General features: G+C 61.7%; 48 protein-coding genes and 1 riboswitch (2 of these 49 running past the window's edge). Of the genes, 14 read left to right on the top strand and 34 right to left on the bottom strand.

The features are described from left to right. A protein-coding gene (locus ATI14_RS09815) for an ABC transporter permease (protein ID WP_016972598.1) crosses the window boundary here: on the top strand, positions 1-1,564 show its 3' portion. The gene continues 2 nt to the left of window position 1, outside the view; only the last 1,564 of its 1,566 coding nucleotides appear in the window; the start codon is cut by the window's left edge — 1 of its three bases falls inside, at position 1; its stop codon occupies positions 1,562-1,564. Between the two features lie 98 nt (positions 1,565-1,662). Here the strand turns inward: ATI14_RS09815 and ATI14_RS09810 are convergent, their stop codons facing one another. From ATI14_RS09810 to ATI14_RS09755, 12 genes are all read right to left on the bottom strand, one after another. Continuing rightward, a complete protein-coding gene (locus ATI14_RS09810) occupies positions 1,663-3,597 on the bottom strand; it encodes a methyl-accepting chemotaxis protein (protein WP_016972599.1) in 1,935 nt (644 codons plus the stop codon). 139 nt (positions 3,598-3,736) lie between these two features. Then, positions 3,737-5,026: an adenylosuccinate synthase gene (locus tag ATI14_RS09805; protein ID WP_016972600.1), complete on the bottom strand. Its 1,290-nt coding sequence runs from the start codon at positions 5,024-5,026 to the stop codon at positions 3,737-3,739. Between the two features lie 54 nt (positions 5,027-5,080). After that, positions 5,081-6,268, bottom strand: a complete 1,188-nt coding sequence (locus ATI14_RS09800) for an ATP phosphoribosyltransferase regulatory subunit (RefSeq protein ID WP_016972601.1) — start codon at positions 6,266-6,268, stop codon at positions 5,081-5,083. 302 nt (positions 6,269-6,570) lie between these two features. Further along, positions 6,571-7,437 carry a protease modulator HflC gene (hflC, locus tag ATI14_RS09795; protein ID WP_016972602.1) on the bottom strand — a complete coding sequence of 289 codons (867 nt, stop codon included), beginning with the start codon at positions 7,435-7,437 and terminating at the stop codon, positions 6,571-6,573. Then, complete coding sequence (hflK, locus tag ATI14_RS09790; RefSeq protein ID WP_080520637.1) at positions 7,437-8,612, bottom strand: FtsH protease activity modulator HflK; 1,176 nt, start codon at positions 8,610-8,612, stop codon at positions 7,437-7,439. The genes hflC and hflK overlap by 1 nt, the downstream gene beginning before the upstream one ends. A gap of 96 nt (positions 8,613-8,708) precedes the next feature. Further along, positions 8,709-10,010 carry a ribosome rescue GTPase HflX gene (gene hflX / locus ATI14_RS09785; protein WP_016972604.1) on the bottom strand — a complete coding sequence of 434 codons (1,302 nt, stop codon included), beginning with the start codon at positions 10,008-10,010 and terminating at the stop codon, positions 8,709-8,711. 12 nt (positions 10,011-10,022) lie between these two features. Further along, on the bottom strand, positions 10,023-10,283 hold the full coding sequence (hfq, locus tag ATI14_RS09780) for an RNA chaperone Hfq (RefSeq protein WP_003171355.1): 261 nt from the start codon (positions 10,281-10,283) through the stop codon (positions 10,023-10,025). A 94-nt stretch (positions 10,284-10,377) separates the two neighbouring features. Next, the gene (gene miaA, locus ATI14_RS09775; protein WP_016972605.1) at positions 10,378-11,349 is read right to left on the bottom strand and encodes a tRNA (adenosine(37)-N6)-dimethylallyltransferase MiaA; all 972 of its coding nucleotides are present in this window, start codon (positions 11,347-11,349) and stop codon (positions 10,378-10,380) included. Further along, positions 11,349-13,265, bottom strand: a complete 1,917-nt coding sequence (mutL, locus tag ATI14_RS09770; protein WP_016972606.1) for a DNA mismatch repair endonuclease MutL — start codon at positions 13,263-13,265, stop codon at positions 11,349-11,351. The genes miaA and mutL overlap by 1 nt, the downstream gene beginning before the upstream one ends. Further along, a complete protein-coding gene (locus ATI14_RS09765) occupies positions 13,265-14,686 on the bottom strand; it encodes an N-acetylmuramoyl-L-alanine amidase (protein ID WP_016972607.1) in 1,422 nt (473 codons plus the stop codon). The genes mutL and ATI14_RS09765 overlap by 1 nt, the downstream gene beginning before the upstream one ends. 15 nt (positions 14,687-14,701) lie before the next feature. Beyond that, on the bottom strand, positions 14,702-15,172 hold the full coding sequence (gene tsaE / locus ATI14_RS09760) for a tRNA (adenosine(37)-N6)-threonylcarbamoyltransferase complex ATPase subunit type 1 TsaE (RefSeq protein WP_016972608.1): 471 nt from the start codon (positions 15,170-15,172) through the stop codon (positions 14,702-14,704). Next, positions 15,160-16,020, bottom strand: a complete 861-nt coding sequence (locus ATI14_RS09755; RefSeq protein ID WP_016972609.1) for an NAD(P)H-hydrate dehydratase — start codon at positions 16,018-16,020, stop codon at positions 15,160-15,162. The genes tsaE and ATI14_RS09755 overlap by 13 nt, the downstream gene beginning before the upstream one ends. Before the next feature lie 63 nt (positions 16,021-16,083). On the opposite strand from ATI14_RS09755, the gene queG reads away from it, so the two are divergent. Further along, positions 16,084-17,166, top strand: coding sequence for a tRNA epoxyqueuosine(34) reductase QueG (gene queG / locus ATI14_RS09750; protein WP_016972610.1), 1,083 nt, complete (start codon positions 16,084-16,086; stop codon positions 17,164-17,166). On the opposite strand, the gene ATI14_RS09745 is transcribed toward queG, so the two are convergent. Both ATI14_RS09745 and orn read right to left on the bottom strand, forming a co-directional pair. Then, positions 17,145-17,762: a trimeric intracellular cation channel family protein gene (locus tag ATI14_RS09745; RefSeq protein ID WP_176997469.1), complete on the bottom strand. Its 618-nt coding sequence runs from the start codon at positions 17,760-17,762 to the stop codon at positions 17,145-17,147. The two genes, queG and ATI14_RS09745, sit on opposite strands and share 22 nt — an antisense overlap. Before the next feature lie 182 nt (positions 17,763-17,944). Then, positions 17,945-18,487, bottom strand: a complete 543-nt coding sequence (gene orn, locus ATI14_RS09740) for an oligoribonuclease (RefSeq protein WP_003171343.1) — start codon at positions 18,485-18,487, stop codon at positions 17,945-17,947. A 108-nt stretch (positions 18,488-18,595) separates the two neighbouring features. Here orn and rsgA point away from each other — a divergent pair, with 108 nt between their 5' ends. After that, positions 18,596-19,627, top strand: a complete 1,032-nt coding sequence (gene rsgA / locus ATI14_RS09735; protein WP_016972612.1) for a small ribosomal subunit biogenesis GTPase RsgA — start codon at positions 18,596-18,598, stop codon at positions 19,625-19,627. A 106-nt stretch (positions 19,628-19,733) separates the two neighbouring features. On the opposite strand, the gene motB is transcribed toward rsgA, so the two are convergent. Then, a complete protein-coding gene (gene motB / locus ATI14_RS09730) occupies positions 19,734-20,750 on the bottom strand; it encodes a flagellar motor protein MotB (protein ID WP_016972613.1) in 1,017 nt (338 codons plus the stop codon). A 3-nt stretch (positions 20,751-20,753) separates the two neighbouring features. Beyond that, entirely contained in the window at positions 20,754-21,605 is an 852-nt protein-coding gene (gene motA, locus ATI14_RS09725; RefSeq protein ID WP_016972614.1) for a flagellar motor stator protein MotA, read from the bottom strand. A 167-nt stretch (positions 21,606-21,772) separates the two neighbouring features. Here motA and ATI14_RS09720 point away from each other — a divergent pair, with 167 nt between their 5' ends. From ATI14_RS09720 to asd, 3 genes are read left to right on the top strand one after another with little or no spacing between them, the layout of a single operon-like run. After that, a complete protein-coding gene (locus tag ATI14_RS09720; protein ID WP_016972615.1) occupies positions 21,773-23,308 on the top strand; it encodes an HDOD domain-containing protein in 1,536 nt (511 codons plus the stop codon). Between the two features lie 57 nt (positions 23,309-23,365). Continuing rightward, positions 23,366-24,181, top strand: a complete 816-nt coding sequence (locus tag ATI14_RS09715) for a rhodanese-like domain-containing protein (RefSeq protein WP_017253563.1) — start codon at positions 23,366-23,368, stop codon at positions 24,179-24,181. 16 nt (positions 24,182-24,197) lie between these two features. Continuing rightward, entirely contained in the window at positions 24,198-25,058 is an 861-nt protein-coding gene (gene asd / locus ATI14_RS09710) for an archaetidylserine decarboxylase (protein WP_016972617.1), read from the top strand. A 134-nt stretch (positions 25,059-25,192) separates the two neighbouring features. Here asd and serB read toward each other — a convergent pair whose 3' ends face one another. Beyond that, complete coding sequence (gene serB / locus ATI14_RS09705) at positions 25,193-26,407, bottom strand: phosphoserine phosphatase SerB (RefSeq protein WP_016972618.1); 1,215 nt, start codon at positions 26,405-26,407, stop codon at positions 25,193-25,195. Positions 26,408-26,540: 133 nt separating this feature from the next. Between serB and ATI14_RS09700 the strand changes: the two genes are divergently transcribed. After that, positions 26,541-28,079, top strand: a complete 1,539-nt coding sequence (locus ATI14_RS09700) for an AhpA/YtjB family protein (RefSeq protein ID WP_016972619.1) — start codon at positions 26,541-26,543, stop codon at positions 28,077-28,079. A gap of 176 nt (positions 28,080-28,255) precedes the next feature. Here the strand turns inward: ATI14_RS09700 and ATI14_RS09695 are convergent, their stop codons facing one another. From ATI14_RS09695 to ATI14_RS09660, 8 genes are all read right to left on the bottom strand, one after another. After that, positions 28,256-28,963, bottom strand: a complete 708-nt coding sequence (locus ATI14_RS09695) for a PqiC family protein (protein WP_026082909.1) — start codon at positions 28,961-28,963, stop codon at positions 28,256-28,258. A gap of 176 nt (positions 28,964-29,139) precedes the next feature. Beyond that, positions 29,140-31,404 (bottom strand): DNA topoisomerase IV subunit A, encoded by a 2,265-nt coding sequence (gene parC, locus ATI14_RS09690; protein WP_016972621.1) that lies wholly within the window; start codon positions 31,402-31,404, stop codon positions 29,140-29,142. 70 nt (positions 31,405-31,474) lie between these two features. Beyond that, positions 31,475-32,470 carry an esterase-like activity of phytase family protein gene (locus ATI14_RS09685; RefSeq protein WP_080520638.1) on the bottom strand — a complete coding sequence of 332 codons (996 nt, stop codon included), beginning with the start codon at positions 32,468-32,470 and terminating at the stop codon, positions 31,475-31,477. Next, positions 32,470-34,374: a DNA topoisomerase IV subunit B gene (gene parE, locus ATI14_RS09680; protein ID WP_016972623.1), complete on the bottom strand. Its 1,905-nt coding sequence runs from the start codon at positions 34,372-34,374 to the stop codon at positions 32,470-32,472. The genes ATI14_RS09685 and parE overlap by 1 nt, the downstream gene beginning before the upstream one ends. Before the next feature lie 45 nt (positions 34,375-34,419). Next, on the bottom strand, positions 34,420-35,028 hold the full coding sequence (locus ATI14_RS09675; RefSeq protein ID WP_016972624.1) for a YqiA/YcfP family alpha/beta fold hydrolase: 609 nt from the start codon (positions 35,026-35,028) through the stop codon (positions 34,420-34,422). 205 nt (positions 35,029-35,233) lie between these two features. Next, positions 35,234-36,049: a 3',5'-cyclic-AMP phosphodiesterase gene (gene cpdA / locus ATI14_RS09670; RefSeq protein WP_016972625.1), complete on the bottom strand. Its 816-nt coding sequence runs from the start codon at positions 36,047-36,049 to the stop codon at positions 35,234-35,236. Between the two features lie 96 nt (positions 36,050-36,145). Further along, positions 36,146-36,595, bottom strand: coding sequence for a DUF1249 domain-containing protein (locus ATI14_RS09665; RefSeq protein WP_016972626.1), 450 nt, complete (start codon positions 36,593-36,595; stop codon positions 36,146-36,148). Then, positions 36,586-37,203: an NUDIX domain-containing protein gene (locus tag ATI14_RS09660; RefSeq protein WP_016972627.1), complete on the bottom strand. Its 618-nt coding sequence runs from the start codon at positions 37,201-37,203 to the stop codon at positions 36,586-36,588. Before ATI14_RS09660 ends, ATI14_RS09665 begins: the two co-directional genes overlap by 10 nt. A 193-nt stretch (positions 37,204-37,396) precedes the next feature. Here ATI14_RS09660 and ATI14_RS09655 point away from each other — a divergent pair, with 193 nt between their 5' ends. After that, positions 37,397-38,143 (top strand): RsiV family protein, encoded by a 747-nt coding sequence (locus tag ATI14_RS09655; protein ID WP_016972628.1) that lies wholly within the window; start codon positions 37,397-37,399, stop codon positions 38,141-38,143. Here the strand turns inward: ATI14_RS09655 and cytX are convergent. Then, the gene (gene cytX, locus ATI14_RS09650; protein ID WP_016972629.1) at positions 38,112-39,401 is read right to left on the bottom strand and encodes a putative hydroxymethylpyrimidine transporter CytX; all 1,290 of its coding nucleotides are present in this window, start codon (positions 39,399-39,401) and stop codon (positions 38,112-38,114) included. The two genes, ATI14_RS09655 and cytX, sit on opposite strands and share 32 nt — an antisense overlap. 138 nt (positions 39,402-39,539) lie before the next feature. Further along, complete coding sequence (gene thiC / locus ATI14_RS09645) at positions 39,540-41,429, bottom strand: phosphomethylpyrimidine synthase ThiC (RefSeq protein WP_016972630.1); 1,890 nt, start codon at positions 41,427-41,429, stop codon at positions 39,540-39,542. Between the two features lie 148 nt (positions 41,430-41,577). After that, positions 41,578-41,683: riboswitch (TPP riboswitch) on the bottom strand. A gap of 177 nt (positions 41,684-41,860) precedes the next feature. Between thiC and ATI14_RS09640 the strand changes: the two genes are divergently transcribed. Continuing rightward, the gene (locus ATI14_RS09640; RefSeq protein ID WP_016972631.1) at positions 41,861-43,300 is read left to right on the top strand and encodes a TolC family outer membrane protein; all 1,440 of its coding nucleotides are present in this window, start codon (positions 41,861-41,863) and stop codon (positions 43,298-43,300) included. A gap of 164 nt (positions 43,301-43,464) precedes the next feature. Here the strand turns inward: ATI14_RS09640 and waaA are convergent, their stop codons facing one another. Together waaA and ATI14_RS09630 are read right to left on the bottom strand one after the other, a co-directional pair. After that, positions 43,465-44,739: a lipid IV(A) 3-deoxy-D-manno-octulosonic acid transferase gene (gene waaA, locus ATI14_RS09635; RefSeq protein ID WP_016972632.1), complete on the bottom strand. Its 1,275-nt coding sequence runs from the start codon at positions 44,737-44,739 to the stop codon at positions 43,465-43,467. Positions 44,740-44,762: 23 nt separating this feature from the next. Beyond that, the gene (locus ATI14_RS09630; protein WP_016972633.1) at positions 44,763-45,653 is read right to left on the bottom strand and encodes a LysR family transcriptional regulator; all 891 of its coding nucleotides are present in this window, start codon (positions 45,651-45,653) and stop codon (positions 44,763-44,765) included. 103 nt (positions 45,654-45,756) lie between these two features. Between ATI14_RS09630 and ATI14_RS09625 the strand changes: the two genes are divergently transcribed. Genes ATI14_RS09625 through ATI14_RS09610 form a run of 4 tightly spaced genes read left to right on the top strand, consistent with a single transcriptional unit; the run spans position 45,757 to position 49,133 of the window. Beyond that, positions 45,757-46,092 carry a DMT family transporter gene (locus tag ATI14_RS09625; RefSeq protein WP_016972634.1) on the top strand — a complete coding sequence of 112 codons (336 nt, stop codon included), beginning with the start codon at positions 45,757-45,759 and terminating at the stop codon, positions 46,090-46,092. 55 nt (positions 46,093-46,147) lie between these two features. Continuing rightward, on the top strand, positions 46,148-47,323 hold the full coding sequence (locus ATI14_RS09620; protein ID WP_016972635.1) for an NAD(P)/FAD-dependent oxidoreductase: 1,176 nt from the start codon (positions 46,148-46,150) through the stop codon (positions 47,321-47,323). Next, entirely contained in the window at positions 47,320-48,132 is an 813-nt protein-coding gene (locus ATI14_RS09615) for an aldo/keto reductase (protein ID WP_016972636.1), read from the top strand. Before ATI14_RS09620 ends, ATI14_RS09615 begins: the two co-directional genes overlap by 4 nt. 41 nt (positions 48,133-48,173) lie before the next feature. Next, on the top strand, positions 48,174-49,133 hold the full coding sequence (locus ATI14_RS09610; RefSeq protein ID WP_017253574.1) for a hypothetical protein: 960 nt from the start codon (positions 48,174-48,176) through the stop codon (positions 49,131-49,133). Between the two features lie 125 nt (positions 49,134-49,258). On the opposite strand, the gene ATI14_RS09605 is transcribed toward ATI14_RS09610, so the two are convergent. The 3 genes from ATI14_RS09605 to msbA form a co-directional block, all read right to left on the bottom strand. Then, positions 49,259-50,194: an NAD-dependent epimerase/dehydratase family protein gene (locus tag ATI14_RS09605; RefSeq protein ID WP_016972637.1), complete on the bottom strand. Its 936-nt coding sequence runs from the start codon at positions 50,192-50,194 to the stop codon at positions 49,259-49,261. After that, positions 50,187-51,611 (bottom strand): bifunctional D-glycero-beta-D-manno-heptose-7-phosphate kinase/D-glycero-beta-D-manno-heptose 1-phosphate adenylyltransferase HldE, encoded by a 1,425-nt coding sequence (hldE, locus tag ATI14_RS09600; protein ID WP_016972638.1) that lies wholly within the window; start codon positions 51,609-51,611, stop codon positions 50,187-50,189. Before hldE ends, ATI14_RS09605 begins: the two co-directional genes overlap by 8 nt. 251 nt (positions 51,612-51,862) lie before the next feature. Continuing rightward, positions 51,863-53,668 (bottom strand): lipid A export permease/ATP-binding protein MsbA, encoded by a 1,806-nt coding sequence (gene msbA / locus ATI14_RS09595; protein WP_016972639.1) that lies wholly within the window; start codon positions 53,666-53,668, stop codon positions 51,863-51,865. A 160-nt stretch (positions 53,669-53,828) separates the two neighbouring features. Here msbA and ATI14_RS09590 point away from each other — a divergent pair, with 160 nt between their 5' ends. Further along, positions 53,829-55,685: an O-antigen ligase family protein gene (locus ATI14_RS09590; protein ID WP_080520639.1), complete on the top strand. Its 1,857-nt coding sequence runs from the start codon at positions 53,829-53,831 to the stop codon at positions 55,683-55,685. 44 nt (positions 55,686-55,729) lie between these two features. On the opposite strand, the gene ATI14_RS09585 is transcribed toward ATI14_RS09590, so the two are convergent. Together ATI14_RS09585 and ATI14_RS09580 are read right to left on the bottom strand one after the other, a co-directional pair. Next, a complete protein-coding gene (locus ATI14_RS09585; protein WP_016972640.1) occupies positions 55,730-56,614 on the bottom strand; it encodes a glycosyltransferase in 885 nt (294 codons plus the stop codon). Next, positions 56,611-57,671: the 3' portion of a glycosyltransferase family 4 protein gene (locus ATI14_RS09580; protein ID WP_080520640.1), read on the bottom strand. The gene runs 94 nt beyond the window's last position; 1,061 of the gene's 1,155 nt are visible here — the last part of the coding sequence; its start codon lies off the right edge, out of view; it ends in the stop codon at positions 56,611-56,613. The genes ATI14_RS09585 and ATI14_RS09580 overlap by 4 nt, the downstream gene beginning before the upstream one ends.

Genomic DNA, 57,671 nt, shown 5'->3' with positions numbered 1-57,671 from the left:
GAACCCGTCGCTACCCGCCCCCGCCCTGCGCGGGGGTTTCAGCTCAAGGCGCAAGCGCCCGTCGATCTGGCTGCTGCTGCCCGTACTGTTTTTGGTCGGCCTGAGCCTGCTGCCGCTGGCCTATGTCGCAACCAAAGCGTGGCAGGCCGGCTGGTCAGAAGCCGTGCATTTGCTGTGGCGGCCTTATGTGTTCGGGCTGCTGTGCAACACACTGGCATTGATGGTTGGCGTCACCGTAGCCTGCGGCGTGATCGGCTTGTCCCTGGCCTGGCTGCTGGAGCGCAGCAACCTGCCGGGGCGGCGAATCTGGGGCGTGATTTTGTGCCTGCCGTTTGCGGTACCGGCGTTTGTCAGCAGCTTTACCTGGGTGTCACTGAGCGCCAACTTTGAGGGGCTGGGCGGGGCGATTCTGGTAATGAGCCTGTCCAAATACCCGCTGGTGTTTCTGCCGGTGGCGGCGACGCTGCGCAATCTTGACCCGTCTCTTGAAGAATCGGCTCGCACGCTTGGACTGAATCGCTGGGGCGTGTTCTTTCGCATTACGTTGCCACTGCTGTGGCCTTCTATACTGGCCGGGGCGCTGCTGATCGCCTTGCATATGCTGGTGGAATTCGGCGCGTTGTCGATCATCGGCTTGCAGACCTTCACCACTGCGATCTACCAGCAGTTCGAACTGGAATTCAGCAATGCCAACGCCGCAATGCTGTCGGCGGTATTGCTGGTGATGTGCTTGACGCTGCTGTGGCTGGAGTTGCGCGTGCGTGGCAAAGGCCGCCATGTGCGCATCGGCCAGGGTGCTGCACGGCACGCCGAACAGGTGCGACTGGGTAAATGGACGCCATTGGGCCAGGTGTATTGCCTGGTGCTGGCGATCATCGGCAGCGGGATCCCGCTGGGGATGTTGGGTTATTGGTTGGCCGTGGGTTCTTCCGCCGCTTTCCCGGTAGCCGAAATTGGTGAAGCGTTGCTGTCCTCTTTGGCGCTGTCCCTCGGCGGCGCCGCGCTTTGTCTGGTGCTGGCGGTGCCGGTCGGGTTGCTGGTGGTGCGCTACAAAGGCCAACTGGCGATCTGGGCCGAACGCTTGCCGTACCTGCTGCACGCTTTGCCCGGCTTAGTGATTGCGCTGACGCTGGTGTTTTTCGCATTGCACTATGTGCCGGCGCTGTACCAGACCTCGGCGTTGCTGCTGATTGCCTACGCGCTGCTGTTTTTGCCGCTGGCCCAGGCGCCGATTCGTACCGCCCTGAACAAAGCTGCGCCGCAGCTCGAAGAAGCGGCCCGCACGCTGGGCGCATCCTCGTTCAGTGCGTTTTGTCGGGTGACCCTGCCGATCATCTTCCCGGCACTGGGGGCCGCATTTGCGCTGGTGTTTCTGGATGCGATGAAGGAATTGACGGCGACGTTGTTGCTGAGTCCGACCGGGCTGAACACACTCGCGACAGCGGTGTGGGCGCATACCTCGAATGTGGAGTTTGCAGCGGCCGCGCCTTATGCAGCGTTGTTGATTCTGGTGTCGGGGCTGCCGGTTTATTTGCTTACAACCCGGATGTATCTGAGCCGCTGAGACCGCTATCGCAGGCAAGCCAGCTCCCACATTTGACTGTGTTCACCTATCAAAATGTGGGAGCTGGCTTGCCTGCGATAGGGCCAGAGCAGACAACACTAAGCCCGAAACTGCCCCAAACTCGCCTTCAACTGCGCCGCCAACCCATCCAGCACCTTGCCACTGGCGGTGGTCTCCACGACCGCCTGCGCCGCACGCTCGGCCTGGGCATGAATCACCTCGACCCGGCCACGCACCGCATGCGCGCCTTTGGCCTGATGCTCAGCCGCACGCGTCGCCAGGCCGATAGCCGCATGCACCTGCTCCACCGACGCCTGCACCGTCTGCTGCAAGCGCACACTGTCACGTAACACCAGCAACCCTTCGCTGGCTTGGCGCCCCGCCTTGCTGATAGTTTCCACCGCTTCTCGCGCGCCTTGCTGCAACGCCACGATGTGCGCCTGAATGTCGCCGGTGGAGCTTTGAGTCTTGCTGGCCAGCGCCCGCACTTCGTCCGCCACCACGGCAAAGCCACGCCCGGTTTCACCCGCCCGCGCGGCTTCAATGGCAGCGTTGAGCGCGAGCAAATTGGTCTGCTCGGCGATACCGTGAATCACCGTCAGCACCACCTCAATCTGCTCACTTTGTTGCGCCAGACGCTCAATCACTTTGGACCCGGCCTGCACCTGGCCCGCCAGTGCCTCAATCAAGCTGCCCACTTCTGCAGAAGTCCGCGAGTTCTCATCCGTGGCCTGGCGAATATCCACCACCTGCTGCAACGCGGCCTGCATCGCATGGCTTTCCGCCTGGGCCTCATCGGCCATTTGCGACAGCGCGCGCAAGCTCTCGGCCACCTCATCACGCTGCAAACCTGCCGCCGCATCGGCTCCGGCGTTGCGCAAGGTCATGGCGCCGATTTCCACGCCGGTACGCTGAGCCACATCACCTGCCTCACGCACGATGGGCTGCAACTTATCCACAAAGCGATTGACCGCCGAAGCCATGTCGCCGATTTCGTCCTTGCTGTTGATCTGCACGCGCTTGGTGAGGTCTCCCTCCCCCGCCGCCAGGTCATCCATGGCGGCGATCAGCAGCTTCAGGCGATTGACCACGCGACGGCCCAGCACGATAGCGATGAGCAGCAACACGCCGAACCCGACAATCGCCAGCCCCAGGCCGATGCGCCAGCGCAACGTGCCGGCGGCGTCCTGCACGGCGCTGCTGGTGTTGGCGGTCATCTGAGTGGCGGTGGCTTGTGCCGATTGCAGGCGCGCGCCCATGGCCGTCGCGCTGTCCGCTGCGGCACCTTGCAGGCTGTCGCCCACCAACTGATCGCTGCTGGCAATCAGCGCCGCAAACCGCTTGTCCAGCGCGGCGAGATCAGTCTCAACCGAGGCCGTCGAAACGCCCATGATGACCTTGCCGATTTCCACTCCGTTAGGGCTGATGGAGGCCTCAACGTAGTACACCGACGGGTCGTTTTTCGCCGCATTGAGCACTTTGTCGAGTGCACGATCTCCCTGCCCTTTCGCCAGCAAGGCCTGATTGATCGGGTTTTCCCGGTTCAGGTACCGCGTCAGGTGCTCGCCCGCCGCGTCGTCGTAAACCACGAACAACACATTGGGATTGCGCTGGGCACGCCGGGCAAACTCCGACAACGTCGGCACATCGCTGTCCCACATGGCGCGCGGCGCCACCGAGGCCAATAGCTGCGCCATGTCGTTGGCAGAGTCCTGCAGGTCTTTTTCCAGCGTCGCCCGCAGTTGCTTCTGCTCTTCCTGCAAGCGCGATGACAAACCACCGGTCAGGCGCTGACGGGTGCTGGAAGACAAGCTGTCCAGGCTGGAGGTGACTTCCTTGCCGGCTTGCGCCAGCTCGCCAGACAATTTCTGGCTGTCGATACCCAGGCGATTACCCAAATCAGCTTCCAGCGCCGTGACTGTGCTCCGCGTCAGCGCGACAGCCACCAGCACTTGCACCAAAAGGGCGATACCCAGGGTAACGAATACCGGCCGCAACAGCCGGCTTTGTAACAATGAGAGAACGGCAGACACTATGAATCCCTCCACCACGGGTGCCATTAAATTGCTAGCACCGCGAAAGAAAGAACCATAGCAAGGGTCGTGCCGTTTGCCAGCCGGAAACGAAAAAGGGCTCCCGAAGGAGCCCTTTGCTTTCTACATCAACAGCTTATTAAGCGAACGGGTGACGCAGAACGATGGTCTCGTTGCGGTCAGGGCCCGTCGAAATAATGTCGATTGGCGCGCCGATCAGCTCTTCCACACGCTTGATGTAAGCACGGGCGTTGGCTGGCAGCTCTTCCAGGGTTTTGGCACCCACGGTCGATTCGGTCCAGCCCGGCACTTCTTCGTACACTGGCTGCAGGCCTACGTAGCTGTCTGCGTCGGTCGGGGCCACATCTTTACCTTGCGCATCTTTGTAGCCGATGCAGATGTTGATGGTTTCCAGGCCGTCGAGCACGTCCAGCTTGGTCAGGCAGATGCCCGAGATGCTGTTCACATCGATAGCGCGACGCAGGATAACCGCGTCGAACCAGCCGCAACGACGCGCACGGCCGGTGGTAGCGCCGAACTCGTGACCTTGCTTGGCCAGGTGAGCGCCGACTTCGTCGAACAGCTCGGTCGGGAATGGGCCCGAACCTACGCGCGTGGTGTAAGCCTTGGTGATGCCCAGGATGTAGTCCAGAAACATCGGGCCAACGCCGGAACCGGTGGCAACGCCGCCAGCAGTGGTGTTGGAGCTGGTCACGTACGGGTAGGTGCCGTGGTCGATGTCCAGCAGGGAGCCTTGGGCGCCTTCGAACATGATGTCTTTGCCGGCGCGACGCAGGTCGTGCAGCTCGGCAGTCACGTCCAGCATCAGCGGCTTGAGCAGCTCGGCGTATTCCTTGCACTCGGCCAGGGTCTTTTCAAACTCGATGGCCGGCTCTTTGTAGTAACCGACCAGCATGAAGTTGTGGTAATCCACCAGCTCACGCAGCTTGTCTTCAAAGCGCGGCATGTTGAGCAGGTCGCCCACACGCAGGCCACGACGGGCAACCTTGTCTTCGTAAGCCGGGCCGATGCCACGACCGGTGGTGCCGATCTTCAGCTCGCCACGGGCCTTTTCACGGGCCTGGTCCAGCGCGACGTGGAAGGACAGGATCAGCGGGCAGGACGGGCTGATACGCAGGCGCTCGCGCACCGGTACGCCTTTCTCTTCCAGCTTGGTGATCTCACGCAGCAGTGCATCAGGTGCAACCACTACGCCGTTGCCGATCAGGCACTGCACGCCTTCGCGCAGCACGCCCGACGGGATCAGGTGCAAGACGGTTTTTTCGCCATCGATGACCAGGGTGTGGCCAGCGTTGTGGCCACCTTGGTAGCGCACTACGGCGGCGGCATGTTCGGTCAGCAGATCAACGATCTTGCCTTTGCCCTCATCACCCCATTGGGTGCCCAGGACTACGACATTCTTACCCATAACACTTGTCCTCATTCGCGCAAACTTGGTGCCGGCGATGGCCGGCAGGAAAACTCAAGAAGCCAGTGGCGATACTTGCCAAAGCCCGTTCTGCAGAATCAATTGCCGGTCGCAGTCCGCTTCACGGGCGGCGGCCAATGGCTGCCCAGGCAACGCCTGGACGACACGCTGACCCTCACTGCGCAACTGGCAAACCTGCTGCCAGAGTGCCGCGTCCGTACTGTCGGGCATCCAGATGCCACCAGACGGCAGCTCGACCTCAGCACGCCCCAGGGTCACCAGGGTTTTCAAATCGGTGGAAAAGCCGGTCGCCGGACGTGCGCGCCCGAAATCGGCGCCGATATCGTCATAACGACCGCCCTGGGCGATGGCCTGGCCAACACCCGGTACAAACACCGCGAACACCACACCGGTGTGGTAGTGGTAACCGCGCAATTCACCCAGGTCGAAGTACAGCGGCAGCTCCGGGAAGCGCGCCGACAACTGCTCGGCAATCGCCAGCACATCGTCCAGTGCAGCCAGTACCGGGGCCGGCGCATTGGCCAGGCGCTCACGCGCAGCCACCAGCACTTCACGGCCACCGCACAGGTTCACCAGTGCGCGCAGCATGTCGGCCAGATCGGCAGGCACGCCAGCGGTCAGCGCGATGACCTCGTCGATTGCCTTGCGTTGCAGGGCATCGAACAACTGCTGCTCCACTTCACCCGACAAACCAGCCGCACGGGCCAGGCCGCGGTAGATGCCGACATGACCGAGGTCCATGTGCACATCCGGCACGTCAGCCAGTTGCAGCATGGCCAGCATCAAGCTGATCACTTCAACGTCGCTGCTTGGGCTGGCGTCGCCGTACAACTCGGCGCCCAACTGAATGGGGCTGCGGGACGACGACAAGGCGCGCGGCTGGGCATGCAGCACACTGCCGGCGTAGCACAAGCGGCTAGGGCCTTCACGGCGCAGGGTGTGTGCGTCGATACGCGCCACTTGCGGCGTGATGTCGGCACGAAAGCCCATTTGCCGGCCCGATTGCGGGTCGATGACCTTGAAGGTGCGCAGATCCAGGTCCTGGCCCGCGCCGGTCAGCAGGGATTCCAGGTACTCGATATGGGGAGTCACGACAAACTCGTAACCCCAGCTCTGGAACAGATCCAACACCTGACGGCGCGCGACTTCAATGCGCGCAGCTTCCGGTGGCAGTACTTCTTCGATGCCATCTGGCAGCAGCCAGCGGTCTACCGTTGCCATTACGCCAATCCCCTATGATCCGGGCGGCCAGCCCTCGGCCGAGCCTTGAGTGAAGCAGAAAATACCCGGCCCCTGCATAAACAACGCGCAAGAACGACGTGACGAAATGGCCTGCCAGCGGCCTCGTCGGGCACTTTCCTCGAAAAATCTGTGGCGTCTGCGGCGTATAACAACAATCAAACATGCAGACGCAAAAAAGCCGGGAATTTCCCGGCTGCCGCATCATACACCCGTTTTCTGAAAGGATCACCCCGCCAGGCGTTTTAGCCGCCCGACGGAGTGTGCCTTGAAGTCACAGGCTGTTACTTGGCTTTTTCCAGGTAGCGAAAGAAATCGCTGCTTGGGTCCAGCACCATGACGTCGGTTTTGTTCGCGAAGCTTTCACGGTAGGCACGCAGGCTACGGTAGAACGCGTAGAACTCCTGGTCCTGGCCGTAAGCCTTGGCGTAGATCGCCGCGGCCTGAGCATCACCATCACCTCGCGCCTCTTCAGACTCGCGGTAGGCTTCGGCCAGCAGTACACGGCGCTGACGGTCGGCATCCGCACGGATACCTTCAGCCAACTCGTTACCCTTGGCGCGGTGCTCGCGGGCTTCACGCTCACGCTCGGTGCTCATACGCTCGAACACGCTGCGGTTCACTTCCTTCGGCAGGTCGATGGCCTTGACCCGAACATCGATCACTTCGATGCCCAGCTCTTTCTCCGCCATCCCATTCAGCGAGCGCGTGATGTCAGCCATCAACGCGTCGCGCTCACCGGAGACCACCTCGTGCAGGGTGCGCTTACCAAACTGGTCACGCAGGCCCGATTCCAGACGGCGCGACAGACGCTCGTCAGCAATCTGCTTGAGGCCGGAGGTCGCGGTGTAGAAGCGCTCGGCATCCTTGACGCGCCACTTGGCGTAGGCGTCAACCATCACGGCTTTCTTTTCCAGGGTCAGGAAACGCTGTGTCGGTGCGTCCAGGGTCATCAGGCGGCCGTCGAACTTGCGCACCTGGTTCACGTAGGGGACCTTCACATGCAAGCCCGGCTGGACATCCGCCTGCACCACACGACCGAATTGCAGCAACACCGCGCGCTCGGTCTGAGACACGATGTAGAAGCAGTTCCAGGCAGCGATGACCACGACGACACCCACAATCAGGGCTGTCAGCGATTTATTGCTCATCAACGACTCTCCCTGGTACGTGTTTGCTGTTGCAGCAAGTCAGCGGCCGCACGGGCGCTCGCTTCATTGGCAGCGGCATTCGAACTGGTGGACGGCGTACTGGTACCGCTGCGACCACCTTCGATCATCTTGTCCAGCGGCAGGTACAGCAGGTTGTTCTGCCCACCTTTGCTGCCGGTCACGAGCACCTTGCTGGTGTTGCTGAAGACTTCCTGCATGGTGTCCAGGTACAGACGCTCGCGGGTCACTTCAGGTGCCTTGCGGTACTCGGCGACCAGCTTGGTAAAGCGATCCGCCTCACCCTTGGCGCGGGAGACCACTTCGTCGCGGTAACCGTTGGCATCCTCGAGGATACGCTGGGCCTGACCACGGGCTTCCGGCACGACGCCGTTGGCATAGGTTTCAGCCTGGTTGCGCGAACGCTGCTCGTCTTCACGGGCACGGATCACGTCGTCAAAGGCTTCCTGCACTTCACGCGGTGCCGCTGCGCTCTGTACGTTCACCTGGGTCACGGTAATACCGGTGCGATAGGTATCGAGGAACCGTTGCAGGCGCTCCTTGATCTCGCGGGCCATCAACTCACGACCTTCGGTCAGCACCTGGTCCATCGCGGTAGAACCGACGACGTGGCGCAGGGCGCTTTCGGTGGCGTGTTGCAGGCTGATTTCAGGCTGATCGACGTTCAGCACGAAGTCCTGCAGGTTGCTGATCTTGTACTGCACGGTCAGCGGCACTTCGACGATGTTCTCGTCTTCGGTCAGCATCTGGCCCTGCTTGGTGTAGGCACGCTCACGCGTGACGTTCTCCATGTACTTCTTATCGATCGGCGGGAAGTAGATGTTCAGGCCTGGTCCGACCGTCTCGTAGTACTTGCCGAAGCGAAGCACCACGGCCTGCTCCTGCTCGTCGACTACATAAACGGCGCTGTACAGCCAAACGGCCGCCAGCACGACAAGACCCAGGCCCAGCAGGCCATAGCCACCGCCCTTGCTTGTGCGACCGCCGTCGTCACCACCACGTTTTTTCCCACCACCGAACAACCCATTCAGGCTTTCCTGCAGCTTTCGGAAGGCCTCGTCGAGATCCGGCGGCCCCTTGCGGTCGCCGTTATTGCGGCGCTTACCACCCCAAGGATCCTGATTATTCGAGTTGCCACCCGGCTCATTCCAAGCCATAGCGCTCTCCATCTGATAAAGCAAAGACGCACCCACGGCGCGCCGACCAATGCTACAGAATGCCTGCTACTGCGGCACAACCGCTTTCAGAGGCTTTTATTGCAAAGTGTGTTGTTCGATGAACTCTGTCGGTACCACACCTTCACGGCTGACCAGCCGATTCAGCTCCGAGCGCGGCAATCGAACGGCCAGCAAGCTGACACCTTCTTCGTCGTATTCTTCTTTCTGTACCGCGCCCAACTCGAAAAACTGTGCACGCAGTCGAGCAAAACGCTGCGGCAAGCGCAAGGTGCCGACAAACAAATCGCTGCCCAACAACTCGGCAATGGCTTGTTCGAGCAATTCCAGGCCACTGCCATCCCGCGCCGACAGCCAGACCCGCTGGGGCTTGCCGTCTTCGTTGCGCTGGATTTGCGGCTCGACGCCTTCAAGCAAATCGAGTTTGTTATAGACCTCCAGGATCGGCAAGTCCTGGGCACCGATCTCGCCCAGCACCAGCATCACCTGCTCGATCTGCAACATACGATCCGGTTCGGCCGCATCGATCACGTGCAACAGCAAGTCGGAATTGCTCGACTCTTCGAGCGTAGACCGAAATGCTTCGACCAGCTTGTGGGGCAGATGACGAATGAAACCCACGGTATCAGCCAGGACAATCGGCCCCAAGTCGTCAAGATCCAGACGGCGCAGGGTCGGGTCGAGGGTGGCGAACAGTTGGTCGGCCGCATACACGTCGGACTTGGTCACGTTGTTGAACAGCGTGGATTTGCCGGCGTTGGTATAGCCCACCAGGGACACGGTCGGGATATCCGCACGGGAACGGCCGCGACGCGATTGCTCGCGCTGGCTGCGGACTTTCTCCAGACGGCCCTTGATCTGGCGCAGGCGGACCCGCAGCAGTCGACGGTCAGTTTCCAACTGGGTTTCACCCGGGCCACGCATGCCGATACCGCCACCCTGACGTTCAAGGTGAGTCCAGCCGCGAACCAGCCGCGTGCTCATGTGGTCAAGCTGGGCCAGTTCAACCTGGAGCTTGCCTTCATGGGTGCGGGCGCGTTGGGCGAAAATATCGAGAATCAGGCCGGTACGGTCGATCACGCGACACTCGAAAACACGTTCGAGGTTACGTTCCTGACTGGGCGTGAGGACGTGATTGAAGATCACCAGATCGGCTTCTTCGGCGTGAACCAGGTCGCGCAGTTCCTCGACCTTGCCGCTGCCAATCAGGAATTTGGCGGTTGGCCGATGACGCGGCACGTTAAAAAACGCAACGGTCTCGGCGCCGGCCGAATTTGCCAACTCCTGAAACTCCTGCGGATCTTCGCGCGCCTCAGGGTCCTGTCCATCCAAGTGAACGAGAATGACCCGCTCACCACCACCGTGGCGCTCAAAGAACAAAGGAGACTCCTATCAGGCGTTACCTGGCTCAGCGTCAGCTGCATCATCACCGGCTGCGCTTGGCAGGCGGATTGGACGGACTGGAACGACTGTCGAGATAGCGTGCTTGTAAACCATCTGGCTGACGGTGTTTTTCAGCAGGATCACGAACTGGTCGAACGACTCGATCGTGCCTTGCAGCTTGATGCCGTTGACCAGATAGATGGAAACCCCAACTTTCTCTTTACGTAAAGTATTCAAGTAAGGGTCTTGTAGCGAATGCCCTTTTGACATGTGCCGCACTCCTTTAAGGATCAATAATAAAAAATCGGAAAATAGATAGCTTATGGCCGTCACACCCCCAAGGATAGACGGCAATTGCAAGGACTCAGCTCAATATGGAGACCGTTCCCAAGTATTTCAAGGCGCGTGACAGATTGTCGCTGTCCAGGCTGTCCAGCCAGTGCAAATCGCTCCAGCTGCGCAACCAGGTGAACTGGCGTTTCGCCAATTGGCGCGTGGCGATGATGCCGCGCTCCTGCATCTCGGCTGACGTCAGCTTGCCATCCAGATGATCCCAGACTTGGCGGTAGCCAACAGCACGTATCGAAGGCAACCCTGAATGCAGGTCACCTCGGGAACGCAGTGCTACGACCTCGTCCACAAACCCCTGTTCCAACATAATTGTGAATCTTTGTGCAATTCGTTCATGCAGGACCTGGCGATTTGCCGGAGCGATGGCCAGATTCGCCACAGTATAGGGCAATTGTGACGCGCCAGATGCGCCTGCGTCAGCACTTTGCGCACTTTGTTTCAGCCGATGTTCAGTCATGGTCTGCCCGCTGACACGCCAGACTTCCAGGGCGCGGGTGAGGCGCTGAGGGTCATTGGGATGAATGCGCGCGGCGGATACCGGGTCTACCGCTGCCAACTGGTCGTGCAAGGCTTGCCAGCCAAGGCGTGCAGCCTCTTCTTCGAGCTCCGCGCGCACCTGGGCGTCGGCGGGCGGCATGTCAGCCAGCCCTTCCTGCAAAGCCTTGTAATAGAGCATCGTGCCGCCCACCAGCAGTGGGATATTACCCCGCGCGGTGATATCGGCCATGGCAGCGAGAGCGTCGGTGCGAAAATCCGCCGCCGAATAGCTCTCGGACGGGTCGATGATGTCGATCAACCGGTGCGGATACTGCGCCAACAATTCTTTCGAAGGCTTGGCCGTGCCGATGTCCATGTCCCGGTAAACCAGGGCAGAGTCGACGCTGATCAGCTCGCACGGCAGCACTTTGGTCAGTTCGATGGCCAGGTCGGTCTTGCCGGCAGCCGTGGGGCCCATCAGGAAAATCGCGGGGGGCAAGGCACTCATCAGCGACCGCGCAGGAACAGTTTGTCCAGGTCGTCCAGGCCCATTTGGGTCCAGGTCGGCCGGCCATGGTTGCACTGCCCGCTGCGTTCGGTGTTTTCCATGTCGCGCAGCAGACCGTTCATTTCCGGCAAAGCGAGACGGCGGTTGGCGCGGATTGCGCCGTGGCAGGCCATGGTGCCGAGCAGTTCGTTGATGTGCGCCTGGATCCGATCACTGGTGCCGTACTCCATCAAGTCCGCCAGCACGTCGGCCACCAGACGGTTGGCCTCGGCCTGTTTGAGCAGTGCCGGAATCTGGCGGATCGCCAGGGTTTCAGGGCCCAGGCGCTGCAGTTCGAAGCCGAGTTTCTGGAACACACTGTGGTGTTCTTCTGCGCAATCAGCTTCACGCTGGCTGACGGCCAGGGACTCAGGCACCAACAATGGCTGCCCGCTGAGGCCCTCACTGGCCATGGCGATTTTAAGGCGTTCATACATGATCCGCTCGTGAGCGGCGTGCATGTCCACCAACACCAGGCCATGGGCGTTTTCCGCAAGAATATAGATGCCCTTGAGCTGCGCCAGCGCGTAACCCAACGGCGGAATGTCCCCGCCACCCTCCGGCAACGCCACAGGCGCATTCTGCTCAGCCCCCGACAACGGCGCGAAAAACTCGCGGTAAGCCGCCTGGGCCTCGGCCACCGGCACCGTCGATTGCGGGCGCGGCGTGTATTGATACTGATAACCCGCCCCCGAGCCTGAGCCCGGCGCGGTGTAGGCAGGCTGCGGCGGCGTCGATTGCAGCAGGTTGGCGGCCAGGCTCATTTCGCCCTGAGGACCAAATTCACCCGCCTGCGGGCCACTCGGTCGCACCACGGCGGTCACGATGGGGGCAGCAAGCTGGTCGTCCGGGCGCACATCGCCCAAGGCGCGGTGCAGAGTGCCATACAGGAAATCGTGCACCATGCGCCCGTCGCGGAAGCGTACTTCGTGTTTGGTCGGGTGCACGTTGACGTCGACCACCGACGGGTCGACCTCGAAAAACAGCACAAATGTCGGGTGCCGCCCGTTGAACAGCACGTCCCGATAGGCCTGGCGCACCGCGTGAGCCACCAGCTTGTCGCGCACCGCACGGCCATTCACAAAGAAATACTGCAAGTCCGCCTGGCTGCGGGAAAAGGTCGGCAACCCCACCCAGCCCCACAGGCGCAGGCCGTTGCGCTCGATTTCAATCGGCAGCGCCTGCTCCAGGAACCCCGATCCGCAAATCGCCGACACACGCCGAGCGCGCGCGGCGTCGTCGTGGGCCTCATGCAGGCTGAGGATGGTCTTGCCGTTGTGGCGCAGGTGGAAGGCCACGTCGAAACGCGCCAGGGCCAGGCGCTTGATCACTTCTTGCAGGTGATCGAATTCGGTTTTCTCGGCCTTGAGGAATTTACGCCGCGCCGGCGTATTGAAAAACAGGTCGCGCACTTCCACCGAGGTGCCCACCGGATGTGCCGCCGGCTGAACCCGAGGCGCCATGTCGCGGCCCTCGGTTTCCACTTGCCAGGCCTGCTCTGCGCTGCGCGTGCGCGACGTCAAAGTCAGGCGGGCCACGGAGCTGATCGACGCCAGGGCCTCGCCGCGAAAGCCCAGGCTCATCACCCGCTCAAGGTCTTCGAGGTCGCGGATCTTGCTGGTGGCGTGACGGGCCAGGGCCAGCGGCAAATCGTCGGAGGAGATGCCACTGCCGTCGTCGCGCACCCGCAGCAGTTTGACGCCGCCCTGCTCCACATCCACATCAATGCGCTTGGCGCCGGAGTCGATGCTGTTTTCCAGCAGCTCCTTGATCACCGACGCCGGGCGCTCAACCACCTCACCCGCAGCAATCTGGTTGGCCAGGCGCGGGCTGAGCAATTCGATGCGCGAGCCGCTGTTCAAGACTGATTCGCTCATTACTGCGCCGCCAATTCAGTGCCGGGGATGGTCAACACCTGGCCGACTTTCAGTTCATCGGTTTTCAGGTTATTCGCGCTGCGCAGTGTGGCGGGCGATACCTGGAAACGCACGGCCAGCATGGCCAGCGTGTCGCCGGGCTGCACGCGATGGTCACGCGGGCCCTGGGCGATTTTCCCGGAGTCACGCAGCCAGGCGATATACGTACCCGGCGGCGGGTTCTGCTGGAAGAACTGGCGAATACCGGCGCTGATCGAACGCGCCAGCGCCTGCTGGTGGCTGGAGCTGGCCAGCTTCGAGGCTTCGTTGGAGTTGGAGATGAACCCGGTTTCCACCAGGATCGACGGAATGTCCGGCGACTTCAACACCATGAACCCGGCCTGTTCCACACGCTGTTTATGCAGCGAGGTCACCCGGCCAATGTTGCTCAAAACTTTCTGGCCGACGTTCAGGCTGGACGTCAGCGAGGCGGTCATCGACAGGTCGAGCAGCACACCCGCGAGCATTTTGTCCTTGTCATCGAGGGACACGTTGCCGGCACCGCCGATCAGGTCGGAACGGTTTTCACTGTCGGCCAGCCAGCGCGCGGTCTCGGACGTGGCTCCGCGATCCGACAACGCAAACACCGAAGCACCAAACGCGGCCGCTGAAGGGGCGGCGTCGGCGTGGATCGACACGAACAGGTCAGCGCCTTTCTTGCGCGCAATTTCAGTACGGCCACGCAATGGGATGAAGTAGTCGCCGGTACGCGTCAGCTCGGCGCGATAGCCTTTCATCGCGTTAACCTGACGCTGCAATTCCCGGGCGATGGCCAACACCACGTCTTTCTCGTGCTGGCCGCGCGAGCCGGAAGCCCCCGGGTCTTCACCGCCGTGGCCCGCGTCGATCACCACGATAATGTCGCGCTTGCCCGCCGGGGCCGGCGGTGGAGGCGGCAGCTTGACCTGCGGTTGCGACGGGTTGACCGGCACGGCAGGCACGGTGGCTACGCTTGGCGCAGGGGCTGGCGTCGGGTTGGCATCGGCGGCGTTGTCGAACAGGTCGACCACCAGCCGGTTGCCGTATTGCGCGTTGGGCGCCAGAGAAAAGCTTTTCGGTGTCACGGCCTTTTTCAGGTCGATGACCACGCGCAAGTCAGTCGGCGTGCGCTGGGCCGAGCGCATGGCGGTAATCGGGGTATTGGCGGTGGAGACTTTCAACGGCGCGGCCAGGGTTGCACCGTTGATGTCGATCACCAGACGATCAGGCGAGGACAGGGTAAAAACACTGTGCTGGACCGGGCCAGACAGGTCGAACACCAGTCGCGTGTTATCCGGCGCTCGCCACAGGCGAACACTTTTCACCTGAGAAGCAGCCAGAGCATTGAACGTCATTGCCGCAAGCAACACCCCTACGACAGTAACCAACGCGCGAAAGCGCATACCTAACCCCACCAATTATTTGAATTCCAATGCCAAAGCGGCGCACCACGACTGGCCGCGCGCGCTCTGGGGCAACAACTTCAGCTGACGTCCTGTTTCATGCGGCGTAATGGTAATGGTCAGGTCCGGCTTTGGCAAAAAGCCTGTGCCTTTATCTGGCCACTCGATCAGGCACAGTGCGTCTTCATCGAAGTAATCACGAATGCCCATGTACTCCAGCTCTTCAGGGTCGACCAGGCGATAGAGGTCGAAGTGGAAGGCGCGGATTGCCCCAATCTCGTAGGGTTCAACCAGTGTGAACGTAGGGCTTTTGACTGCCCCGGTGTGGCCCAGACCACGAATAATCCCGCGTGACAGCGTGGTCTTGCCCGCCCCCAGGTCGCCCTCGAGAAAAATCAGCCCGGCGCCAGCCGTCACCTGAGCGATGCGATGACCGAACGCGACCATCGCGCCTTCATCGGCCAGGAAAAGGGTTACTTCAGACACGGCGACTGCTCCTCCAGCAATTGTCGAATGGCGGGTATCAGGTCGCTGGCGGCCAGGCCGCGACCAAAACTGCCCTGGCGATCCCCCGCCGTGGCGTGCAGCCACACGGCCAGGCAACCTGCTTCATAGGCTGGCATGCCCTGGGCAAGCAAAGCCCCCACCAAACCCGCCAGCACATCGCCAAGCCCGGCCGTGGCCATCGCCGGATGGCCCTGGTCACAGCGCGAAACACGTCCGTCCGGGCTGGCAATCAAACTGCCAGCACCCTTGAGGATAGCCACTGCATTGAATGTCTGACTTAAAACGCGCGCCACCTTAAGGCGGTCAGCCTGAACCTCGGCTGTCGTGATGCCCAACAAGCGCGCGGCCTCACCCGGATGCGGGGTGATCACCGAGTTGGCGGGCAAACTCACGCCGCCCTTCGCCAGCTGATTCAAGGCGTCGGCATCCCAGACTTGCGGCTGCCCGGCGTTGGCGGCGACGGACAGCAGGCTTTTACCCCAGGCAGCGTCCCCCAGACCCGGGCCGATCACGATGACGGAGATTTTTTCCAGCAGCCCCATCAGTTGGTTGGCAGAACTGACGCCAACGGTCATGACTTCCGGCAAGCGCGCCAACGCGGCAGGCACGTGCTCGGGCCGGGTCGCCAAAGAAACCATGCCGGCCCCGCTGCGCAGCGCGCTTTCGGCGCTCAGCAGTGCCGCGCCGCCAAAGCCGCGGTCACCGCCAATGACCAGCAGGTGGCCGAACAGGCCTTTATGGGCGTCCGGGGAGCGTGCAGCCAGTTGCGGCAAATGGCCGGGCAACAAGGGCTGCACGTCGGTTATTTCGTGTTTTGTCTGCGGCATGCGTCTTCAAGCTCCGATGTCTGGCAGAATTATACGCATCTAACCTGTGGTTTCCCGTGTCTCATGCCTGCTATTACCTCCGATCTGCCCGCCCTCGCCCAATCGATCAAAGACTGGGGCCGCGAGTTGGGCTTTCAACAAGTCGGCATCAGCGGCCTGGACCTGGCCGAGCATGAACAACACTTGCAACGCTGGCTCGACGCGGGTTACCACGGCGAGATGGAGTACATGGGCGCCCACGGCAGCAAACGCTCGCACCCCGATGAACTGGTGCCGGGCACCTTGCGCGTGGTCTCACTGCGCATGGATTATCTGCCGGGCGACACGCAAATGGCGCAGTTGCTGGCAAAGCCGGAAAAAGCCTACATCTCGCGCTACGCCCTGGGCCGCGACTATCACAAGCTGATCCGCAAGCGCGTGCAGCAACTGGCCGACCGCATCCAGGCGCAGATTGGGCCATTCGGCTTTCGCGCATTTGTCGACAGCGCGCCGGTGCTGGAAAAAGCCATCGCCGAAAAGGCCGGCCTCGGCTGGATCGGCAAAAACACGCTGGTGCTCAACCGCAAGGCCGGCAGCTATTTCTTCCTGAGCGAGCTGTTTGTCGACTTGCCGCTCCCCGTCGACCCGCCCCACAGCACCGAGCACTGCGGCCGCTGTACCGCTTGCCTGGACATTTGCCCGACCAACGCGTTCGTCGGACCCTACGTGCTCGACGCCCGGCGCTGCATTTCCTACCTGACCATCGAACTCAAGAACGCCATACCCGAAGACCTGCGCCCCCTGATCGGCAACCGGGTGTTCGGCTGCGATGACTGTCAGATCGTTTGCCCGTGGAATCGTTTCGCCCGCGCCACCGGCGAAAGCGATTTCAAGCCACGGCATAACCTGGACAACGCCGAGCTGGCCGAATTGTTTATGTGGGATGAGGAAAAATTCCTCAGCAGCACCGAAGGCTCGCCGCTGCGTCGTGCCGGTTATGAGCGCTGGCTGCGCAACCTGGCGGTGGGGTTGGGCAATGCACCGTCGAGCATTCCAGTGCTCGAAGCGTTGAAGGCACGCCGGGATTACCCGTCAGAATTGGTACGCGAACACGTCGAGTGGGCGCTGAATCAGCACGCCGCGCGTCAGTGTACGTCGTCGTTGTAGACAAACTTGGGCATTTCCCAGTGAAAACGGATCGCCAGCAGGCGCAATAGAAAACCGCTGAACAGGGTCAGCAGAATCGCCTGCTCGCTGGGCAGTTCCAGATACAGGCACAGCATGTAAAACCAGGCGGCGAGGAACGACACGCTGGCGTACAGCTCGCGTCGGAAGATCAGCGGAATGTCGTTGCAGAAGATGTCGCGCAGGATGCCGCCGAACACCCCGGTGATCACGCCACTGACCGAGGCCACCAGCATGCCGTGGCCCATTTCCAGGGCGGTCATGCAGCCGATCAACGTGAAGGCCACCAGCCCCAGGGCGTCCAGCGCCAGAAACAACGAGCGCAGGCGGCGCATCAGCGGCGCGATGAAGATCGTCACCAGTGCCGCGATGGAGGTCAGCACCAGGTATTCCGGGTGCTTGACCCACGTCAGCGGGTAATGCCCCAACAGCACATCGCGCACCGAACCACCGCCCAGGGCCGTGACGCAGGCGATCAGCACCACACCAAACCAGTCCATGCCGCGCCGGCCGGCGGACAAGGCACCGGTCATGGCTTCGGCGGTGATGGCGATGAGGTAGAGCATCAACAGCATGATGGCGATCCTTGCGATTAGGCCGGCAGTCTAATCATTTGGTGGTGGCACCAAAAGGGGGCATCTGGCGAAAGACCGCGTCGGCCCTATCGCAGGCAAGCCAGCTCCCACATTTTGAATGGGTTCACAAATCAACGTGTGGGAGCTGGCTTGCCTGCGATGAGGCCAAGGCAGGCACTGCAAATTCAAGCCTTGATGAAATGCTTGCGGTAATGCTGCAACTCGGCAATCGACTCGCGAATATCATCCAGCGCCAAATGGGTGCTGCCTTTATGGAAGCTGTCCTTGACTTCCGGCGCCCAGCGCGCGGCCAGCTCTTTGAGGGTGGACACGTCCAGGTTGCGGTAGTGGAAGTAACTTTCCAGCCCTTTCATGTGCGTATAAAGGAAGCGACGGTCCTGGCAGATACTGTTGCCGCAGATCGGCGACTTGCCCTTGGGCACCCACTTTTCCAGAAAGGCGATGGTTTCGGCTTCGGCTTCGGCCATGCTGATACGGCTGTCGCGCACGCGCTGGGTCAGGCCGGAGTTGCCGTGGGTGCGGGTATTCCACTCGTCCATGGTGGCGAGCACGGCGTCGCTGTGGTGGATCGCGATCACCGGACCTTCGGCCAAGGTGTTGAGGTTGCTGTCGGTGACAATGGTCGCCATCTCGATGATGACGTCAGTGTCGGGGTTCAGACCGGTCATTTCCAGATCGATCCAAATCAGGTTCTGTGGGTTTTGCATGGCTCTATTCTCTTGGCACCTTGGCTTAGCTGCGCAGTTTAGCAGGCAGGGGCGTGCTAGACTCGCGACCGTTTTACCCAACCTTTGCATTATCGAAACGGAACACCAATGGCCAAACGCCAGCTCAATCGCCGCCAAAACTGGCGCATCGAAAAGATTCAGGGTGAGCGCGCCGCTCGCGCTGCCAAACGTGAATCCTCCGCCGTGGAAGCGCTGGAAGGCGGCGACCTGGGCCCCGAACAAACGGGGCTGGTGATCGCGCACTTTGGTGTGCAGGTCGAGGTCGAGGCCCTCGAAGGCGAACTGGCCGGCCAGGTGTTCCGCTGTCACTTGCGCGCCAACCTGCCCGCACTGGTGACCGGTGATCAGGTGGTATGGCGCGCCGGCAACCAGGGGATCGGCGTTATCGTCGCCCAACTGCCGCGCACCACCGAGCTGCGTCGCCCGGACAGCCGCGGCCAGCTCAAGCCGGTGGCGGCCAACGTCGACATGATCGTGATCGTGTTCGCGCCCTTGCCCGAGCCCCATGCCAACCTGATCGACCGCTACCTCGTCGCCGCCGAGCACGCCGGCATCCGCCCGCTATTGCTGTTGAACAAATTCGATCTGATCGACGAGCAGAACGCTCCGGCGCTTAACGCGTTGCTGGCGGTTTACCGCACCCTGGGTTACCCGGTGCTGGAAGTCTCGGCGCATCACGGTAATGGCATGGAACAGCTGCAACAGCAGTTGGACGGGCGCATCAGCGTGTTTGTCGGCCAGTCGGGCGTGGGTAAATCCTCGCTGGTCAACAGCCTGTTGCCGGAAGTCGAAACCCGCGTGGGCCCGTTGTCGGAACTGTCCGGCCAGGGCACCCACACCACCACCACCGCGCGGTTGTTCCACTTCCCGGGCGGCGGTGAGCTGATCGACTCCCCGGGCATCCGCGAATTCGGCCTCGGCCACGTCAGCCGCAGCGACGTGGAAGCGGGCTTCATCGAGTTCAACGACCTGATCGGCACCTGCCGCTTCCGCGACTGCAAACACGACCGCGAGCCGGGGTGTGCCTTGCTCAAGGCGCTGGAAGAGGGCCGCGTTCAGCAGCAGCGGATGAACAGCTACCGGTCGATCATTGCGAGCTTGCCGGAGAGCAGTTACTAATCTTTGTGGCGAGGGAGCTTGCTCCCGCCGGGGTGCGCAGCGCCCCTAAAAAAGCTGGGGACTGCTGCGCGGTCCAGCGGGAGCAAGCTCCCTCGCCACAGAAAGATCATTCCGCCTTAGGCGCCGTAGGATCCTTCACCCCACCATCATCAAACAGGTTCAGCTTCTGCCGCAGTTCATGGGCCGGCAACGGCTCCTGCCCCGGTGGGATGGCATTCGGGTCCGCCGGCACTTCACCCGGCGCACCTTCACCCGGCGTCGGAGCGGGCGCGGCACCTTGATCCCCTTCAATCGCACGCTGGGCCTTTTTGGTCAGCACCACGATGTCGATCCGGCGGTTGACCGGGTTGAACGGATCCTGTTGATCAAACAACTGCGAAGAGGCAAAGCCCACCACCCGCGCCACTTGCGGGTCCGGGTAGCTGCCCGCCACCAGCGCACGGCGTGCGGCGTTGGCACGGTTGGCCGACAGCTCCCAGTTGCCGAAGTCGCCCTGCCCCGCGTAAGGCTTGGCGTCGGTGTGGCCGCTGATGCTGATCTTGTTCGGCACCGCTTTAATGGTATCGGCCATGGCCAGCAGGATGTCTTCAAAATACGGTTTCAGGCGCGCGCTGCCGGAGTCGAACATCGGCCGGTTGGCGGCATCGGTGATCTGGATACGCAGCCCCTCAGGCGTGATCTCGAAGGAAATCTGGTCCTTGAATTTGAGCAGTTGCGGGTTTTCTTCGACCTTGGTCTGCAGCTCCTGCAGCAGCAATTCCAGGCGTTCCTTCTCGACCTGCTCGGCCATGGTCTCGACCTTTTCGCGCTCGATCGGAATATTTTCCTGCGGCGATTCGGTCTTGATTTCCGGGTTGATGGTGCGCTCGGGCGCCAACTGCGGCGAGCCGCCCAGGTCGATCACAAACGGCGTGCCGCTTTCCGAAAAGCCGATCGGGTCCTTGAAATAACCGGCGATGGCGATCTTCTGTTCCGGCGTAGCGGTGGACATCAGCCACAGCACCAGGAAGAACGCCATCATCGCCGTCGCGAAGTCGGCAAAGGCGATTTTCCAGGCGCCGCCATGGTGCCCCGCAGCGAAGCGCTTGACGCGCTTGATGATTATCGGCTGGTTGTTTTCCATGACTTAACGACCGCGAACCGCTTGTTCCAACTCGGCAAAACTTGGGCGGTGTTTCGGGTACAGCACCTTGCGCCCGAACTCCACCGCCAGCGATGGCGGCATGCCCGACGCCGAAGCCACCAGGCAAGCCTTGATCGCTTCGTACAGATTCACTTCTTCCTTGGCATCGTGGGCCAGGGAGGTGGCGAGCGGGCCGAAAAAACCATAGGCCGCGAGAATACCGAAGAAGGTACCGACGAGGGCCGCGCCCACGTGCATGCCGATGGCCTTCTGGTCACCTTCGCCCAGGGACGCCATGGTCACCACGATACCCAGTACCGCCGCGACGATACCGAAACCGGGCATGCCGTCGGCGATGCCGGTCACCGCGTGTGAGGGGTGCTCCAGCTCTTCCTTCAGGCTGAACAGCTCCATGTCGAACAGACCTTCCAGCTCGTGGGGAGCCATGTTGCCGGAAGACATGATGCGCAGGTAATCACAGATGTACGCGGTCATGCGCTCATCTTTGAGCACGGCCGGGTACTTGGCGAAAATCGGGCTGGCGGCGGCGTCTTCGATGTCGCCCTCGATGGCCATCATGCCTTCGCGGCGGCTCTTGTTGAGGATCTCGTAGATCAGCCCCAGCACATCCAGGTAGAAGGTGTGGGAGAAGCGCGAGCTGAACATGCCCAGTGATTTCTTGACCACATGCATGGTCATGTATCCGGGGTTGGCCTGCAGGAATGCACCAAACGCAGCACCCCCAATAATCAGCACTTCAAAAGGCTGGATCAGCGCGGCAATTTTACCGTGGGACAGAACGTATCCACCCAGCACGCTTGCGATGACGACGATGATGCCGATAATTTTAGCCATAGGGGTTTTGTACTTGCGCCGTCGGGTTCATGGACATATTGGGTGTAGCTGAAAAACTCTTGTTCTACTTATCGGCAAAACTGCGCCAGACTATAGCCCGTTAAGGCGAAAAGCCAATTCGGCCCGTTCCGGGCGTGTTGAACGCAAGTGATGATCGCGCCCCAATCATGGCCAATGAAACGACAGTCCCAACTGCAAAACCCACCACCCTCGCCGCGTGGATCAAGCGCCTGGACGATGTGTTGTTGCCCGTCCCGCAAGCCAGCCACGAGCGCGTGTGCAAAGCCATTCGCGACAGCCGCAGTTCATTGCGAGACATTGCCGAGCTGATGCAAAACAGCCCGGCGCTGGTGCTCGCGGTGATGCGCGAAGCCAACAGCCATACCCATGGCAGCCTGTCGGAGCCGGCGGAAAACCTCGAAATCGCGCTGAACCGCCTGGGCCTGAAACGCGCCGAAGCATTGCTGGTGCGTCTGCCCTCGGTACCCGAGAAAGAAATTCCTGTGGCGCTGCGCCAACTGCTGCTGATCAGCCAGCATGCCTCCCAACAAGCCAACGGTTTGTTCGCCAGCCGACTTGCGCGGCTGTGGCAGGACATTCATTGGGGCAGCCTGCTGTTTCTGTCGCCGTTGTGGCCGATGGCCGTGGCCTTTCCCAAACTGCTGGAAGAATGGGAACTGCGGGTGATCCACAAAGGCCAGTCGGCGCGCCGGGTCGAGCATGAACTGTTCGGCGTACGTCTGCTGGACCTGTGCCTGGGCCTGACCGAAGCCTGGCACCTGCCGATCTGGGTATCCCAGGGCTACACCCTGCTATTGACCGAGCAACGTTTGCTGGTCAAGGCGCTGCACATCGCCCGCGAAGATGACGCCCTGCGCCATCAACAACGGCTGGATGCCGAACCCAACCTGCGACGCTGGTTGAACCAGCCCGCCAACACCGTATTGCTGGCCAACGGGCTGGCGATGTCGGCTCAGGAATCCTGGACCTGCCCGCACACCGAGCGCTGGCAATACCTCACCGCGCTTTACCTGCAAGCGCCGCTGGGCGACGTGCAGCAGCAGGTTCACCAGCAAGCCGTCACCAGCGCCCGCACCACCTTGATGCCCGACCTGTGGCACCCGGCGCTGTCGCTGATCTGGCCGTGGCATGTGCAGAAGGTCCACCGCGGTTTGCTGCCGGCGCCACCGCCCACTGCCGAATCGTTAGCCGTCTGGCGCAAACGCTGCACCGAGCTGCTCGTCGAACCGAGCCGATTTGCCAACGCCATGCACCTGACCACCTGCGCCAGGGAAGCTCTGGTTGCCAGCGGCATGCAGCGCGTGTTGCTGTTTATGGCGGACCGCGCCCTGAGCACCTTGCGCGTGCACCAGGCCGACGGATTGCCCAGGGACGCCGCACACCTGAGCCTGGACGTGGTCAACAGCACGCTGCTGCAGCGCCTGCTGGAAAAATCCGCCCAGGTGCGCCTCACCCCGGCCAATCACGCACAATTCTCTGCACTGCTGCCACCGATCCTGCGCCGGCTGTTCACCGGCGAACATTTGCTGCTGCGCTCACTGAGCTGCAATGGTCGCGTGGTGATGCTGATGGTCGCCGACCAGGGCGGCGGGCCGTTCTCGGAGACGACGGTGCAAGCCTTTGGTAAAACCGCTCAATGCATCGAAAAGGCGCTGCACAGCTTTACCAACCGCAGCGCCTGATGCTTGCGCTACAATCGTCCTCTTTTATCGCCAACATTTGTGCCCAGGAGACCTCACATGCCTGACTTCTCTGGCTTGCCGCTGGTGATCGAATCCAGCGACCTGCAAGGTCGCCTTGATGCCGAACACCTGATTCTGGTGGACCTCACCAGCGCCGCCCGCTACGCCGAAGGGCACATCCCCGGCGCGCATTTTGTTGACCCCAAGCGCACCCAGCTGGGCCAGCCACCGGCGCCCGGTCTGCTGCCCCACAAGGCCGACCTGGAAAAACTCTTCGGCGAACTGGGCCACACCCCGGACGCGACCTACGTGGTTTATGACGACGAAGGCGGCGGCTGGGCCGGGCGTTTTATCTGGATGCTCGACGTGATCGGTCACCAGAAATACCACTACCTCGACGGCGGCCTGCTGGCCTGGCTGGAAGAAAAATACCCGGTGAGCACCGACGTGCCTTCGCCTGTCGGTGGCCCGGTCAGCCTGACCTTGCACGACGGCCCGACCGCCACCCGCGAATACCTGCAAAGCCGTCTGGGCGCCGCCGACCTGGGCATCTGGGACGCACGTGGCCCGCTGGAATATTCCGGCGAGAAAGTCCTGGCAGCCAAGGGCGGCCACATTCCCGGCGCGGTGAACTTCGAATGGACCGCCGGCATGGACAAGGCGCGCAACCTGCGCATCCGCCGCGACATGCCGCAGATCCTCGAAGACCTCGGGCTGACCCGCGACAAAGAAATCATCACCCACTGCCAGACTCACCACCGCTCTGGCTTCACCTACCTGGTGGCCAAGGCGCTCGGTTATCCGCGAGTCAAAGGTTATGCCGGTTCCTGGGGCGAATGGGGCAACCACCCCGACACCCCCGTTGAGATTTAAGGTTTAAGGACACGTAATGAAAAAGCAGTTGTTTATCCTCAGCCAGTACTTGCTGCCGCACCACTTGTTGTCGCGCCTGGCAGGTTGCATCGCCGAATGCCGCGTGCGCTGGTTCAAGAACGCGTTCACGGCATGGTTCGCCAAACGCTATCAAGTGGACATGTCCCAGGCGCTGGTTGAAGACCTGACCGCCTACGAGCATTTCAACGCCTTCTTCACCCGCGCCCTGAAAGACGGCGCCCGCCCGCTGGATCAAACGCCGGACGCGGTCCTTTGCCCGGCCGACGGTGCGATCAGCCAGCTCGGCCCGATCGAACACGGTCGTGTGTTCCAGGCCAAAGGCCACAGTTTCAGCGTGCTGGAGTTGCTGGGTGGCGATGCCGCGTTGTCCGCGCCATTCATGGGCGGTGATTTCGCCACTGTTTACCTGTCGCCGAAGGACTACCACCGCGTGCACATGCCATTGGCCGGCACCCTGCGCGAAATGGTCTACATTCCCGGGCGCATTTTCTCGGTGAACCAGACTACGGCCGAAAACGTCCCGGAGCTGTTCGCCCGCAACGAGCGCGTTGCCTGCATTTTCGACACTGAACGCGGCCCGATGGCCGTGGTGCTGGTGGGTGCGATGATTGTGGCGTCGATTGAAACCGTGTGGGCCGGGCTGGTAACGCCGCCGAAACGCGAGCTGAAAACCTTCCGCTACGACGAAGCGGCGCGTGCGCCGATTCATCTGGAAAAAGGTGCGGAATTGGGCCGATTCAAACTGGGTTCGACCGCGATCGTGCTGTTCGGGCCGGACCAGGTGAAGTGGGCGCAAGAGTTGGCAGCGGGTACGCCAGTACAAATGGGTCAGGGCATGGCACTGCCAAAAGCCTGACCCTTCGATCGTTCCCACGCTCCGCGTGGGAATGCATCCGGTGACGCTCCGCGTCACGCTCTTAAAGCTGACGCAGAGCGTCAAAGGCGGCATTCCCACGCAGAGCGTGGGAACGATCAGTCGATCAGATGGGTTTAGAGCTGACCGTCGCGGTCGCGAAAGCCCAGCAGATACAGCACACCATCCAGACCCAGCGTGGAAATCGCCTGCTTGGCCGACTGCTTCACCAGCGGCTTGGCGCGGAATGCCACACCCAGCCCGGCAATCGCCAGCATCGGCAAGTCATTCGCTCCGTCGCCGACCGCGATGGTCTGCTCCAGACGCAAGCCTTCCTTGTGGGCCAATTCCTTCAGCAGATCAGCCTTGCGCTGCGCGTCGACAATCGGCTCGACCGCCACGCCGGTCACTTTGCCATCCACCACTTCCAGCTCGTTTGCGAACACATAGTCGATGCCCAGCTTGGCCTGCAGTTGCTTGGCAAAGTAAGTGAAGCCGCCCGACAGAATCGCCGTCTTGTAGCCCAGGCGCTTGAGTTCCGCGAACAGGGTTTCGGCGCCTTCGGTCAGGCGCAACGAAGCACCGATGGAATCCAGCACGCTCACGTCCAGACCTTTGAGCAACGCCAGGCGCTCCTTGAAGCTGGCACGGAAATCCAGCTCGCCGGCCATGGCGCGCTCAGTGATCTCAGACACCTGCTCGCCCACGCCGGCCGCCTTGGCGAGTTCGTCGATGACTTCGGCTTCGATCAGCGTCGAGTCCATGTCAAACACCGCCAGGCGGCGGTTGCGGCGGAACAGCGAGTCTTCCTGGAAGGCGATGTCGACATTCAGCTCTTGCGCCACGCTGAGGAATTCGGCGCGCAGGGCTTGCGGATCGGCCGGTTCACCGCGCACGGAGAACTCGATGCAGCCCTTGCCTTTGTCCGCTGGCGTGTCCAACGGCATGCGACCCGACAAACGGTCGATATGGTCGATATTCAAGCCGTAGTGCGCGGTAATCGAGCTCACGCGCTGCAATTGTTCGGCGGTGACCTTGCGGGTCAGCAGCGTGACGATGTGACGTTTTTTGCCCTGCCCGTCCACCCAATGCTGGTAGTCGGCTTCGGAAACCGGAGTGAAACGCACCTGTTGATCCAGCTTGTACGCCGTAAACAGGATGTCCTTGAGTACCGACGACGCCTGCTCGGTGCTCGGGATTTCCACCAGGATGCCGAACGACAGGGTGTCGTGGATCACCGCCTGGCCGATGTCGAGAATGTTCACACCACCCTGGGCCAGTACACCGGTAATGGCGGCGGTGAGACCCGGGCGGTCTTCACCTGTGATGTTTATCAGGACAATTTCGCGCAAAGCGCACCCCCAGGCTGGAAAAAAACCGCATTCTACCCACTTTCAGTGACCATCGGGCACAGCCAGCGCTTTGCCGGTCCTAGGGCTGTCGCTATACTGCGCGTCAACTTCACGGACCAAGAGCCGAGCGCAAGTGAACCGGCCCACGCCAGTAAAAACCGATAACTTCTTCCTGCTGATCTTCCGGGCACTGCGCCATCGCCGTGTACCGATCGCATTACGCATCGCCAGCCATAACGTGATCCTGGTCGCTCTGGCCCTGGTGATCTACGCCTGCGTGATGGGTTTGCAGTTCAAGCAGGCCATGCATGAGCAAGCCGATGCGCTGGGCGCCAGCCTGACGACGCAGACGGCCACGTCGGCGACCGAGCTGTTGGTGTCCAACGACATCCTTAGCCTTAACGTGCTGCTCAATAACCTGACCAAGAACCCGCTGGTGGCCCACGCCGCCATCTATAGCGTGGACAACCGGATCATGGCCGAAGCCGGGCAGCGCCCGAAAAACGGCCTGCTGGGCGAGGCGGAAGGCCTGTATTCCAGCAATATTACGTTCCAGGACGTGAAGGCCGGCCAACTGCGCATCAGCCTGGACATGCAGCAATTCCAGCAGCCGATGACCATCAGCCTGCAGAGCATGGGCATCCTGAGCGCGATCCTGCTCGCGCTCGCCCTGGCCTTGAGCTTGCGTCTGGGGCGGCATATTTCCACGCCGCTGATGCAACTGCGCATTTGGCTGCGCGACATCGACGAACACACACCGGCCACCGACCGCCAGGACGAGATCGGCGACCTTGCGCGCCAATTGCACGCCAGTTTCGCCCCGGAGCCGGTGATTCCCGAAGCTCCACCCGAGCCTGAGTACGACGACACCGACTACAACGACGAACCCGAGTTTGAAGTGCGCGACCTGCGCGAGCCGGGCTTTGACGAAGAAGCGCCGGTAGCGCCCGCCAAGCCGGCGCCACGCCATGTGGTCAGGGCTGAAGAAGATGAACTGGACGACGAAGACCCGTTCGCTGACTTGCGAGACACATCGTCCGCCGCCCCAGCCGCCGCGCCAAAACCGGCACCGGCCCCTGTGAAGAACACCGAACCCCAGCACAGCGCGGTACTGGCCGTGCAACTGGGTGCCCAGGACCAACTGCGTCGCTTGCCTCGCGCTCGCCTGACGGAATTGCTGGAACGCTATCGCGACTGCCTCGACCAGGCGGCCTCGCTGTATCAGAGCGAGCTGCACACCCTCAACGACGGCAGCACGTTGATGCTGTTCCACAGCGAAGACAGCGGCGAAGACTACCTGACCAACGCCATCTGCTGCGGCGAGCTGTTGCGCGCCCTGGGCCACGCCCTGCAGATCGAAGTGGCTGACAGCGGCATTACCTTGCAGCTGCAACTGGGCCTGACCGTGGGTGACGACCTGTTTGGCATCAGCCAGATCGACCTGCTGCTCACCGAAAACGCCCAGGACGCGCTGGCTTTGTCGCAACACAGCCGTAACCTGCTGCTGGTGGAACGCAAGATCAGTGAAGATGCGCTGATCCGCCAGCGCGCACGCATCCGCCCGATCGCCAGCCCCGAGGGCGCGAGCTGTGTGGAGCGGTTGATGGAGCCTTACCCGTCGATGCTGGAACGCCAGTTGGCGCGGATGCACGAGACGCGTACCAAGACATAGACCCCTGTGGGAGCGGGCTTGCCCGCGATAGCGGAACATCAGTCGACATATCATTGGCTGAACCACCGCCATCGCGGGCAAGCCCGCTCCCACAAGGTGTGTGTGGCACGGCTCAAATCGCAGACAACAAAAAGGCCCGCTTACTCAGCGGGCCTTTTGTTTATGCGCGATTCAGATCAAAACCTGAACACTTCCATATCCGTACGAATCGGCGTTGCCATTGGCATCTTCGGCTTTTCCGGCGCTGCCGGCTTGGCCTGAGCCGGAGCCTGCTTGCGCGGCGCCTCGGCGACCGGCGGCTGGTTGGCCAATGGCTTGAGCGCCACCGACAACTGCTGCGCCAGGTGCTGCAGCAACACGCCCTGGGCCTGAACCTGAGAAGCGGTGGTGCCGGTGTGTTCTTCCTGCAGGTGCACGATGCGGTTGTCACGCACCTGGCCTCGGCGGTCGATCAAACGCCACTGCGCATCGAGGATCGCCGGCTGCGAAGCACCGGAGTCGAGACGGGTGATCGTCAGCAACACCTGCACATCCGGCGTGAAGCCGGTAGGCGCAGGTGCCAGCACCACACGCTGGCTGTCGAGATGACCGGCCACCTGGCGCAGCATCAACTGGTTGATATCGGCCGACAAACTGCCCGCCCAACGACCATCTGTGGAACCTTGCAGGCTGCCGTCGTTCTGACGTTGCAGCAGGGTTTCGCGTTGCAGGTAGTCAGCCACGACGACCGGGCCAAGCAATACGGCCATGCCCGCGGTTTGTGCTGGTTGAGCCGGACTTCCGCTGTCCAGCTGGTACAGCGACACCGGCTGGTGCGTGCTGCAACCCGCCAGCCCCAAAAGGCCAGCGAGCATCAAAAATAAAGGAAGGCGTGGAGCAGTCATCATCCCATCCAGGTGGCTGCCACAAGGCGAACCACAATGTAATACTAAAAATAACCTAAACACGCTCGGCCACGCCGGCGCTGGAAAGGCCATATCATCCGTGAATATGCGCCGTGACTCCAGCGTCATAGTGCCGATCTACGCGTTAAATCGTAGATCGGGGGCTCTAAAGTGCCTTAAACGGGTGTTTCCACCACTAAAGCGTCCACTCGCTGGAAGCCTCGCGGCAGCTTGTTACCGCGGCGGCCACGCTCACCCTTGTAGTGTTCAAGGTCGTCAGGACGCAGCGACAGCGTGCGCTTGCCGGCTTGAAGCACCAGGGTAGAGCCTTCCGGGATCACCGCGATGTCGGTCACATACTCTTCGCGACTGGCCACCCGCTCCCCTGGAATCCCGATGATCTTGTTGCCCTTGCCTTTGCCCAATTGCGGCAGGTCGCTGATCTTGAACACCAGCAAACGTCCTTCAGTGGTCACCGACGCCAGCCAGTTGCTCTCGCGGTCCTCCACTGTGCGCGGCAAAATCACCTTGGCGTTGTTCGGCAGGCTCAACAACGCCTTGCCCGCCTTGTTCTTGGCCTGCAGGTCTTCACCCTTGACCACAAAACCGTAACCCGCGTCGGAGGCGATCACGTACAGCGAATCGTCATCCGGCAGCAGCACACATTCGAAGTTCGCCCCCGGCGGCGGCGTCAAACGCCCGGTCAGCGGCTCGCCCTGACCCCGTGCCGACGGCAAGGTGTGGGCCGGCACAGAATAACTGCGCCCGGTGGAGTCGATAAACACCGCAAACTGGTTGGAGCGCCCGGCGGCGGCGGTCTTGAAGCCGTCGCCAGCCTTGTACGACAGGCCCGTGGCGTCAATATCATGCCCCTTGGCCGAACGAACCCAACCCTTTTCCGACAGAACGACGGTAATTTTCTCGTTCGGCAACAACTCGGTTTCTGTCAGGGCTTTCGCCTCAGCACGCTCAACGATTGGCGACCGACGGTCATCGCCATAGGTTTCGGCGTCCTTGATCAGCTCGCTGCGCACCAGTTTCTTGAGCTTGGCTTCGCTACCCAGCAGGGCTTGCAGCTTGGCTTGCTCCTTGAGCAGCGCGTCCTGTTCGTCGCGCAGCTTCATTTCTTCCAGCCGCGCCAACTGGCGCAAGCGGGTGTCGAGGATGTAATCGGCCTGAATCTCGCTCAGCTCGAAACGCGCAATCAGCTCGGCTTTCGGATGCTCGGCGGTACGGATGATGTGGATCACTTCGTCCAGATTGAGATAGGCAATCAACAAACCGTCCAACAGGTGCAGGCGGCGCTCGACCTTGTCCAGACGGAATTGCAGGCGGCGACGCACGGTCTGCACGCGGAACTCCAACCACTCCACCAGCAGGTTGCGCAGGTTTTTCAGTTGCGGCTTGCCATCCAGGCCGATGATGTTGACGTTGACCCGGTAGCTGGATTCAAGATCGGTGCTGGCAAACAGATGCTGCATCAGCACTTCGTGGTCTACCCGGCTGTTGGTCGGGATGATCACGATGCGGCATGGGTTTTCGTGGTCGGATTCGTCACGCAGGTCGGCAACCTGCGGCAACTTCGACGGTTTGGCCTGCATCAGCGCGGCAATCTGCTCCAGCACCTTGGCACCGGACACCTGATGCGGCAGCGCGGTGAGAATGATGTCGCCGTCTTCAATGTGGTAAACGGCGCGCATGCGCACCGAGCCCTTGCCGGTTTCGTACATCTTCAACAGGTCGGCACGCGGCGTGATGATTTCCGCTTCGGTCGGGTAATCCGGGCCCTGGATATGTTCGCAAAGCTGCTCGACCGTGGCTTTGGGCTCATCAAGCAAACGCACGCAGGCCGTGGCGACCTCGCGCAGGTTGTGCGGCGGTACGTCGGTGGCCATACCGACAGCAATGCCGGTGGTGCCATTGAGCAGGATATTCGGCAAACGTGCCGGCAACACCAGCGGTTCGTCGAGAGTACCGTCGAAGTTAGGGCCCCAGTCAGCGGTGCCCTGCCCCAATTCGCTCAGCAGCACTTCCGAATAACGCGACAGCCGCGCTTCGGTGTACCGCATGGCGGCGAAGGACTTGGGATCGTCCGGCGCCCCCCAGTTACCCTGGCCGTCGACCAGCGTGTAGCGATAGCTGAACGGCTGCGCCATCAACACCATGGCTTCGTAGCACGCCGAATCGCCGTGGGGGTGGAACTTGCCAAGTACGTCACCGACCGTACGCGCGGACTTCTTGTGCTTGGAATCGGCGTCCAGGCCCAACTCACTCATGGCATAGATGATGCGCCGTTGCACGGGTTTCAGGCCGTCGCCGATATGCGGCAAAGCACGGTCCATGATCACGTACATGGAGTAGTTGAGGTAGGCATTTTCGGTGAATTCAGCCAGCGACCGGCGTTCTACGCCGTCTAAGCTGTCTGCGAGGATGTCACTCATGCGGGCCTCATCATTTGGTAAGACGCAGCGAAAATGTCGCGACGTCGGGTCAATTCAAGAACATTCAAATTCATGGCTGGGCACTCCAACCACCCGCCGGGGCGGCGAAACGATAGACCACCGGGCGCTTTTCACCATCGGCGCGCGGGCCGAAGTTGTTGTCGATGCCCAACCAGGCGCCCTCGGCATCCACCACCAGCGCTTCGGCCAGGCCGTAAGGCTGAGCGTAACGCCGGTTCGGCGTCAGGGTCTCGTCGGCAAACGACCAGCACAGCTCTACTTTGGCGGTGACGGTATCGCGCCGGCAAATCCGGAACGCATTGCGCTCCAGAGTAAACAGTTTGCCGTTGAACAGCGCCAGGTCGGCAAAATCCCTGGACACCGCCTTGGCGTTGGTGAACTGCGCCGGCTGGACTTCCTGGCCCGCCTCGCTGAGCAACACACAAGGGCCGTCACAATCCCATACGCTCTGGCCGCGCTTGATGGAGATCAACCCACGTCGCTCACGTTCGGCTGCCAGCCATATCTGATTGCCTTGCGGGTTAATCGCAAGGCCTTCGAACAACGCATTGAAATGCAGCAACATGCCGCTGGCCCTGGCCTCACGCACCATGCCCGGGGCAATTTTCAACCACTCGGGCGCGCCATTCACCGGCACTTGCAGCACCGCCGCATGGGCTTCGCTGACAACGTAGCGGTTACCGGCACCGTCACAGGTGATGCCTTCAAAATCCAGGTCGCCACCGCGAATGAACGAGGCGGCCTTGGTGCGCGAACGCAACCCCCAGGGCAGACCGGACTCGGGCACCGGCGGCACGTCGATTTTTACCGCCTCGGCCTGCCAGGTCGGCGCACTGATATCCAGACGGTAAATCTGGTCGTCATCACGGTCCGAGACCGTCCACAACTCCTTGCCGCACAACGCCAGGCCCGACAGGTTGCCGCCGCGCATGCCGTCCACCGGGTGTTCGGACACGAGCGTAAGCTCAGCCACGGGCGCGGCAGCCACTTCGGTGGCCGCCAGCCCGCTCAACATCAGGATCGCCAGGGCAAAGCCTGTGCGCATCAGCCCAGCACCTCGGCGAGGTTGCCTTTGGATTCCAGCCAGGACTTGCGGTCCGGCGCGCGTTTCTTCGCCAGCAACATGTCCATCATTTCCGAGGTGGCGGCGAAGTCGTCGAGGGTCAACTGCACCAGGCGACGGGTGTTCGGGTCCATGGTGGTTTCGCGAAGTTGCGGCGGGTTCATTTCACCCAGGCCTTTGAATCGCGTGACCTGCGGCTTACCGCGCTTCTTCTCGGCCACCAGGCGGTCGAGGATGCCATCGCGCTCGGCTTCGTCGAGGGCGTAGAAAATCTCTTTGCCCAGGTCGATGCGGTACAACGGCGGCATGGCCACATAAACGTGACCGGCATCCACCAGCGCGCGGAAGTGCTGCACGAACAGCGCGCACAACAAGGTGGCAATGTGCAGGCCGTCGGAGTCGGCGTCGGCGAGGATGCAGATCTTGCCGTAGCGCAGCTGGCTCATGTCCGCCGCGCCCGGGTCTACGCCAATGGCCACGGCGATGTTGTGCACTTCCTGGCTGGCCAGCACTTCACTGCCATCGACTTCCCAGGTGTTGAGGATCTTGCCGCGCAACGGCAGGATCGCCTGGAACTCCTTGTCCCGCGCTTGTTTGGCGGAACCGCCGGCGGAGTCCCCTTCCACCAGGAACAGCTCGGAGCGCATCGGGTCTTGCCCGGCGCAGTCAGCCAGCTTGCCGGGCAATGCCGGGCCCTGGGTGATCCGCTTGCGTTCGACCTTCTTGCTGGCCTTCAGCCGGCGGCCGGCGTTGTTGATCGCCAGTTCCGCCAGGGCCAGGCCCAGTTCAGGGTGTTCGTTGAGCCACAGGCTGAACGCGTCCTTGACCACGCCAGACACAAACGCCGCCGCCTCGCGGGACGACAGGCGCTCTTTGGTCTGGCCGGAAAATTGCGGCTCCTGCATTTTCATCGACAGCACGAACGCAATGCGCTCCCACACGTCTTCCGGCGCCAGCTTCACACCGCGCGGCAGCAAACTACGGTATTCGCAGAATTCGCGCATGGCGTCCAGCAAGCCCTGGCGCAACCCGTTGACGTGGGTGCCGCCCTGTGCGGTCGGGATGAGGTTGACGTAGCTTTCCTGCACGCTGTCGCCGCCTTCGGGCAACCACAGCAGCGCCCAGTCGACGGCTTCTTTATTACCGGCCAGGCTGCCGCAGAACGGCTCGTTGGGCAGGCGCTCGAACTCACTGACGGAGTCTTCGAGGTAAGAGCGCAGGCCGTCTTCGTAATGCCACTCGACCTTTTCACCGGTGCCTTTGTCTTCAAAGGTCACCAGCAGGCCGGGGCACAACACGGCCTTGGCCTTGAGCACGTGCTTGAGGCGGCTGATGGAAAATTTTGGCGAATCGAAGTATTTCGGGTCCGGCGCAAAGTACACGCTGGTGCCGGTGTTGCGCTTGCCAACGCTGCCGATCACCGCCAGGTCGGTGGCTTTGTAGCCATCGGCGAAGGTCATCTCGTATTCGTTGCCATCGCGCTTGACCCGCACCCGCACCAGTGTGGACAGGGCGTTGACCACCGAAATACCCACACCGTGCAAACCGCCGGAGAACTGGTAGTTCTTGTTGGAGAACTTGCCGCCCGCGTGGAGCTTGGTGAGGATCAGCTCGACGCCCGGCACACCTTCTTCCGGGTGAATGTCCACCGGCATGCCGCGACCGTCGTCGGACACTTCCAGGGAGTGGTCGGCGTGAAGAATGACATGCACCGACTTGGCGTGGCCGGCCAGGGCTTCGTCGACACTGTTGTCGATGACTTCCTGGGCGAGGTGATTCGGCCGGCTGGTGTCGGTGTACATGCCGGGGCGTTTGCGCACCGGGTCGAGGCCCGAGAGGACTTCGATGGCGTCGGCGTTATAAGAGCTAGCGCTGGGAGTGGCCATGGGGTCTCGTCGTGAGTCGTTCGATTAAAAAGTGACCTTCGGTTCTTACAATGACGAAAAATCGAAGGATTGATACTGATCAGGGCCAATGCCGGCAAAACTCAACATCGCCGGCAACTGCCGGGCGAACCCCTGGTAACCATGGTCGCCGCCGGCCTGGATGCGCAAGGCGCAGGCCCGGTAATACTGCTGGGCGAGGCGATAATCCAGTGTTTCATCACCGGTCTGCAACCACACCTGATAACGCGCGGCGTCCTGGGGCGCCGGGACTTCCAGCTCGGCCAGGGCCGTGACGTGGTCCTGGGTCAGTTCCCAGGTTTCATCGGTGTAGTGGTTCTTCTGGGTACCCAGGTAGCCGTCGAACATCCGATGGGGGCTGACGGCCGGGTTGACCAGCAGCGCCTTGAGGCCGTGGCGTTCAGCAAGATGGGTTGCATAGTAGCCGCCGAGTGAGCTGCCGACCAGCAGCGGCCGTCCGAGTTGCGCAATGGCCTCCTCCAATTGAGGAATTGCCTGACGCGGATGGTGATGCAGGGCCGGCACGCGCAGCTGGTCGGCCAGGCCGAGGCTGTTCATCACGGTGATCAACTGGCTGGCCTTGTTGGAGGCGGGTGCGCTGTTGAAACCGTGAATATACAAGATCGAAGCGGGCATGCCGGGCTCTCCATGCTTGTGCCAAAGAAGCGCAGTTTACAGGGATCGGGGTGGTGTGTGAGCACCTCAATCGTCAAGACACCGAAGGTCCCATGTGGGAGCTGGCTTGCCTGCGATAGCGGTCTGCCTGCCAATAAATGTATGACTGACACACCGCTATCGCAGGCAAGCCAGCTCCCACATTTTTGATCAGTGTTTGCAGCTTTTAATAGCCGTTGCTGCCGTAATCGATGGTAAAGGCGAAGTTCTGGACCCGCTCCACACCCGTCTCCAACCGTCCGTCGGCATGCAGACGAAGCCACCGATACCCTGGCGCCTGCTCGCTGACCTTGAAGTCTTCGCTGCCGGGCGCGAACTGGATGCACGTAGAAGGAGAGGCCAACAGCCGCACGCCATTGCGTTCGCGGTCGATTTCCTGGTGCACATGCCCCCACAGCACCGCCCTGACCTGAGGAAAACGGTCCAGCACGGCAAACAACGCCTCCGGGTTGCGCAGGCCGATAGGCTCCATCCACGCGCAGCCAATCGGTACCGGGTGATGGTGGAAACACACTAGGTGATGCCGGTTCGGCGCCTCGCTAAGGGCCTGGGCAAGCAATTGCAGCTGTTGATCCTGCAGATAACCCGGGACGGAACCGGGCACCGCCGAATCCAGCAGGGTGACGCGCCAGTTGCCGATATCGACCACCGGCTCCAGCAAATCGCTGTGCACGGCGGCGTGGGCCATGATTTGCGGTTCGTCGTGGTTGCCGGGAATCCAGCGCGCCGGAGCGTCGATTTGCCGGGTCAGGTCACGAAACTGTTGATAAGACGCCAGCGTGCCGTCCTGAGACAAATCCCCCGTGGCCAGCACCAGGTCAATCTGCGGTTGCTGCTCGCGCACCCGCTCGATCACCCGTTGCAGGCTTTCGCGGGTGTTCATGCCCAGCAGCGCGCCGTCGGCCTCGGCAAACAGGTGGCTGTCGGACAACTGCACCAGCAACGCCGGTGCATCAGGGTTCACGGTGGATACGCTCGGCAAGGCGCTCTCCCAGGGCAGTCACAGGAATAGTCATTGGCGCGATTATGCTGGGGCAGGACACAAGAGGAAACCAGGGGAAGCAGATGCAGTTCACATCTACCGCACAACTTCGAACTCGTGGCCCAGGGCCAGGCAATGGCTCAACCACTCGCCGAGGAACACATTGAGTTGTGCTTTCTCATCGGGCTGGTGCATGAACACGTTGGGGTAAGGATAGATGCTGCGAAAACGGCGCGCATGCTCGGCGCTGACCACTTCGGCCATCCGCGCGTCGTGGTAGACCTGCACTTCCAATTGCGGCACCGGCAGCCACGGCAGGCTGTGTTCCTGGCGCACACGCAGGGTGGTGGTGTACGGGCAATTGATGATCACCTCAAGCGCCAGCACGCCGAGCATCTGATCGCCGTGAGTGACAGCAATGCGCCGCGCCTCGGGGGCGTGGCGCATGTCGGGGAGCAAACGCATCAGCCGCGCATAGTTGGCCTCGCAGGCGGCTTGCAGCCCGATCAGGTCAACCCGGTAACGTTCCCGTGCCTTTACTGCCATAACCCCCTCACTTCCGCGCGATTAAGCGCAAGCCATTGCAGGGCGATAATGCTGGCTGCGTTGGAAATTTTGCCGTCACGCACCGCCTGCAGGGCGTCTTCGAATGCCCAGGCGGTGACGCGGATATCTTCTGCCTCTTCTTCCAGTCCATGGACGCCACCGGCGCCTGTGCTGTCGCAACGGCCCAGGTACAAGTGAACAAATTCGGTACTGCCGCCCGGCGAAGGAAAATACTTGGTAATGGGCCACAGCGCGGAGAACGTCAGCCCAGCTTCCTCCTCGGCTTCGCGGTGCGCAACCTCCTCCGGCTCTTCATCCTTGTCGATCAGGCCGGCGACCATCTCCACCAGCCACGGGTTGTCGGTACGGCCCATGGCGCCGACGCGGAACTGCTCGATCAACACCACTTCATCACGCTGCGGGTCGTAAGGAAGCACGCATACGGCGTCATGACGCACAAAGACTTCACGGTTGATCACCCGGCTCATGCCACCGTCGAATTTCTCGTGGCGCAGTTGCACGCGATCAAGCCTGTAGAAGCCCTTGTAGGCATTGTCGCGCTGAACGATTTCGATCGTGTTCGGCGTCGATTTGGCAATGTCCGTCATATTCACCTTCGCTGTGCCCGTGCAATTCGCGCCATCCTAACGCGCCAACGCCCTCGGTGCAGCCCCTTTCCGGTTGCCGGGATAGACGGCGGACGTCAAACTCACTCTAATCAGCTTAGTGGCGAACTGACTGCTTTGTTCGCAGTCCAAGCGCTACTCTTTTTCGCTCTCCATCGATTTGTGAAGGACACCCATGTCGCTTTTGAAAATCGCCTCCGTGGCCTGTATCGCCTTGACCCTGGGTGCCTGCCAGAGCCTGTTCCAGCCCAGCTACCTGAAGCCGCTGGACACTAAAGCGGACGCCTCGGAACAAATCAAACCCGGCTGCACCAGCCCTGATTGCCCGCTGGTGAACATCGACACCGTGCACTTCCCCAGCGAGCCCCAGCTCGACAGCATCGTGGAACAGCGCCTGCTGCAAATGACCCGCACCACACCGGGCGCCAGCGTGCCGCCGACCTTGAATGCCTACCGCGACAAATTCCTGCGCGAATCGCCGGACCGCAACAGCATGTACCTGCAAGCCAAGGTACGCGAACAGCATGACGGACTGGTGATCATCGAAGTCTCCAGCTACCTCGATACCGGCGCCGCCCATGGCGAGCCGGGCCGTGGTTTCATCAACTATTCGCGCCTGCAGCACAAAGAGCTGAGCCTGACCGACATGCTGTTGCCAGGCCAGGAGCAGGCGTTCTGGAACACCGCGAAGGTCGCCCACAACAGCTGGCTGATCAATTCGCAGATGGACCGCGACCCCGAGTTCGTGAAGAACTGGCCGTTCCAGAAAACCCCGAACGTGGCCCTGACCAGCGCAGGCGTGGTGCTCAAGTACAACGTGGCGACCATCGGCCCTTACGCGTTGGGGCTGATCGAAATGACCATCCCCTACGCGCGCCTTACCGGTGTGCTCAAACCTGAACTGATGCCCGCGCGCCACTGACCGCACGGCTCAGCACCCATTGCAGCAGCCCTGCCAGCACCAGCGCCGGCAGGGTCGCGCCCACATCCGGATACAGGTTGGCCAACACGTGGTAGGTGGCGATGCCGCCCAGCCATGCCACCAGCGCTGGCCAATGCAGGCCGGCCATGCGGCCCTGGCGACGGCGGCGCAGAATGAAGTGATCCACCAGCACCACGCCGAACAGCGGCGCAAACACCGAGCCGATCAGCAGCAGGAAGTTCTGGTACTGCGCCAGCGGCGCAAGGCAGGCGATCAGGGTGCAGATCACACCGATGGCCAAGGCCAGGCGCTCGACTTTCAGACGCACCAGCATCCCGCTGGAGACGGCCGCCGAATGGATGTCGGCGAAGGCGTTTTCCGACTCGTCCAGCAGAATCAACAGCAGCGGAATACCCAGGCCAGCGCCGGCCAGCGCGAGCAACAGCGCGTTCACTTCACCGCTGGGCGCAAATGCCAGGGTGTAAGCCACGCCCAGGCTCATCAGCCAGAAATTACCGATAAAGAAGCCCAGCGCGGTGCCGCCGAACACACTCTTGGCGCGCTTGCCGAAACGTGAGTAATCGGCAATCAGCGGCAGCCACGACAGCGGCATGGCGATAGCGATGTCAAAACCCACGGCAAACGGCATCGAGCCGTCGCCGGATTTGGCCCAGAGGGCGGCCAGGTCGGCTTTGGCGAACAGGTTCCAGGTCAGCCACAGGCAGGCGGCCAGCAGCAGCCAGATGCCCCACTTGCGCAGGATTTGCCGCACGAAGGTCAGCGGGCCGCTGACCGCCAGCAAGGTCGCCAAGCCACCGAAAAACAGGGTCCACAGCAACGGGCTGGCGAGCAGGCTGCCTTCGCTGAAAGCTCGCGTGCCGAGCAGGCTGGCGGCATCGCGCATCACGATGATTTCGAACGAGCCCCAGCCGATCAGCTGCAGGAGGTTCAGCAATGCGGGCAGGCTCGCGCCTTTGGCGCCGAGGCTGAGTTTAAGCGCGGCCATGGCCGACAGGCCGGTGTCGCTGCCGATCACGCCGACGGCGGCGAGCAGCAACACGCCCACCAGCGTGCCGAGAAAAATTGCCAGCAACGAGCCGGACAAGCCCAGGCCCGGCGCGAGGAGTGCGCCGGTCTGCAGGACCATCAGGCCGATGCCGAGGGAGAACCACAGGGAGAACAGGTCGCGGGCGCCGAACACGCGCTTGTCAGCGGGGACTGCGATGTCCGGGGAATAAGTACTGGGTTGAATGCTCAAGGGTGTTATCTCTGAGGGGCATTTGTTATTTGTTAGATCGCTATCGCGGGCAAGCCCGGCTCCCACAGAAGATCGCATTCCAGTGTGGGAGCCGGGCTTGCCCGCGATGGCGGCGGCAGAGTCGCCGCCGCCTTCGGATCAGACCTTTTTGTACAGCTGGCTGCCTTCCTGCTTGAACCGCTCCGCCTGTTCCGCCAAGCCTTTGGCCACGTCCACATCCACCGCTTCAATACGCTGGTTGGCCGCGTACTCGCGCACTTCCTGGGTGATCTTCATCGAGCAGAATTTCGGCCCGCACATCGAGCAGAAGTGCGCGACCTTGGCCGAATCCTTCGGCAGGGTTTCGTCGTGGTACGAGCGCGCGGTGTCCGGGTCCAGGCCGAGGTTGAACTGGTCTTCCCAACGGAATTCGAAACGCGCCTTGCTCAAAGCGTTGTCGCGGATCTGCGCGCCCGGGTGCCCTTTGGCCAAGTCGGCGGCATGCGCCGCGATCTTGTAGGTGATGATCCCGGTTTTCACGTCATCCTTGTTCGGCAGGCCCAGGTGCTCCTTGGGCGTGACGTAGCAGAGCATGGCGCAACCGAACCAGCCGATCATCGCCGCGCCGATGCCGGAGGTGATGTGGTCGTAACCCGGCGCAATGTCGGTGGTCAGCGGGCCGAGGGTGTAGAACGGCGCTTCGTCACAGCATTCCAGCTGCTTGTCCATGTTCTCCTTGATCAACTGCATCGGTACGTGGCCGGGGCCTTCGATCATGGTTTGCACGTCGTGCTTCCAGGCGGTCTTGGTCAGCTCGCCGAGGGTTTCCAGCTCGCCGAATTGCGCGGCGTCGTTGGCGTCGGCGATGGAGCCAGGGCGCAGGCCGTCGCCGAGGGAGAAGCTGACGTCATAGGCCTTCATGATTTCGCAGATTTCGTCGAAATGCGTGTAGGTGAAGTTCTCTTTGTGGTGCGCCAGGCACCACTTGGCCATGATCGAGCCGCCACGGGACACGATGCCGGTCACGCGCTTGGCGGTCAGGGGCACATAGCGCAGCAACACGCCCGCGTGGATGGTGAAGTAGTCGACGCCCTGCTCGGCCTGTTCGATCAGCGTGTCGCGGAACAGCTCCCAGGTCAGGTCTTCGGCGGCGCCGCCGACCTTTTCCAATGCCTGATAAATCGGCACGGTACCGATCGGCACCGGCGAGTTGCGGATGATCCACTCGCGGGTTTCGTGGATGTGCTTGCCGGTGGACAAGTCCATCACGGTGTCCGAGCCCCAGCGAATGCCCCAGGTCAGCTTCGCCACTTCTTCTTCGATGGACGAACCCAACGCGCTGTTGCCGATGTTGCCGTTGATCTTCACCAGGAAGTTACGGCCGATGATCATCGGTTCCAGTTCGGTGTGGTTGATGTTGGCCGGGATGATTGCGCGGCCGCGGGCAATTTCCTCGCGCACGAATTCCGGCGTGATGATTTTCGGCACACTGGCGCCGAAGCTGTGGCCGGCGTGCTGCTGCTCCATCAGGCCGGCGGCACGGGCTTCTTCCAGCTTCATGTTTTCGCGGATGGCGACGTATTCCATCTCGGCAGTGATGATGCCTTTGCGCGCGTAGTGCATCTGCGTGACGTTGGCGCCGGCCTTGGCGCGGCGCGGGTTTTTCACGTGGGCGAAGCGCAGCGCGGTCAGCTCGGCATCGCTCAGGCGCTGTTGGCCGAAGTGCGAGCTCAGGCCCGGCAGGCGCTCGGTGTCGCCGCGCACTTCGATCCAGGGCGAGCGCACGTCGGCCAGGCCTTTGCGTACGTCGATGATCACATTGGGGTCGGTGTACGGGCCGGAGGTGTCGTACACGGTGACGGGGGCGTTGATTTCACCGCCGAAATCGGTGGGGGTCACGTCCAGGCTGATTTCGCGCATCGGCACACGAATGTCCGGGCGGGTGCCTTGTACGTAGATTTTTTGCGAGCGGGTAAACGGCTGCACGGAGCCGGAGTCGACCTTGGCCGATTCACTCAGGTGCACGGTATTTTTTAGTGTTGTAGTCATCACAGGCTCTCCAACTATCCAGGCGGTGGATTTTTGTCGGAGCGAACCTGGGACGGATGGACGCACTGAAACCAGTGCTGTGCTCGGTGCACGAGGACTGTTCAATAAATGAACAGCATCCCGGACGAAGCACAAGAGGACTCGCCGGGTGACGAGAAATCTTGTTCCCTACGCAGGCGCTAACCTGATCAGGTTCAACGGGATCCGGTATTTACCGATCTCAGCCTTCCAACAAGGCACCCCGACAAGAACGCGGCCAGTCTAGACCATGCCGTGGGCAAATTGCCAATGGCGGTGCATTCAGCATGATGAATGGCGTAATTGCGGGATTGTTGCGCCGTGATCTGGCCACTACACTCGGGCGTTGCCCAATGCTCGTCGAGCGTTGGGCGCTTAATTATCGCCGCCATATTCACTCTAGGGATCGCCACATGCTGCGCAAACTCTCACTGGCTCTCGCCGTGTCTTGTGCGACCAACGGAATGGTCTGGGCAGCAGAAGCGCCCTTGTCCGCCCAAACCGACCTGGTCAGCGTCTATCAGGAAGCGGTGAACAACAACGCCGACCTGGCCGCTGCCCGCGCCCAGTACGGCGCGCAGAAAGAAGTGGTGCCTCAGGCCCGCGCCGGTTTGCTGCCGAACCTCTCTGCCGGCGCCGACAGCAATAACGTGCGCACCCAGATCCACCAGCCCGCGGCCACCGTTAACCGTGACGCCCATTCCTGGCGCGCGACCTTGAGCCAGCCGCTGTTCCGCGCCGATCGCTGGTTCCAGCTGCAAGCCGCCGAAGCCGTCAACGAGCAGGCCTCGCTGCAACTCTCGGCCACCGAACAGAACCTGATCCTGCAAAGCGCCGAAAACTACTTCGCCGTGCTGCGCGCCCAGGACAACCTGGCCTCGACCAAGGCCGAAGAGAACGCCTTCAAGCGCCAGCTCGACCAGTCCAATGAACGCTTCGACGTGGGCCTTTCCGACAAGACCGACGTGCTGCAATCTCAGGCCAGCTACGACACCGCGCGCGCCAACCGCATTGTTGCGCAGCGCCAGGTGGACGACGCCTTCGAAGCGCTGATCACACTGACCAACCGCCAGTACAATTCGATCCAGGGCATCGTGCACACGCTGCCGGTGTTGCCACCGGCGCCGAACGATGCCAAGGCCTGGGTCGAAACCGCCGGGCGCCAGAACCTCAACCTGCTGGCCAGCAACTATGCCGTGACCGCCGCCGAAGAAACCCTGCGCCAGCGCAAGGCCGGCCACTTGCCGACGCTGGACGCCGTGGCGCAATACGAAAAGGGTGACAACGACGCGCTGGGCTTCAGCAACCCGAACCAGTTGCCGGTGCCCTACGGTGGCGATGTGTCCCAGCGCACCGTCGGCCTGCGCCTGAACATCCCGCTCTACAGCGGCGGCCTGACCAGCTCGCAGGTGCGTGAATCCTACTCGCGCCTCGACCAGAGCGAGCAACAGCGCGAAGGCCTGCGCCGTCAGGTCGTGGAAAACACCCGCAACCTGCACCGCGCGGTGAACACCGATGTGGAGCAGGTACAGGCGCGCCGCCAGTCGATCATCTCCAACCAGAGCGCGGTGGAAGCTACGGAAATCGGCTATCAGGTGGGCACGCGCAACATCGTCGACGTGCTGGATTCACAGCGCCAGCTGTACTCGTCGGTGCGCAACTACAACAACAGCCGTTACGACTACATCCTCGACAACCTGCGCTTGAAGCAGGCAGCGGGCACCTTGAACCCTGGCGATTTGCAGGATTTGGCGCGCTACCTCAAGGCTGACTACAACCCGGACAAAGACTTCCTGCCACCGGATTTGGCCAAGGCGGCCGCCGAGCAACTCAAGGCCCGCCCCGGTTCTTGAATTCAACCTGGAACCCATGTGGGAGCTGGCTTGTGTGGGAGCTGGCTTGTGTGGGAGCTGGCTTGTGTGGGAGCTGGCTTGCCTGCGATGCAGACACCTCGGTCCTTCAAATACACCGGGGTGATGCTATCGCAGGCAAGCCAGCTCCCACATTTTGTTCCGCGTTAACTCAATAATCTGTCCAGGCCATCGAGCAAACGCTTGAGCGCGCCCTGGTTAGCTTGCATCACTTTCAGCCCGGCCGCGCCCATCTGGCGTGCATCCTGCGGCAGTTCAAACAACTGCCGCACGGCTTCGGCCAGCCCTTCGGCGTCATCCACCGCGCGCAACGCCCCGGCCTCGCGCATCATCGCGGTGATCTCGAGGAAGTTGAACACGTGCGGGCCCATGATCACCGGCTTGCCCAGCGCCGCCGGCTCCAGCGGGTTGTGGCCGCCGGTGGCCACCAGGCTGCCGCCGACGAAAGCGCTGTCGGCCAGCGCATACAGGAACAGCAACTCGCCCATGGTGTCGCCGAGCAATACCGAAGTCTGCGCAGTCACCGGTTCGCCACTGGAGCGGCGCACCGTGGCAAACCCCTGCCGCGTGCACAGCTCGAACATCGGGCCGAAACGCTCCTGATGGCGCGGCACCAGAATCAACAAGGCGTTGGGGTAGCTGTCGAGCAGTTGGCGATGGGCGGCGAGTACCACTTCGTCTTCACCTTCATGGGTGCTGGCAGCGATCCACACCGGCCGCTCGCTGGCCCCCCACTGCTCGCGCAAGGCGGCGGCGCGCACCGGCAATTGCGGGTCGATGGTCAGGTCGAATTTGATCGAGCCGGTGACTTCGACCGTTTCCGGCCGCGCGCCGAGGCTTAGATAACGTTGGGCTTCGGTGTGTGTCTGCACGGCAAACAGGCTCATTTCGGCCAGCATCGGCGCGGTCAATTTGGCGAAACGCCCGTAACCTTTGGCCGAGCGCGCCGATAGCCGAGCATTGGCCAAGGCCACCGGAATACCGCGCCGGGCGCAGGCGTGGATGTGGTTGGGCCACAGCTCGGTTTCCATGATCACCGCCAGCTTTGGCTGCACGCGATCAAGAAACCGCTTGGCCGCGCAGGGCAAGTCATAGGGCAGATAACAGTGCTGGATGCGCGGCTCATGGGCGAACAGCGCCTGGATGCGCTCGGAACCGGTGGGCGTCATGCAGGTGACCGTGATCGGCAGCGTGGGATGACGCGCCATCAACCCGCGAATCATCGGCGCGGCAGCAATGCTCTCGCCCACCGACACGGCGTGCACCCAGATTCCGCCCGGTTTCATCTGCGGCAAGCCATAGGAGAAGCGCTCGCCCACGCGCTTGGCATAGGCCGGCGCCTTGCGTGCGCGCAGCCACAGACGTAAAGCCACCAAAGGCAGCGCCAGGTAAAACAGACAGCTGTAGAGAGTTCTATTCATGGCGGCGGAGTTTATCGGCTTTTTCAGTCAATCGCCTGCAGGCACTCGGCAAATCGTTGCGCCAGGAAGCGTGCAGCGGGGCCAAGGTGTTCGTCGCGGCGCCACACCAGCTCGACCACCAGCGCCGGCGGGGTCCATTCGCTGTGCAGTTCGACCATCTGTTGCTGATAGGTCGGGTACTGCACGATATGCCGGGGCAACCACGCCCAGCCCAGGCCGCTCATCAGCCATTCGGCCAGCACATAGAAGCTGTCGGCACGCCACACCAGCGGGCTCGCCGCTTCACTGCCGGGGTAGACGCTGGTCTGGGTCGACATCAGCAACTGGCGAAACTGCGCCAGGCGCTGGCAGGTCACGTATTTTTCCTGGGCCAGCGGGTGATTCACACCGCACACCGTGACCATCTCCACGCTGCCCACCACGCGCCGCTCAAGGGCTTCGGGGATCTGGTCGTGATAGAACAACAGGCCCAAATCCGCCTTGCGTTCCACCAGTTTGCGCGCCACATCGCCCTGGGCGGCGCTGGACAGTTGCACCTCCAGATGCGGGTACTGCGCGGCCAATGCCTCGAGGCTGTCGAGTACCGGCTGAAACAACATGGCTTCGTCCTGGGCCAGGCGCAGCAGGGCTTCTTCGCCGCGTGTCAGTGCCAGCGCGCGGCCATTGAGGCGCTCGCACTGGCGCAATACTTCGCGCGCCTCCTCCAGCAAGACGCTGCCGGCCTCGGTCAAAACCGGCTGACGGCCACTGCTGCGCTCGAACAGGCTCAGGCCCAGGTCCGCTTCGAGCAGCGCTATGCCGTTGCTCACCGCCGACTGCGCCTTGCGCTGATGACGCGCCACCGCCGAAAACGACCGTTGTTCGGCGACGCTGACAAACAAGCGCATCTGTTCCAGATTCCACTGCACGCTCATGGCTCAACCCATCTTAAAATCGGATAGGTAATGACTTTATCCCATCTTGTGAGACGTTAGAATGGCGACCTTATCCAGCACGCCCCACACCGAGGACACCTCCATGAATATCGCCTATGTCTACCTGGCCATTGCCATTTGCTCGGAAGTGATCGCGACCGTCTCCATGAAAGCCGTCAAAGGCTTGAGCACACCCATCCCGCTGCTGCTGATGATCGTCGGTTACGGCGTGGCGTTCTGGATGCTCACTCTGGTGGTGCGTACCGTGCCGGTGGGCGTGGCGTACGCGGTGTGGGCGGGCCTGGGGATTGTGATGGTCAGCGTCGCCGCGCTGTTTATCTACGGGCAGAAGCTGGACGTGCCGGCGATGTTGGGCATGGGCCTGATTGTGCTGGGCGTGGTGGTGATTCAGCTGTTCTCGAAAACCGCCGGGCACTGACCCCTGCTCAACAGCCTGTATACTGCGCCTCTTGTCTTGAGCACTGAGGTCGCCGATGCCATCCGTTATTTCCACCGACGTTCTGATTGTCGGCGCCGGGGTTGCCGGCCTCTGGCTGAACGCGCGCCTGCGCAGCCAGGGGTTTTCCACTGTGGTGGTGGAGAACGCCACCCTGGGTGGCGGGCAAACCGTGAAGTCCCAGGGGATCATTCACGGCGGTGCGAAATACGCCCTGCACGGCGCCCTCACTGGCGCCTCGGAAGCCATCGCCGACATGCCACGCCGCTGGCGTGAAGCGCTGGCGGGCAACGGCGAACTGGACCTGTCCGGCGTGCGTTTGCTGTCCGAAGCCCATTACCTGTGGTCCCCCGGCACGATTGCCGGCAACCTCACCAGCTTCTTCGCGAGCAAGGCGGTGCGCGGGCGCGTGGACCAGGTCAAGGGCGAGGAGTTGCCCCCGGCCCTGCAGGACCGTCGCTTCAAAGGCAAGGTCTATCGCCTGGCAGAACTGGTGATCGACGTGCCAAGCCTGGTCGAACGCCTGGCCCAACTGGCTGGCGATGGTTTGCTCGCCGGGCAGCATATCGAACCGCTGCGCGAAGGCGACACCCTGGTGGGCTTGAAGGTGGATGGCCGCGAAATCCGCGCCCAGCGCATCGTGCTGAGCGCAGGCGGCGGCACGGCGGATCTGCTGAGCGCCCTGGGCCTCAGCCAGCCGGCCATGCAGACCCGCCCGCTGCACATGATCATCGCCAAGGGCCCCGGCCTCAAGCCGCTGTACGCCCATTGCCTGGGCGGCGGCACCAAGCCGCGCATCACCGTCACCACCCACCCGGCTGCCGATGGCAACTGGGTGTGGTACATGGGCGGCGACATTGCCGAAGCCGATGGTGTGGCACGCACGCCTGAAGAACAAATTTCCACCGCGCAAAAAGAGTTGGCACAACTGCTGCCGTGGATCGACATGAGCCAAACCCGCTGGGCGACCCTTCGTGTTGACCGCGCCGAGCCGCTGCAGTCAGGCCTGACCCGCCCCGACAATGCCTTCCTCGCCGAACAGGGCCGCCTATTGGTGGGTTGGCCGACCAAACTGGCACTGGCTCCGGACTTCGCCGACCGCGTGCTCAGCGCCCTGGAACGCGACGGCATCCGTCCAACCGTCACCGACGCCCTGCCCGACCTGCCGAAACCGGCCCTCGGCCAACCTGCCTGGGAGCACCTGTTGCCATGAGCCTGCCAACCCTGCACGACCTCCATCGCCCGCTGGGCAGCACCGGCCTGCTGGTGTCGCCGCTGGGCCTGGGCACCGTCAAACTGGGCCGTGACCAGGGGGTGAAATACCCCAGCGGCTTCCAGATTCCAAACGATGACGAAGCGCGGATGTTGCTGCGCCAGGCTCAACAACTGGGCATCAACCTGATCGACACCGCCCCGGCTTATGGGCGCAGCGAAGAACGTCTCGGCCCGTTGCTGCGCGGCCAGCGCAAGGACTGGGTGATTGTCAGCAAGGTCGGTGAAGAGTTTGAAGCGGGTGTATCACGCCATGACTTCAGCGCCGCGCATACGCGGATGTCGATCGAGCGTAGCTTGAAAAGACTTGAAACGGATTTTATCGACCTGGTGCTGGTGCATTCCGACGGCAATGACCTGCACATCCTCAACGACTGTGACGTCTACGAGACCCTGGCGGAACTGAAAAAGGAAGGCAAGATCCGTGGCTTCGGCTTCTCCGGCAAGACCGTGGAAGGGGGCGTGAAGGCTCTGGAAAGGGGCGATTGCGCGATGGTCACCTACAATCTGAACGAACAGGCCGAGAAAGCCGTGATTGACTACGCAGCGGCGCACGGCAAAGGCATTCTGGTGAAAAAGGCCCTAGCCAGCGGCCATGTGTGCCTTGAGCCTGGAATGGATCCAATTCATGCCAGTTTCATGTTGTTGTTTGCGCAAACGGGCGTCGCCAGTGCTATTGTCGGGACCATTAATCCGCTGCACCTGGCCCATAACGTGGCGACCGCTGCCCAGGTCATTCGTCAACTCTGATGCCGCCCACGCGGCCGACCCCGTCGCAAGAAGGAGCCGACATGCCGCGAACGCTCATAAGAAAAAACCCCAGCAACTTTAAAACACTGCCGCTGCACGTCGAAGCCACACCCGAAGGCCTGAGTTACCAGAGCGTGGGCATGCCGCTCAACTTCGCCCAGACCCTGCAACGGCGCAAACCGGTGGAGGTGGCAGACCCGGAGCGCTTTGCCCTGGAGCTGGCCAACCTCGGCGTGTCGGTGCGCCTGACCCTGCATTGGCAAAACAGGGATTACTGGGTGCTGGTGCGTCAACGTCGCCAGGACCGTGGCGACGTGGTGCTCAAGCTGATCTCCGGCTACGTGCCCGCCCATGAGCTGAACCTGCCGCTGCACACCGCCATTCAGGAAATTGCCGAAGAATGTTTGCTGGAGACGCCCGAAGGCTGGCTCGGCGGGCGCTTCAATGACACCTGGCTGCCGGCGCCCTACTCCGCCGCCCTGCATTACCGCGAAGCCCTGCCATTTCGCCTGAGCCCGCTGTCCGGCGCCGCACGCCCGGTGCGCTGCGCAACCACTCAACTGATTGAGCGCCCCCGCGCCTACGTGCACCTGCCCACGGCGTCGTTGCAGCTGATTTATGACCTGCGCCTGGAAGTGCCCAGGGAAGCCAAGTCCCTCAGCCTGTTCCATGTGGATGAACGCCTCGAAGGCGACCAGCTCGTGGCGCGCCTCGACCGCCAGCGCCCGGACCTGTACCTGATGCCCTTGAAGGACGGCGAGCCGCTGGCCGAGCTGTATACCGTCAAGAAAGACCAGCTTATCCCGGCCAGCACACGCGGCCTTTACCTGGCGGAAAGTTTCGCCCGGCAGGAAGGCTGGCTGGTGCGGGACGAGCGGATTCGCTGGAAGGACTGGCTGCGCCAACAGGGCTTGGCGGAACCGGAGAAAGAGTCGAAGTTGAAGCGCCTGGCACAGCGGGTGCTGCGCAAGATTGTGCCGAAGAAAAAAGCGAAAGGCTAAATCAAACCTGATGTGGAATATGGCTTGTGTGGGAGCTGGCTTGCCTGCGATTCAGGCAACTCGGTCTAACCGATGTACCGAGGTGATGCTATCGCAGGCAAGCCAGCTCCTACAGGCGACCGCAGTCAGCCGTGAAGGAGTCGCTCAAGACCAACCTTCAGCGGCGTAGGCTCGGGCAACGTGAAGTTCGCCAGCAACCGCTGGTTATTCGCCCGCGAATGCCGGATATCACCCGAGCGCGCCGGCCCGTAGGTCACCGGCGGCAACTTGCCGACAATCTCTTGCAGTGCCTGCAACACCTGCTTGAGCGTGGTGGTGCGGTTCCAGCCCACGTTAAAGGCGCCCAGCGGCGCGTCCTGGACCTCGATGGCTTGCACCAGCAAATCCACCAGGTCGCCCACGTACATGAAATCGCGGGTTTGCTCGCCGTCACCAAATACGGCAATCGGCACGCCCTGCTGCACGCGCTCGCTGAAGATGCTGATCACGCCGGAATACGGCGAGGACGGATCCTGGCGGGGCCCGAAGATATTGAAGAACCGGAAGATCACCGGCTCCAGGCCATGCTGGCGACGGTAGAAGTCGAAGTACTGCTCGCCGGCCAGTTTGTCCGAGGCATAGGGCGTCAGCGGCGCTTTGACCGTCTCTTCATCGATCGAAGCCCCTTCGCCGTTGTTGCCATACACCGCCGCGCTGGACGCAAACACCACGCGCTTCACGCCGGCTTTGCGCATGGCCTCGCAAACGTTCAGGGTGCCGACAAAATTGCTCTGGTGCGTGCTGACCGGGTCATCCACAGACGCCTGCACCGACGCAACGGCGGCCAGATGCACCACGGCGGTCGCACCGAGGGCGGCTTGCGCCACCAACCCGGCATCTGCCACATCACCTTCAATCAATTCGACGTTCGGGTTGCCCACCGGCAAATTGCTGCGCTTGCCGGTGGACAGGTTATCCAGCACCCGTACGCCATAGCCCTTGGCGAGCAAGGCATCAACCAGGTGAGAGCCGATAAAGCCGGCACCCCCTGTGATCAGAACCCACTCTGGCGCCTTACTCATTGTTGCGAATCTTCTCGACGATGGCTGTGGTCGAGCTGTTCTCGACCAGCCCCAGCACTTTGACCTTGCCGCCGTAGGCACTGACGATATCGGCACCCACCACCTGGTCGACGGAATAATCGCCGCCCTTGACCAGCACGTCGGGCTTGACCTGGGCCAGCAGGTTTTCCGGTGTGCCTTCCGGGAAGCTGATCACCCAATCCACCGCACCCAAACCGGCCAGTACGGCCATGCGCCGGTCAACGCTGTTGATGGGACGACCCGGGCCTTTCAGGCGGCTGACCGAGGCGTCGTCGTTAACCGCGACGATCAGGCGGTCGCCTTGGGCGCGCGCCTGCTCCAGGTAGGTCACGTGCCCGGCGTGGAGGATGTCGAAGCAGCCATTGGTGAACACAATGCTTTCGTTGTGGGCACGGGCGTCATCGATGGCCAGCAGCAGTTGCTCAAGACCCAGCACGCCACGCTCCGAGCCTTCGGAGCGCTGGATCGCACGGCGCAATTCGGGCGCACTGATGGCCGCGGTACCCAGTTTGCCCACCACGATGCCCGCCGCCAGATTGGCCAGCGCAACGGCATGGGGCAGTTCTTCACCGGCTGCAATGGAGGCGGCCAGGGTGGAAATCACCGTGTCACCGGCGCCGGTCACGTCGAACACTTCACGGGCACGTGCCGGCAGGTGCATGGCCGGGTGGCCGGGGCGCAACAAGGTCATGCCGTGCTCGCCACGGGTCACCAGCAAGGCTCCCAGGTCGAGGTCAGCCATCAGCGCGGCGCCCTTGGTCACCAGTTCGTGCTCGTCGGCGCAACCACCGACGATGGCTTCGAACTCGCTGAGGTTTGGCGTGATCAGGCTGGCTCCGCGATAAATCGAGAAGTCCTTGCCCTTGGGGTCGGCCAATACGGGAATGCCCTTGGCCTTGGCGGCCTGGATCAGTTCCTGGTGATTCTTCAAGGCGCCTTTGCCGTAGTCGGACAACACCAGCACCTTGATGCCTTCGAGCAACGCGTCGACCTGGCCGCTCAGGGCCAGGGCGTCGGTGGCGAAGGGTTCTTCGAAATCGATACGCAGCAATTGCTGGTGCCGGCTCATGACCCGCAGCTTGACGATGGTCGGCTGATGGGCGATGCGCTGGAACAGCGCACGCACACCGGCGCCACGCAGGCTGTTGGCCAGGCTGTTGGCAGCTTCGTCGTCACCGGTCACCCCCACCAGGGAGGCCGGGGCGCCGAGCGCGGCAATATTGAGGGCAACGTTGGCAGCGCCACCTGGACGGTCTTCGATTTGCTCGACCTTGACTACCGGTACCGGTGCCTCAGGGGAAATCCGTGAGGTACCGCCATGCCAATAACGGTCGAGCATGACATCGCCGACCACCAAGACAGGGGCTTGATCGAATCGCGGCATGGACAACTTCATGGAGCAACCCACATACAAAATGAACAGGGGCGCGATATTAGCACAGGGTTACAGGAGGCTTGTGGGGGGCGTGACAGAAGATGGTGGACACTGCTGTGAATCCAGCGCTTAACAAATGTGGGAGCGGGCTTGCTGTGGCAAGCAAGCTTGCTTGCGCTGGGGTGCGAAGCGCCCCCAAAAAGCTGGCGACCGCTGCGCGATCGAGCGGGAGCAAGCTCCCTCGCCACAGCAAGCCTGCTCCCACAGTGTTTTCAGGTGATGTCGGCTGACACCGGAGCATCGAGGCCCATGGCATGCAGGCGGGCGTAATAGCCGTTCTGCGCCAACAGTTCGCCGTGGGTGCCACGCTCCACGATTCGGCCATCGTCCATCACCAGGATCAGGTCGGCCTTCTCGATGGTCGACAGTCGATGCGCAATCACCAGGGTCGTGCGGCCCTGCATAACCTTGTCTAGCGCCGCCTGGATGTGGCGCTCGGACTCGGTGTCGAGCGCCGAGGTGGCCTCGTCGAGAATCAGCAGCGGCGCATTCTTGAGCAGCGCACGGGCGATCGCCAGACGCTGGCGCTGACCGCCGGACAACAGCACGCCGTTTTCGCCGACCGGGGTGTCGAAGCCTTTGGGCAACTGGTCGATGAAGTCCTTGGCATAGGCATCCGCCGCCGCCGCTTCAACGTCCGCCCGTGGCGCGCCGGCCAGGTCGCCATAGGCGATGTTGTTGGTCACGGTGTCGCTGAACAGGGTCACGTGCTGGGTCACCTGGGCAATGTGCTTGCGCAGGTTGAGCAGTTTGTAATCTTCGACTTCCACGCCATCGAGCAGAATCTCACCGCTCTCATGGTGGTAGAAACGCGGGATCAGGCTGGCCAGGGTCGACTTGCCGCTGCCGGAGCGCCCCACCAGCGCCACCATTTGACCGGGCTCGACGCTGAAGCTGATGTCCTTGAGCACATGGCGATCGGTGCCTGGGTAGGTGAAGTTCAACTGGCGCACTTCCAGACGGCCGCTGACCTTGTCGCGCTCGATGGTGCCGCGGTCGACTTCCTGCTCTTCGTCCAGTTGTTCGAAAATGCTTTCGGCACCGGCCACGCCTTTCTGGATGGTCGAGCTGACTTCCGACAATTGACGGATCGGCTTGGGCAACAGGCCCGCCAACGTAATGTAAGCCACCATGTCACCCGCCGACGCGTCGCCGCGAAGGTAAAGCACGAGGAACATCAGCACCGCCATGGCGATGTAGATCACCAATTGCAACGCAGGCGTATAGATCGCGCCGGTGCGGGTCATGCGCAGTTGCTTGTCGGTGTTGCTCAGGCTGGCCTTGAGGAAACGTTTTTCCTCGTAGACTTCGCCACCGAAGCTGCGCACCACGCGGTAGCCCTGGATGGTTTCGGAAGCGACGTGGGTCACGTCACCCATTGCCACCTGGATTTTCTTGCTTTGCTTGCGGAATTTCTTGCTGGCGGTGCGCACCATCACGGCAATGAGCGGCAGGATGGCGATCATCACCAGCGTCAGGCGCCAGTTCATGAACAGCAGGGAGGCGAACAGGAAGATCACCGTCATGCCTTCGCGAATCACCACCTTGATGGCATCCGTCGCAGCGCCCGTGACCATGGTCACGTTAAAGGTGATGCGCGAAATCAGGTGCCCGGAGTTGTGGTTGTCGAAATAGCGGTTGGGCAGCGTCAGCAGGTTGTTGAACAACTGCACCCGCAGGTCGTGGACCAGGCCCAGGGACACCTTGGCCAGCAGGTAATTGCCCAGGAACGAACCGAGGCCCTGCCAGGCAGCGATCAAAATGATCAGCAACGGCACAGCTTGCAACAATTGCAGGTCGCGCAGGAACGGTACCGTGGGAAACAGCACGGCTTCCGGATTGGAAAGACCGTCGACGAAGTACTTGAGAATGTACCCCAGCATAGGCTGGGTCGACGCGAAAATCAGAAATCCGACAATACTCAACGCGAACAAACCCATATAGGGTTTAACGTAACTGAGCAGGCGGAAGTATATTTTCAAGCTCGAAGGGCTTGCGCTCGGACTGGAGTCGGTCATATCACGCGGCGTTTTGAAAAAGGAGGCTGACTTTAGCACAGCTTCTCTGTTGTACTTGCACCCGGCTTGACCCGCGGCCCGGTTGGATCCAACCGGCGACATTATATAGCCACTACTTTAAAATGGTCGGCTTACTCAATTCAGGAATGGCTTTTACCGTATGCACTCCAAGCGCCTCTTTTATGGCTCAAATCGCGTTTTCGACTTCCTGGTCCTATGGATTTTGCCCATTGGCTTGTTGCTGCTGCTGAGCTCGCTGTTCTACGTCACCAATCGCAATGTAATGCACCGGTTCTACACCATTTTTTTTAGCGTCCCGACCTTGCTTCTGCTGTGCTTGCGCCCCAGGGAATTCAAGGAATTGCTGCGTGAACCGCTGGTGATTGCCTTTTTGGCCTTCTGTGCCTGGGCGCTGACCACGGTACTCTGGAGCCCGGAACCTACCGGCGATTCCAACCTGTTCAAAGTACCGCTGCAAACATTCATGCTGTTCGCCGGCTGCGGCATGCTGCTGCATTACCGCAATGACCTGTTCCGACCGATCTTCTTCAGCGCCGCCGTCATTTCACTGGTGATATGCCTGCTCAACCTGATTGCTTTTTTCAGGTTTTTTGAGCCCGGCATGCGCATGATCGGCGGCCTGGGCGCACTCGACAATCCGCTGCTCAGTTCCCATGTATTCGGCTTTTTCTGTGTGTACTGGCTGTACGTCTGCGTCACCACAAAACGCTTGCAGGCGTTATGGCTCAGCATCCCTGCAGTGGCGATCATGACGTTGGCGATTATGGCAACAGGCTCCAGAACGCCTCTGGTTGCGATGGTTCTGGCCGTGCTGTGGATGGGCCTGCTCAGCCGCAATCGTCGTTCGGCGTTGATGGTGGGCGGCCTGATAGTGACTGCCATCGTGGTGTTGCTTTTTTATTCACATCTGCTGACCGAGCGCGGCAGTTCATTTCGCCTGGAAATCTGGCGCATCATCCTTGACCGGATCGCCGATCACCCCTGGATCGGCCACAGCTACGACTCAGAACTCTATTTGAACCTCGAGAACCACGAAACACTTCGTGAGCCCCACAGTTTTGCACTGGGTGTGGTGTATTACGTTGGCCTCATCGGCTTTATCCCGTGGATTTTCATGCTCGGCCGCGGCCTGTATTTGGGGTTCAAGGGCCGGGCGCAGCCCTTGTTTATCCTGGCCTCTTCGTTGCTCGCCTACGGTATCGGTGCGGGTCTCACAGAAGGCGGCGGCATCCTGTCGCGCCCCAAGGAACATTGGTTCCTGCTGTGGATTCCCCTGGCGCTGATCGCCGGCCTGAGCCTCGCCCAGCGTCGCCACAGCCTGCTCGGTTTGCCGGTGGAAAAACCCGAGCCGGCGGCATTTGAAGCGCTGTGCGAGGGCGCCCGCATCATTGAAGAGGACGGCCTTGGCCCCAAAGTCCTGCGCCTGGAGGACGGCACCTTTCTCAAGCTGTTCAGGGCCCGCCGCTGGTATACCTCCGGCACGGTCAACCCCTATTCGGAGCGCTTCGCCAGCAACAGCGAACAACTACTGCAGTTAGGCATTACCTCTCCGCAGATCCACAACCTGTATAGCTTGAAAGATGGCAGCACCGCCGTGCGTTATCAGCCGCTTCCCGGCCTGACCTTGCGCCAGGCCCTGCAAAGTCTGGATAGCAGCCTGCGTGAATCGCTGATAGAGCGTTTTGGCCGGTTCATGGCGCAACTGCATGAGCGCGGAGTGTATTTCCGCTCCCTGCATCTGGGCAATGTGCTGCTTCTGGAAGACGGCGAGTTTGGCCTGATCGATGTGGCCGACATGCGCGTTTACCCGTCCGCACTGCGCTACACGCTGCGCCAGCGCAACCTCAAGCACATGCAGCGTTACCCGCAGGACCGCAGCTGGTTGTTCGAGACACACTTTGAACAATTGGCCAAGGGCTATGCCTCGGTGGCATCGCCGCGCGCCACGCTGAAAATCCGTGATCAGGTGCTGACGCTGGCGCGCCCGGCTGCCTGAAAAATGCCGCCGATGCGCTCACAGCGGAGCGCATCGGCGCGGCATCAGTCTTTTTCCAGCGGGGAAAAGTACAGGCGCACCAGGCCCCGCCAGGTTTTCTTGTTCCACTTCCGAAACGGAATCTGCGCCAGCAGCTCGCGCGCCAGGGGGCGATTACGGTTGGACGTCTTGAGGAACATGGAGCTGAGGAACTTGTAACGCACCTCGTCGTATTGCGGGTGGTCACTGAACAACGCGTATGAACGCAGAATATTGTCGATCATGAAGCGATGGTTTTTGTACGAGTTGGTGGCGTGCTTGCGGTAACGCGCCATGACCACGCTCAGACCATCGATGAAATAGCCGGCCCGGGTGATCTTCAACTCGATCAACAAGTCCTCCAGGCGGATCTGCGGATCAAAACCACCGACCTTCTCAAGCGCCTCGCGACGAATCATCAGCGTGGGCGCAGGCGGGTATGGCTTGCGTTCCAGGAACATGTCATCGAAGTCCAAGCGCCGGAAAGGCACGTCCCGACGCTGACGTTTTTCGGGAAACAGCTCGCCATTGGAATCGATCAGCTCGATGTTGCCCGCACAGATACCCACCTCAGGCTTGCCATCCATATACGCAACCTGAGTCGCAATGCGCTCCGGCAACATGATGTCATCGGAACCGAATGGCACGATCAGCGGCCCCTGGGACCGGGCAATGGCGCCGTTGAGCGTGTTGGTCAAACCTTGATTCTGCTGAACGCGGAAATCGAACGCGTGATGCTCCTGCAAACGGCGGATGCGCTCGACACTGTCATCGGTCGAACCATCATCGATCACCAACAATTCAATGTTGGTGTAAGTCTGGTTCAGGACGCTGAGGATGCTTTCCTCGATGTAGGGCGCATGGTTATACGACGCGATGATCACCGTGACCAAAGGCTGATTCTGATTCATACGTTGTTCCTGTTTGCTTGCGCCAATCCTGAATCAATCAGCTTCAGGTACTCCTGGCGGAATACCTCAATGTCGTGTTGCGCCTGCAGATACCGGTAAGCCTGCTCGCCCTTTTGCGCCAAGGCTTCGTCGGGCAGCGCCAGGTAGGTGTCCAGTGCCTGGGTCAATTGGGGCACGTTGGCCGGTTCCACCGCCAGGCCACCAGCCCCTTCAATCAAGGGAAGCATGGCCGGCACGCTGGAGGCGATCACCGGCAGGCGGCCACTCATGCCCTCGAGCAAGGCCAGGCCCAGGCCTTCCGCCAGCGACGGCATGGCCCAAATGTCGAAAGCACGCACGTACTGCAACGCATTTTCCTTGAAGCCCAAAAGGTGCACGCGCCCGTCCAGGCCAAGGCTTTGGATCTGCGCCGCCAGGCTGGATTCTTCGCGCCCCGCCCCAATGATGGCGAGTTGAGCCGCAGGGTATTTGTCTTTAAGCGCGGCAAACGCCTGCAATAAATAGGTGTGCCCCTTGACCGGCACCAGACGCCCCAGAGCGCCGATCAAACGCACGGAAGGGTCTATGCCCAACAGCTCACGCGCGCGCTCACGGGAATGCTGCAAGGCTTCTGCCTGCTCGATGTCGATGGCATTGGTGATGGCGTAGGTATTGCCGTCGGTAAAACCGCATTTGCAGTCCAGCAGATACTGTTTGACCGCGGGCGACACGCCGACGAAGCGCCAGTGACCGTCGATCCAGCGCTGGGCCTGCTTGCGCCGGTACATGCGGTCATACTCGCCAAAACCGTGGGAGATGCCGATACACAGTGGGATTTTCAACCAGCGGTTCAGTTGCAACATCATGTTGACCGGCTTGAAGCGGTTGCACACCACGACGTCGAACTTGTGCGCGCGGCAGAACTTGTACAGCTGCCACATGGCCCGCAACCTCAAGCCCTTGAGGGACTTGTCGGAGAATTCGAAGTAGACCGAGGTGCCCGCACGACTGACCGGCTCCCCAGTCCCAGGCCGGCCACGCAGGAAGGCCGCCGTGACTTCATAGCGATCCGCCGGCA

The sequence above is a fragment of the Pseudomonas tolaasii NCPPB 2192 genome (assembly GCF_002813445.1).
GTDB classification, from domain to species: domain Bacteria; phylum Pseudomonadota; class Gammaproteobacteria; order Pseudomonadales; family Pseudomonadaceae; genus Aquipseudomonas; species Aquipseudomonas tolaasii.
Note: the sequence above shows the minus strand (reverse complement) of the source record. Positions and strands in the feature narration are given on the sequence as shown.

Coding starts and splice junctions, on each gene's coding strand:
- ATI14_RS09805 (WP_016972600.1), bottom strand. CDS start 5,026: ATGGGTAAGAATGTCGTAGTCCTGGGCACCCAATGGGGTGATGAGGGC.
- ATI14_RS09800 (WP_016972601.1), bottom strand. CDS start 6,268: ATGGCAACGGTAGACCGCTGGCTGCTGCCAGATGGCATCGAAGAAGTA.
- hflC (WP_016972602.1), bottom strand. CDS start 7,437: ATGAGCAATAAATCGCTGACAGCCCTGATTGTGGGTGTCGTCGTGGTC.
- hflK (WP_080520637.1), bottom strand. CDS start 8,612: ATGGCTTGGAATGAGCCGGGTGGCAACTCGAATAATCAGGATCCTTGG.
- hfq (WP_003171355.1), bottom strand. CDS start 10,283: ATGTCAAAAGGGCATTCGCTACAAGACCCTTACTTGAATACTTTACGT.
- miaA (WP_016972605.1), bottom strand. CDS start 11,349: ATGAGTGCCTTGCCCCCCGCGATTTTCCTGATGGGCCCCACGGCTGCC.
- mutL (WP_016972606.1), bottom strand. CDS start 13,265: ATGAGCGAATCAGTCTTGAACAGCGGCTCGCGCATCGAATTGCTCAGC.
- ATI14_RS09765 (WP_016972607.1), bottom strand. CDS start 14,686: ATGCGCTTTCGCGCGTTGGTTACTGTCGTAGGGGTGTTGCTTGCGGCA.
- ATI14_RS09755 (WP_016972609.1), bottom strand. CDS start 16,020: ATGCCGCAGACAAAACACGAAATAACCGACGTGCAGCCCTTGTTGCCC.
- queG (WP_016972610.1), top strand. CDS start 16,084: ATGCCTGCTATTACCTCCGATCTGCCCGCCCTCGCCCAATCGATCAAA.
- orn (WP_003171343.1), bottom strand. CDS start 18,487: ATGCAAAACCCACAGAACCTGATTTGGATCGATCTGGAAATGACCGGT.
- rsgA (WP_016972612.1), top strand. CDS start 18,596: ATGGCCAAACGCCAGCTCAATCGCCGCCAAAACTGGCGCATCGAAAAG.
- motB (WP_016972613.1), bottom strand. CDS start 20,750: ATGGAAAACAACCAGCCGATAATCATCAAGCGCGTCAAGCGCTTCGCT.
- motA (WP_016972614.1), bottom strand. CDS start 21,605: ATGGCTAAAATTATCGGCATCATCGTCGTCATCGCAAGCGTGCTGGGT.
- ATI14_RS09720 (WP_016972615.1), top strand. CDS start 21,773: ATGGCCAATGAAACGACAGTCCCAACTGCAAAACCCACCACCCTCGCC.
- ATI14_RS09715 (WP_017253563.1), top strand. CDS start 23,366: ATGCCTGACTTCTCTGGCTTGCCGCTGGTGATCGAATCCAGCGACCTG.
- asd (WP_016972617.1), top strand. CDS start 24,198: ATGAAAAAGCAGTTGTTTATCCTCAGCCAGTACTTGCTGCCGCACCAC.
- ATI14_RS09695 (WP_026082909.1), bottom strand. CDS start 28,963: ATGACTGCTCCACGCCTTCCTTTATTTTTGATGCTCGCTGGCCTTTTG.
- parC (WP_016972621.1), bottom strand. CDS start 31,404: ATGAGTGACATCCTCGCAGACAGCTTAGACGGCGTAGAACGCCGGTCG.
- ATI14_RS09685 (WP_080520638.1), bottom strand. CDS start 32,470: ATGCGCACAGGCTTTGCCCTGGCGATCCTGATGTTGAGCGGGCTGGCG.
- parE (WP_016972623.1), bottom strand. CDS start 34,374: ATGGCCACTCCCAGCGCTAGCTCTTATAACGCCGACGCCATCGAAGTC.
- ATI14_RS09675 (WP_016972624.1), bottom strand. CDS start 35,028: ATGCCCGCTTCGATCTTGTATATTCACGGTTTCAACAGCGCACCCGCC.
- ATI14_RS09665 (WP_016972626.1), bottom strand. CDS start 36,595: ATGGCAGTAAAGGCACGGGAACGTTACCGGGTTGACCTGATCGGGCTG.
- ATI14_RS09660 (WP_016972627.1), bottom strand. CDS start 37,203: ATGACGGACATTGCCAAATCGACGCCGAACACGATCGAAATCGTTCAG.
- ATI14_RS09655 (WP_016972628.1), top strand. CDS start 37,397: ATGTCGCTTTTGAAAATCGCCTCCGTGGCCTGTATCGCCTTGACCCTG.
- thiC (WP_016972630.1), bottom strand. CDS start 41,429: ATGACTACAACACTAAAAAATACCGTGCACCTGAGTGAATCGGCCAAG.
- ATI14_RS09640 (WP_016972631.1), top strand. CDS start 41,861: ATGCTGCGCAAACTCTCACTGGCTCTCGCCGTGTCTTGTGCGACCAAC.
- waaA (WP_016972632.1), bottom strand. CDS start 44,739: ATGAATAGAACTCTCTACAGCTGTCTGTTTTACCTGGCGCTGCCTTTG.
- ATI14_RS09630 (WP_016972633.1), bottom strand. CDS start 45,653: ATGAGCGTGCAGTGGAATCTGGAACAGATGCGCTTGTTTGTCAGCGTC.
- ATI14_RS09625 (WP_016972634.1), top strand. CDS start 45,757: ATGAATATCGCCTATGTCTACCTGGCCATTGCCATTTGCTCGGAAGTG.
- ATI14_RS09620 (WP_016972635.1), top strand. CDS start 46,148: ATGCCATCCGTTATTTCCACCGACGTTCTGATTGTCGGCGCCGGGGTT.
- ATI14_RS09615 (WP_016972636.1), top strand. CDS start 47,320: ATGAGCCTGCCAACCCTGCACGACCTCCATCGCCCGCTGGGCAGCACC.
- ATI14_RS09610 (WP_017253574.1), top strand. CDS start 48,174: ATGCCGCGAACGCTCATAAGAAAAAACCCCAGCAACTTTAAAACACTG.
- ATI14_RS09605 (WP_016972637.1), bottom strand. CDS start 50,194: ATGAGTAAGGCGCCAGAGTGGGTTCTGATCACAGGGGGTGCCGGCTTT.
- hldE (WP_016972638.1), bottom strand. CDS start 51,611: ATGAAGTTGTCCATGCCGCGATTCGATCAAGCCCCTGTCTTGGTGGTC.
- msbA (WP_016972639.1), bottom strand. CDS start 53,668: ATGACCGACTCCAGTCCGAGCGCAAGCCCTTCGAGCTTGAAAATATAC.
- ATI14_RS09590 (WP_080520639.1), top strand. CDS start 53,829: ATGCACTCCAAGCGCCTCTTTTATGGCTCAAATCGCGTTTTCGACTTC.
- ATI14_RS09585 (WP_016972640.1), bottom strand. CDS start 56,614: ATGAATCAGAATCAGCCTTTGGTCACGGTGATCATCGCGTCGTATAAC.